Source organism: Pseudomonas sp. AF03-9 (assembly GCF_020515815.1).
Taxonomy (GTDB): domain Bacteria; phylum Pseudomonadota; class Gammaproteobacteria; order Pseudomonadales; family Pseudomonadaceae; genus Aquipseudomonas.
In genome coordinates this window covers 1-57671 of the sequence record NZ_JAHPJF010000024.1, presented here as the reverse complement: position 1 = coordinate 57671, position 57671 = coordinate 1, and the positions used below count along the sequence as shown (strand labels likewise).

Genomic DNA, 57671 nt, shown 5'->3' with positions numbered 1-57671 from the left:
TGCCAGCAACACCGCGATCGCCCCTGGCCCTACCGCGAGCCCCGCCACCGCCGGCAAGTCACCGCCATCCACCAACAGCACCAGATCGTCTACGCCTTGGGCGACACCTCCCGCGAAATCGCCCTGGCGAAACGCCGGGGTGATGTGTTCTTCGATGATGCGATGGCTCAGCAAGTCGGTGACGACGCCTTCAAGGCCGTAGCCCACTTCGATGCGCACCTTGCGATCATCCTTGGCCACCAGCAGCAGGATGCCGTCATTGATGTCCTTGCGCCCCAGCTTCCAGGCGCGGAACAGTTGGTTGGCGTAGTCCTCGATGCTCGCATCGCCGGTGGTGGGCACCAGCAACACCGCCACCTGCGCGCCTTTGCGTTGCTCCAGGGCAGCGAGTTGCGCCTTCAGACGGGCGGTGGTGCCAGCATCCAGGGTGTTGGTGAGGTCGATGACCCGCTGATCGAGGGCAACCCCAATCGGTGAAGTGTCAGCCTGGGCGGTGACAAACACACTGGCCAACACCAGCACCCACAGACCCAAGACCGCTTGCCGCACGCACCGCATCATGTTTGTTACCTGAAGTTTCTTCCTGAAGGCCGCGACTTTACCTTATCGCGGCTATAACACGTGACCCCACGCCGTTGACTATCTAAACTCCACCCACCCATAGCAAAACGCCATAACCGGGAAGCCCATGAACCTTCGCCTCCGCAACAACGTCAGTGTGATGGGCAACGGCCGCTCGACCCTGGTGTTCTCCCACGGTTTTGGCTGCAACCAGGCCATGTGGCACTACTTGGCGCCGCCATTCACCGAACACTTTCGCGTGGTGATGTATGACCTGGTCGGCGCCGGCCTGTCGGACCTCAGCGCGTTCGACAAGCACAAATACAGCACGCTGGACGGCTATGCCCGCGACTTGAACGAGCTGATTGACGCCTTCACCGTCGGCCCGGTGATTCTGGTGAGCCACTCGGTCAGCGCGATGATTGCCACCCTCGCCGACCGCCGGGCCCCCGGACGCATCGCCGCCCACGTGATGATTGGCCCGTCGCCGCGCTACATCGATGCTGATGGCTATGTCGGTGGTTTCAAGCGCAGCGACATCGATGACCTGCTCGACACCCTCGACAGCAACTACCTCGGCTGGTCCAGCGCCATGGCACCAGTGATCATGGGCGCGCCTGAACAGCCCGCGTTGAGCGAGGCCCTGCGCGACAGTTTCTGCCGCACCGAACCGGAGATCGCCAAGCAATTTGCGCGGGTGACGTTTATGTCCGACAACCGCAAGGACATCGCCGGCCTGGCTACCCCGGTGTTGATCCTGCAATCGAGCGACGACCTGATCGCCCCCGTGGCCGTCGGCGAATACCTGCACGGCGTGTTGCCCAACAGCACCTATTGCCTGGTGGACAACGTCGGCCATTGCCCACACATGAGCGCGCCGCAGGCGTGTGCGGCAGCGATGGAGAGTTTCCTCGCACCCTGGACCGTCGCCCATGCCGACTAAGCTGTTCGACAACGCCGCCTGTGCCCTGGCCGCAACGGCGGAGGACGGCACGCTCCTGCACACCAACGCACGGTTCAGCGAATGGCTCGGGTTCAGCGCCGTGGAGTTGTGCGGGCGGCGTTTCCAAGACCTGCTGACCATGGGCGGGCGGATCTTCCACCAGACCCACCTGGCGCCAATGCTGCGCCTGCGTGGCAGTGTCACCGAAGTGAAGCTGGACATGCTGCACCGCGACGGGCACAAGGTCACCGTGCTGCTCAATGGCACCCGGCGTGAACAAGCCGACGGCGCGGTGTACGACCTGGCGTTGTTCGGCACCACCGACCGCGACAAGTACGAGCGCGAACTGCTCAACGCACGCAAGCTGGCCGAAGCACTGTTGCAGGAAAAAACCACGACGGAACTTGCCCTCAAGCAAGCCCAGGCCGAACTCGGCGAGGCATACGCCATCGCCCAGCGGCGCGCGCTGTTTGCCGAGCAGATGGTGGCGATCGTCAGCCATGACCTGAAAAACCCGCTCACGGCGATCCGCATGGCTTCTGATTTCCTCAGCCGTGGCGAACGCAGCGCCAAGGAGCGCCAGTTGCTGGGGCACATCAGCCAGTCCTCCGAACGCGCCCAGCGCATGATCGCCGACCTGCTGGACTTCACCCAGGCCCGGGTCGGCCACGGCATCAGCATCAAGGCCGCACCGCTGGACCTGCACGCAGTGACCCGCCAGGCCGTGGATGAACTGCGCGTGGCATTCCCCAAGGCGATCCTCGCGCATCACACCATTGGCAGCGGCGATGCCAGCCTCGACGCCGACCGCGTGCAACAGATCATCGGCAATCTGGTGGCCAACAGCGTGGCCTATGGCGACCTGCAACAACCGATCAGCATCACCTCGCGGCTGGGGGCCGGGCATTGCGAGGTGGCGGTGCACAACCATGGCGGCGTGATCCCCGCAACCCTGCTGGCCGGGCTGTTCGAGCCCATGACCCGCGGCACCGACCAGGGCAGCGACGTGCGCAGCGTCGGCCTGGGCCTGTACATCGTGCGGGAATTGGCCAGGGTCCATGGTGGAGATGTGGCGGTGAGCTCTACTGAGGGCGGCGGCACCACGTTCAGTGTGCGCTTTGTGGGAGATGGGGGTGGACCCGTCAATGTTGCCGGTGACTGACTTCAGCCAATACTGAACACCGTCCCCTGCATCACCGGCTCCACACTCCCCGTCAACACCACACCGCCCTCGCCCGCCCAGTGCACGGTCACCGTGCCGCCGTCGCACTGCACCTGCACCGTGGCATCCAGCAAGCCACGACGGATGCCATTGACCACCGCCCCGCAACAGCACGAACCGGAGCCCAATGGCACACCGCCGCCGCGCTCCCAGATGCGCAGGCGGATGTGCCCACGGTCGAGCACTTGCACAAAATGCACATTGGTCTTGGCCGGAAACAGCGGGTGAATTTCCAACGCAGCACCTACGGCGGCCACATCGACGGCGGCAAGATCCGCCACAAAAAACGTGCAATGCGGGTTGCCCATGCTGCAGGCCGCCGGCTCGCCCTCAAGGGGCAACCTCAGCGTATCCAGGGCCTCGGCCAAGGGCACGGCGGCCCAGTCCAGGGACGGCTCGCCCATGTTCACCGAGACTTGCCGCTCCACCTGCCGCACACACGTCAGCAAACCGCGGTCGGTGCGCAACACGATAGAATCGCTGCCCGCCTCCAGCATCAAGCGATCTGCCACGCCACGGGTCGCGCTGCCGCAGGCCTGCAGCGGCGTGCCGTTGGGGTTCCAGAACTTGATCCGCGCCGCTGCATCATCGCAGTCGAGCACCACGGCGAGCTGGTTGAAACCGATACCGGTATGGCGGTTGCCCAGGCGGCGTGCGACTTGCGCGGTGATCGGGTCGTCGCGCCCACGGCGGTCAACGATGATGAAGTCATCGCCGTGGGCGTGCATTTTTACGAACTGCAAGGGCATGGGTGGTCCTTATTCGAGCCGGGAGATGAGTTGCAGGGTGGGTCAGAGCGTGGTGCCCATGGCCTTCATCAGCACCAGATCCCGCGCATAAATATCCGGCGCGTAGACCAAGCCACCCTGGCGGTCGACTTCCACCGTCCAGTACCCCAACAGCACCGGCACCGGCGTGGCCAGGCGGAATTCGTGGGTCACCCCAGTGGCCAGCAGTTCATCGGTGCGCGCACGTTCGGCCGGGCTTACCAGCAGGTCACGCAGCATCAGCGGCTGTTCGACGCGCACACACCCCGAGCTGAACGCCCGTGGGCCCTTGCTGAACAGCGGCTGGCTCGGCGTGTCGTGCAGGTACACCGAATACGGGTTGGGAAAGCGCATCACGATCTTGCCCAGCGGGTTGCGCGGGCCGGCTTCCTGGCGCAGCAGGATGTTGCCGGGGCGCGCCCAGTCGATCTGTTCGGGTGCCAGCGGACGACCTTCGGGGTCGAGCACTTGCAGGTTTTGCTGGCGCAGATACTCGGGGTTGAGGCGGATGGCCGGGAGTTTGTCCTCGCGCATGATGGTCGGCGGGATGGTCCACGTGGGGTTGAGGGTCAGCCGGGTGATGCGCGACTTGAGCAACGGCGTCTGGCGCTCGGCGCGGCCGACTTGCAGGCGGGTTTGCCACACCGGGATGCCACTTTGGTACACGCTCAGTTGCGCGGCGGCGACGTTGACCAGCACGCCCTCGGGTTCCAGGTCCTGGGCCAGCCAGCGGAAGCGTTCGAGGTTGATGCGCAGCTGTTCGCGGCGAATTGCCGGGCTGATGTTCAGCTCGGCCACGGTGCCGGCCCCGATCACACCGTCAGCCTGCAGGGAGTGGCTGAGCTGGAAGGCCTTGACTGCCTTGACCAGTTCGTCGCGGTACAGCTTGCCGGCGGGCGCGGTGGCCAGGTAGCCGCCACTGACCAGGCGCCGCGCCAGTTCCGGCACGCGGGGGTCGTCCATGCCGGGACGCAATAAAGGACCGCTGGCGACCGCGTCCCAGTGCGGCAATGGTTGCTGACGCACAGTGGAATAGGCGTTGCGCAGGCTGCGGTACAAATCGGCGCTGGGCCGCGCCTGATCGAAGGCTTGGGCCATGTCGCGCAGGCCGGTGGCGGCAAAGGCCAGCACTTCGGTGTTCGGGTCGCGGGTTGGCGGCTGGGCATGCCATAGCGGTTCGTAGCGCGATTGTTGCAGGCGGCCGTAGTGCAAATCCTGCAAGGCTTGCAGGTAGTGGCGGCTGCCATCGATGTCGCTGCACAGCACATTGGCCGTGGCATCCGGCGTGGGTTGGCTATAGTGGGTGGGGTCCAGGCCGTCGTCGGCGAGCAGCAACAGTTGGGTGTGCAGCGCTTGGCGTTGTTCGGCGGACCACAACGGTACGTCGCCTTGCTGCTGGTAGAACGCTTGCAGGCGCACCAGCGCGGCGGCGTCAATCTGCGGCGCGAGGCTGGGGCAAACACCGGGCAGTGCCGCCAGGGCTTGTTGAATCGGGCTGGGTGAAACAATTGGCACAGGTTCGGCCGCCAGCTCATCGGCTGTCGCGACCAGTGGTGCAACGAGCAAGCAAATGCTCAAGTAACATGCGTGTTTTTTGAACAATTGGCTTAACTCCAATCCACAGTGGGGGGATGTACTGTAGATGCTAACTTTTTTGTGCCGCCTGGGTTTGATCACCATGAGCCTGGCCGCGTTGGGCAATTATGCACTCGCCGCCAATGGCAACCCTCCTTCCTTGTATAGCAGCCTGGCGCGCTCGGCTCCAGAACTCAATCCCACTGTACTGAAAAGCGCCCTGAGCGCGATGCAATGTGCGGTCAACAATGGCGAGGAACGCTCCGAGCGCCTGGCCGTGATCGACTACTCCCAGCCCTCGACCGCACGTCGGCTATGGATCTTCGACCTGCGCAAAAAGACCCTGGTGCTGCGCGACCTGGTGGCCCATGGCGCCAAGTCCGGGGAAAACTTCGCCACGCAGTTCTCCAATCGCGAGGGCAGCCATCAATCCAGCCTGGGCCTGTTCCGCACCCAGGAAAGTTATCTGGGCACCCACGGCTACTCGTTGCGCATGGATGGCCTGGAACCGGGCTTCAATGATCAGGCCCGCGACCGTGCGCTGGTGATCCATGCGGCCGATTACGTCAGCCCCCTGTGGAGCAAGCGCGAAGGCCGTATCGGCCGCAGCCAGGGCTGTCCCGCCGTGCGCCCGCAGGTGGCACGCCAGGTGGTAGACAAACTCAAGGATGGGCAGTTCATGTTTTCCTGGTATCCGGACCAGCACTGGCTGAAGTCGTCGACCTACCTCAACTGCAAACCCCAACAGGTGGCGAGTAGTCGTACAATCCGTGGCGGATAGCCTGTCCCCATCGATAAAAGAGAGCATCGCATGCTGCTACATACGTCCACCTGGATCGAAGTCGGGCAGTTCCTGGAACGCAGCCGCACGGTGGTGATCCCCATCGGCTCCAACGAACAGCACGGCCCCACCGGCCTGCTGGGCACCGATTGGATGTGCCCGGAAATCATCGCCCATGAGGCGCAGAAAAATGCCGACATCCTGATCGGCCCGACTTTCAATATCGGCATGGCCCAGCATCACCTGGGCTTTCCCGGCACCATCTCGCTGCGCCCTTCCACCTTTATTGCTGCGATTGGCGATTGGGTGCGCTCGCTGGCCGGGCATGGTTTCGACAAGATCCTGTTCCTGAACGGCCACGGCGGCAACATCGCCACGATTGAGGCGGCGTTTTCCGAGCTGTATGCCGAAGCGAGCTTCGCCCGCCGTCCGGCCGGGTTTGCGCTGAAGCTGGTCAACTGGTGGGACCTGGAAGGCGTCAACGACCTGGCCCAGAAGCAGTTTCCGGTCGGCCATGGCAGCCATGCCACGCCATCGGAGATTGCAGTGACGCAGTGGGCGTACCCGCAGTCGATCAAGGTCGCCGAGTACTCGCCGCAGATCGCCAACACTGGGCCGATCCGCGAAGCGCTGGACTTCCGCGCACGTTTCCCCGACGGACGCATGGGCTCGGACCCGGCGCTGGCGACAGTGGAGAAAGGTGGGGAGTTGGTGGCGTTGGCGGCGCTAGGTTTGGTCAAGACGGTCAACGCGTTCAGCAACGAAGCCAAGCCCTAGGTCACACACAGATCAAAAATGTGGGAGCCCGCTCCCACACAAACCCAGCTCAACAGTGGATTGGTGCTGTGCAGACTACTTGCACTCCTGCGCCACCAACTCCAACCGCGACGGCGTCAGCGTCGATGCCAACGGCTTGCGCTCATACAAGAACACCTTGGTTCCGTCCTGGGTCTTGTAGGCCTCCAGCACATCATCCGCCGCAATCTTGCTGGTCAACACCACCTTGGCGTGACGCGAGTTCTGCGTGACGGTCGAGGTGATGCCGTGTTTTTCAAGCTTTGGCAGCACACACTGGGCATAGCCTTCAGGGGTCTTGGCGGTGAGCAGGGTCAATGTCGGCGCATTCGGGGCAGACACACAACCGGCCAGCCACAGTGAAGCAAAGGCCAGGGCCGGGGCGAAAAAATAACGCATATAAATTCCTGAAAAAATAACAAAAAAGTTCACATCAACCGGCTTGGACCAACGCCTTGAGCGATGCATCAAACCGTTGCAAGGCCGCTTGCTGGACATCCCGCTGCTGTTCGATCTGCGCGGCAATTTCCGGCGCCGCCTTGTCATGCACCCACACCGACGGTACTTGCCGACGCACAGCACCTTCGGCCTTGGCGATGTATTGCAGGTTCGCGTTGTAGAACCGTGCGATAAAACGTGCCTCGACCTGATCGTTCCGCGGAGTCAGCAGTTGATTGTGGGTATCGAGCATCACCACCACTTCGGGGTGTGCCTGCACCAGGGCATCCAGGTTGTCGTAGACGGTGACCGACAAAAAGGTGCCTTGCAGCGAGTTTATCAACCAGTCGATAGCCAGTTCCGGGTCGGAACTGTTGACGAACGCCTGGCGGATACGCTCGTCGAGGGCATCCCTGGCGCCGTTCAAGGCCATGTCATGGTAGCGTTCAAGGTAACTGAGGTTGTCGCGGGTATTGTCGCTTAACAACACCCCTACCGACTGCGCATGTTGCAGGGAGTCTACGCTAGCGTCGATAGGTAGCAAATGGCTACTATTCAAATCATCGGCGATGGCCGCGTTGTTCATGGCCACCGAGCCCAGCATCACCAGCATCAAACCCAGCTGAATTATCGTCCTCATCGCGCGTTTCCTTGAACAGCGTTTCGATGGGACAATTCTGCGCTTTTCCTGAAAAAACAGAACTTGCGATCCGTGATGGTGACTATTATCTGAACCAATAGTGCCTAGATAAAAATAGATAAGGACCCGCCATGAAGCCCCACCAGAAAACCTTCGACCGTATCCGCGATGCCGTACTGCCGGAGTTTCGCGAGCGGATCGCCGACTACCTGGTCGACTATGAGACGGTACTACAGGACGAAACGGCCGACGCCGAGCAACGTTGCGCCAGCGCCCAGCAATTGCGCGGTTACCTGCGTGGTTTGAACACCACACGGGTACTGGGCATGGCCGACTGGGAAGACCTGGACCGTCGCGTGGCCCAGGAATGGCTTTAAACCGCTAGAGCGCAGGCCGCTGCAGGTTGACCCAGGCTTGTACCGACGGCCGCTGCCATTGGCGTTGCGCATAGGCGACCAACTCGGCGGGCACGCTGTCGCCATTGAGAATCAGGCGATTGAGCATCACGGCCAGGTCCACATCGGCAATCGACCACGTGCCAAACAGAAAGTCCGGGTTACCCGCCAACAGCGCCTGTGCCGCACTGATCAACTTCTGCGCGGCAGCCTGGGCCGCAGGCGAAAAGGGCGGCATCTTTTGCCCGTAGAACACCACCAGCGTCGAACGTTCCTGGCGGATGGGCAGCAAATCGCTGCGCAACCACGCCTGGACCTGCCGCGCCCTCGCCCGCTGCTTGGGGTCGACGGGGTACACCACCGTCGCGGGGTACGCCTCGTCCAGATACTCGGTGATTGCCGAGGATTCCGACAGGGCAAAGTCACCGTCCACCAGGGTTGGCACGCGTTGGGTCAGGGACAATTGGGTGAAATCCGCAGCCTGCTGTTGCGCCGAGTCCAAGTCCAGGGTCTGCGTATCAAACGCCAAGCCCTTCTCGCGCAGCGCGACAAATACCGACATCGCGTAGGGGCTGGTGAACTGGGCATCAACGTACAGGCGCAACGAGGGTGAGTTCATGACAGGGCTCCTTGGGTGAAAGCCCACGTTACGAGATGGCTGGCAAGAAAGACAATGGCAGCTTTTTATAGGGGCATTCCTGGCGGGAATGCTGGGACCTATCCGGCGAACCCGCCCTTGTCCAAAAAGGCCTGCTCGTGCTCAGTGCTGACGCGGGCCAACACCCTGTTGCGATGAGGAAACCGCCCGAAGCGCTGAATAATCTCGGCATGTTCCTTGGCCCAGTGGTAGGTGTTGGCGTCCAGCGCCTGGTTGAGCACCAGGGAACGCTGCTGGTCCACCGGGTCTTCCGAATGCTCAAACGGTAGGTAGCAGAACGCACGCAAGGCAGGCTCGATCAACTGGTCCAACCCGGCCTCGACCATGCGCCCGGCATACAAGCGCGCCAACGGGTCGGTGGCGAACATATGGGCAGTGCCGCGAAAGGCATTGCGCGGGTATTGGTCGAGCAGGATCAGCAGGGCCAGGGCGCCCTCTGCCGAGTCCAGCCAGCTTTCCAGCTCACGGCGGGCGGCTTGCAGGTGGGCGCTGTGGAAGGTGTCGCGGAAGCTGGCGTCGAAGGCCTCGTCCTTGGCGAACCAGCGTTTGGGGCCGGCGTGTTGCCAGAAGTCGATGACGGTTTTCGGGGTGGTCATGGTGAAGGCCTGCGAAAGCGGTTTGGCAGACCTTAGCAGAATCCAAGGCACGACGAAGCTCGCTCCCACAGGTTAGAAACCGACAGCGGGCAGATTAATGTTATAGAATAACACCCGCTTTCCCCTCTACCCTGCGACCCTTGCCCATGACCGACGCTGTCCCCCTGCGCCAACGCCTGCTTTCCATCGACGCCCTGCGGGGCCTGGTGATCCTGTTCATGCTGCTGGACCACGTGCGCGAAACCTTCCTGCTGCACCGTCAAGTCAGCGACCCGATGAGCATCGACAGCACCGAACCCAGCCTGTTTATCAGTCGCACCCTCGCCCACCTGTGTGCGCCGGTGTTTGTCTTGCTCACCGGCTTGTCGGCGTGGCTGTACGGCCAGAAATACCAGGGCCGCCGCGATGTGTCGGCGTTTCTGTTCAAGCGCGGGCTATTTCTGGTGGTGCTGGAATTCACCCTGGTCAACTTCGCCTGGACCTTCCAGATGCCGCCAGCAGTGATCTACCTGCAAGTCATCTGGGCAATTGGCGTGAGCATGCTCGCCCTCGCCGCCTTGGTGTGGTTGCCGCGGCCGCTGTTGATCGCCGTGGCGATTGGGATTATCGCCGGGCACAACCTGCTGGATGGCCTGCACTTCGGGCCGGGCTCGATGCTGCAGAACGGTTGGGCGATCCTGCATGAGCGCAGTTGGATCGAGGTCGGCGACAACCTGCGCCTGCGCATCACCTACCCGGTGCTGCCGTGGATCGGCGTGATTGCCTTGGGCTACGGCCTCGGCCCGTGGTTCGCCAACGGCTCACCGCCGCTGCTGCGTCAGCGCTATTTGGCGCTGGCGGGCGTGACTGGGTTGGTCGGCTTTGTGCTGTTGCGTGCGTTCAATGGTTACGGGGAGAAGCCTTGGCAGAGCTATGACAGTGGTGTGCAGACGTTGATGAGCTTTTTCAACGTGACCAAATATCCGCCTTCGCTGCTGTTCCTGGCGCTGACCTTGGGCATCGGTCTGCTGCTGTTGCTGGCGTTTGAACGGGCCGGGCACGCACGTTGGATCGGCCTACTGGCCACGTTTGGCGCGGCGCCGATGTTCTTTTATCTGCTGCATTTGTATGTGCTGAAAGTGTTCTATGTGGCTTGTATTGCGCTGTTTGGCCTGAATCATGGCAGCTATTTCGGCGTCGACGGTATGGGCGCAATTTGGCTGGTAGCGCTGTTGCTGCCGTTGGTGCTGTATCCGCCCGTGCGTTGGTTTGCGGGGCTCAAAGCAAGGCGTCGTGACTTGGCCTGGCTCAAATACCTCTGACTCTACGCAGGCCAAATGTGGGAGTGGGCTTGCTCGCGAATGCGCTGAATCAGCCAGTGAATCCGTTGACTGACACACTGCATTCGCGAGCAAGCCCGCTCCCACATTTTTTTGAACCGTGTACTGCTCAGCAATCAGGCCAGTTCAGCACGCAGCTGGCGGGCGGCCGTGACCATGTGAATCAACGCCGCTTCGGTCTCCGGCCAGCCACGGGTTTTCAAGCCGCAATCCGGGTTCACCCACAAACGCTCGGCCGGAATCCGCTTGGCCGCCTTGCGCAACAAATTGGCCATCTCCGACGCATCCGGCACCCGTGGCGAGTGGATGTCGTACACGCCCGGACCGATTTCGTTCGGGTAAGCGAAGGCTTCAAACGCCTCCAGCAACTCCATGTCCGAGCGCGACGTTTCGATGGTAATCACATCGGCATCCATCGCCGCAATGCTCTCGATCACATCGTTGAACTCGCTGTAGCACATGTGGGTGTGGATCTGGGTTTCGTCGCGCACACCCGAGGCGCACAGGCGGAATACTTCGGTGGCCCAGTCCAGGTAGTGCTGCCACTGCGCCTGGCGCAACGGCAAACCTTCACGGAACGCCGCTTCGTCGATCTGCACGATCTTGATGCCGGCCGCCTCCAGGTCCACCACTTCGTCACGAATCGCCAGGGCCAATTGCCGTGCCTGCACTTCGCGGCTCACATCTTCGCGGGGGAATGACCACATCAGCATGGTCACCGGGCCGGTCAGCATGCCCTTCATCACTTTGTGGGTGAGGCCTTGGGCGTAGCGGATCCACTCCACGGTCATGGCTTTCGGGCGGCTCAGGTCACCAAAAATCACCGCCGGTTTCACGCAACGTGAACCGTAGCTCTGCACCCAACCGAACCGGGTGAACACATAGCCGTCGAGTTGCTCGGCGAAGTACTCAACCATGTCATTACGCTCGGCTTCACCGTGCACCAGCACGTCCAGGCCGAGGTTTTCCTGCACTTCCACGGCGTGCTTGATCTCGCTGTGCATGGCTTCGACGTATTCGGCTTCGCTCAACTTGCCGGCCTTGTACGACTGGCGCGCCAGGCGGATCGACGCGGTCTGCGGGAACGAACCGATGGTGGTGGTCGGAAACAGTGGCAGGTTCAGGCCCGCGCGCTGCTGCTCGATACGCTGGGCAAACGGCGACTGGCGCTGGCTGTCCCTGGCAGTGATCGCCGCAACCCGCGCTTGCACCGCAGGCTTGTGGATACGCGGCGACGCGGCGCGGGCGGCTTGCACGGCACGGCTTTGTGCCAAGGCCGCGACAACATTCGCTGCCTCGGGTTGATTGACCGCCTGGGCCAGCACCGCCACTTCGGCGCATTTCTGTACGGCGAATGCCAGCCAGCTTTTCAGCTCCCCATCCAGCTGGTCTTCACGCCCCAGGTCCACCGGGCTGTGCAGCAGCGAGCAGGATGGCGCCACCCACAGGCGGTCACCCAACTTGTCATGGGCGTGCTGCAGCGTCGCCAGGGCTTTTTCCAGGTCGCAGCGCCACACGTTACGACCGTTGACCACGCCCAGGGACAGCACTTTATAAGCCGGCAGGCGGTCGAGAATGGTCGGGTACTGCTCCGGCGCCCGCACCAGGTCGATATGCAAACCATCCACCGGCAGGTTCGCCGCCAAACCGAGGTTCTCTTCCAGCCCACCAAAATAGGTGGCCACCAGCTTTTTCAGCGGGTCGCGCTGGATCAGGTTGTAGGCACGCTCAAACGCGTTTTTCCAGTCCTGCGGCAGGTCCAGCACCAGGATCGGTTCGTCGATCTGTACCCACTCAACCCCCAATTCGGCGAGGCGCTGGAAGATCTGGCCGTACAGCGGCAGCAGGCGATCGAGCAGGTCGAGCTTGTCGAAGTCGCCGCCCTTGGCCTTGCCCAGCCACAGGTAAGTCAGCGGGCCGATGATGACTGGCTTGACGTTGTGGCCCAGCTCGCGGGCTTCCTGCACCTCTTCGAACAGTTGATCCCAGCCCAGGTGGAACTGCTGGTCAGCGCTGAATTCAGGCACCAGGTAGTGGTAGTTGGTGTCGAACCACTTGGTCATCTCCTGGGCGTGGGCGCCGCCGCAGCAGCTGTCGCTGACGCCACGGGCCATGCCGAACAGGGTGTGCAAGGTGGCTTTGCCATCGGCTGGGCGGAAGCGCTCGGGGATCACGCCAAACATCAGCGAGTGGGTCAGCACCTGGTCATACCAGGCGAAATCCCCGGCGGGCAGCAATTCGACACCGGCCTGTTTTTGCAGGTCCCAGTGGGTTTTGCGCAGGTCACGGCCCACGGCGCGCAAGCCAGCTTCATCGAGCTCACCCTTCCAGAACGCTTCCTGCGCTTTTTTCAGTTCACGATCGCGTCCAATGCGCGGAAATCCCAGGGAATGAGCGACTGCCATGACTAACAACTCCAATGTCGATATTTATGGCAGCCATTGTCGACAGTCAGCGATAGTGAGACAAACTCATATTATTCTAGATGATCACAAGATCTACTCATGTTGAGATCAGGTGTACATAGAACGCGTGGAACATGAAATACGCACACACCGCCAGTGCCACGCCCATGCAGCGATTGAACACGGTGAACGCCGACGAGCCATTGATCCGCCGTCCGAGCACTGCACCCAGCAGTGAATAAACCCACGGCGCGCCGAACGCACCAACCGCCAGCACCGCCGACACAAGCGCGATGGACACCCCGGTGACGTGCGCCGCCGGCAGCATCACACTGGTGATCGGCAACACCGCCATGATGCCCTTGGGGTTGAGCAACTGGATCACCAGGCCATTCCAGAACGTGAGGGTTTTGACGGGTACGGTTGCAGTCGTTTCATCCACGACCGTGCGCGCAGTGAATACCTGATAGGCGAGATACAACGTGTACGCCCCGCCAATCAACGAGATGTACGGCAACGCGGCCTGGGAAATGATCGCCTCGCCGGTGTAGCCAAACAGCACAAACAACAGCAGCATCGCGCACCCCACACCGATGAAAAACCCGGTGGAACGGCGAAACTGCCCGGTGAGCCCGGCGTTGAGGCCCATGAAATTCACGGGGCCGGGGCTGTACATGACGCTGAAGGCGTAGAGGAAGATGTCCATGGAAAACCTGTAGTAGAAGAAGTCTGGCGAGTCTACTGAGGCGTGTTCGGGGAATTCTTGAACGTTTGTGGTGCGCCCTCAACGGGAGCAAGCTCCCTCGCCACAGGTATAGTGTTTGCCTGCAACTTTCAGGAACGAAAGCAACATGGATGCCGTCACCCACTGCCATTGCCGCAAATGCCAGAAAAGCCATGGCGCGGCGCCCGCTGAGACAGGCGCACAGCTGCGTTGAATCGAAGGCGACATGGGCTGAATGAAGATCAAAGGTGGGTCAGGCGACATCTCTACCAGCAGTGCCGCCGCTTTCGCAGCCTCGCCAAAGCTCGACAGCTCCCACAGGGAATAGGGTTTGCAGGCCGTGTCAGGTGTACACAGTTAAAAAATGTGGGAGCTGGCTTGCTTGCGAAGGCGGCGGATCAGGCGACATCTCTGCCTGCCGTGCCGCCGCTTTCGCAGCCTCGCCTAAGCTCGACAGCTCCCACAGGGAATAGGGTTTGCAGGCTGTGTCAGGTGTACACAGTTAAAAAATGTGGGAGCTGGCTTGCCTGCGAAGGCGGCGGATCAGGCAACATCTCTACCAGCAGTGCCGCCGCCTTCGCAGCCTCGCCAAAGCTCGACAGCTCCCACAGGGAATAGGGTTTGCAGGCCGTGTCAGGTGTACACAGTTAAAAAATGTGGGAGCTGGCTTGCCTGCGAAGGCGGCGGATCAGGCAACATCTCTGCCTGCCGTGCCGCCGCTTTCGCAGCCTCGCCAAAGCTCGACAGCTCCACACAGGAGATTGGGTTTGCAGGCTGGAACAGGCATACACCGTTCAAAATGGCGGGTGATGCAGGAAGACCCAGGTGCCCGGATTCGGGGCGGCTTCGCCACCCGGCGCGGGGCAAGCCCGCTCACTACAAAAACGCTGTCGCTGCACGGACAGTCATACACCTGCGCTACGCTCGTAAACCAAGGGCAGCAAATTCCGCCCACTAACCTTCCGATTCGCCCCAAGTGCGGGCACAATGCGTGTCCTTTTTTGGCAGGCACCGCCGCAGGCTCTCAAAAATGATCAAAACGCCGTACTACCTCATCGATAAACAGAAGCTTCTGGTCAACATGCAGAAGATTGCTTACGTGCGCGAGCAGTCCGGCGCCAAGGCCCTGTTGGCGCTCAAGTGCTTCGCCACCTGGTCGGTGTTCGACCTGATGCAGCAATACATGGACGGCACTACGTCGTCGTCGCTGTACGAGCTCAAGCTCGGCCGCCAGAAGTTCGAAGGCGAAGCGCACGCCTACAGCGTGGCCTGGGCTGACGATGAAATTGAAGAGATGCTGGATAACTGCGACAAGATCATCTTCAACTCCATTAGCCAGTTGCAGCGCTTTGCCGAACGTTCCGCAGGCAAGACCCGCGGCCTGCGCGTGAACCCCCAGGTCAGCAGCTCCGACTACCTGCTGGCCGACCCGGCGCGTCCGTTCAGCCGCCTGGGCGAATGGGACCCGGTGAAGATCGAAGGCGTGATCGAGCAGATCTCCGGCTTCATGTTCCACAACAACTGCGAGAACGGCGACTTCAGCCTGTTCGACAAAATGCTCGGCACCATCGAAGAACGCTTCGGCGCGCTGCTGCACAAAGTCGAGTGGGTCAGCCTCGGCGGCGGCATCCATTTCACCGGCGACGACTATGACGTGGACGCGTTCTGCGCCCGCTTGAAAGCGTTCTCCGCCAAGTACGGCGTGCAGGTCTATCTGGAACCCGGCGAAGCGGCGATCACCAACAGCGCCTCCCTGGAAGTCACCGTGCTCGACACCCTCTACAACGGCAAGAACCTCGCCGTGGTAGACAGCTCCATCGAAGCCCACCTGCTGGACCTGCTGATCTATCGCCTCAACGCCAAGCTGGCGCCGAGCGATGGCGAACACACCGTGATGGTGTGCGGCAAATCCTGCCTGGCCGGGGACATCTTCGGTGAGTACCAATTTGATCGTCCGCTGGCCATCGGCGATCGGCTGTCGTTCATCGACACCGCGGGCTACACCATGGTCAAGAAAAATTGGTTCAACGGCCTGAAAATGCCGTCCATCGTAGTGAAACAACTCGACGGTACAGTCGAGGTGGTTCGTGAATTTGGTTACGACGACTACCTGTCCAGCCTTTCGTAAGCTGGCGGATATAGGAGAAAGAAAGCAATTGAAAAAGAACGTTCTTATCATTGGTGCAGGAGGTGTCGCCAAGGTGGTGGCCCACAAGTGCGCGCAGCACAACGACGAACTCGGTCGTATTGCTATCGCGTCGCGCAACATCTCCAAATGCCAGGCCATCATCGACAGCGTCAAGGCCAAGGGTAGCCTCAAAGTACCCGCCGAAATCAAAGCCTTCGCGCTGAACGCCCTGGACGTGGAAGCGACCAAGGCCCTGATCCGCGAGACCGAATCGCAGATCGTCATCAACGTCGGTTCCTCGTTCCTCAACATGTCGGTCCTGCGGGCCTGCATCGACACGGGCGTGGCTTACCTCGACACCGCCATCCACGAAGAGCCGGGCAAGGTCTGCGAGACCCCGCCGTGGTACGGCAACTACGAATGGAACCACCTGGAAGAGTGCAAACAGAAGAACATCACCGCCATCCTTGGCGTGGGCTTCGACCCGGGTGTCGTCAACGCGTATGCCGCGCTGGCGCAGCAACAGCATTTCGACCGCATTGATTCGATCGACATTCTCGACGTCAATGCCGGCTCCCATGGCAAATACTTCGCCACCAATTTCGACCCGGAAATCAACTTCCGCGAATTCACCGGACAGGTGTGGAGCTGGCAGAACAGCCAGTGGACCAGCAACACCATGTTCGAAGTCAAACGCACCGATGACCTGCCGGTTGTCGGTTCGCAGAACCTGTACCTGACCGGCCACGATGAAGTGCACTCGCTGTCGAAAAACCTCGACGTGCCCAACGTGCGTTTCTGGATGAGCTTCGGCGAACACTACATCAACGTGTTTACCGTGCTGAACAAGCTCGGCCTGCTCTCCGAAAAACCGGTCACCACCGCCGAAGGCCTGGAAGTCGTGCCGTTGAAACTGGTCAAGGCCGTACTGCCCGACCCGTCTTCGCTGGCGCCCGGCTACACCGGCAAGACCTGCATCGGCGACCTGGTCAAGGGCACCAAGGATGGCAAGGCACGCGAAGTGTTCATCTACAACGTAGCCGATCACGAAGAAGCGTTTGCCGAGACCGACAGCCAGGGCATCTCCTACACCGCAGGCGTTCCGCCGGTGGCCGCAGCGCTGCTGGTAGCCCGTGGCGAGTGGGACGTGCAACGCATGGCCAACGTTGAAGAACTGCCGGCCGAGCCGTTCCTGAAAGCGCTGGATGTGATGGGCCTGCCGACCCGGATCAAGGACGAGCACGGGGATCGTGCATGGGATGCGATTGCCTGACCGGCGATAGCGGACCGAACAAAAAATGCGCCTTCAGGGGCGCATTTTTTGTTTGGGGAAAACACAGCCCTCATGATTAATCAGATCAAATGTGGGAGCTGGCAGTGCCTGGGCGATCTTCAGCCGAACACTCACTATCCAGCAACACCGATCCACTGTGGGAGCGGGCTTGCCCGCGAATGCGGTGGGTCAGTTAAAGGTAGACTGGCTGACACACTGTCATCGCAGGCAAGCCAGCTCCCACATTTAAATATCAGGGCCTGTTATTCCAGGTTACGAGCTGAATTGCTCAGCGCTCTTGAGCACTGCAACAACGCCCGCTCACGACACAACGCGTTTGCAAGAGAGATCCGTGCGGGCAGGACATAGACGCCACAAAGCGCCTGGGCTATCTTCTGGCGCCCTCTCACAGACCCGGAACAGGAAGTTACCGCTTGAGCACGTCATCCCTACTGCGCGGCCGCACCTTCGCCCTCCTCGCGGGCATCGCCTTTATTGCCGTGGACCAACTGGTCAAACTGCTGGCCCTGGTGTCGCTGCAAACCCAGAGTTTCAAATTCGGCTCCAACCCGTTCAATCTGGCGCTGGAACTGAGCCTGAATCCAGGCGCGTTCCTGAGCCTGGGCGCGGCGCTGCCGCCTCAGGTCAAACAACTGATCTTTATCGTCGGCGTGGCAATCGTGGTGGCCTGGGCGATGGGCTGGTCCTTGTCCAACTGGAGCCAACCGTTGCGCAAGGTCTTGCCGCTCTACGCCATTGCCCTGGGCGGTATCGCCAACCTGATCGACCGCGTCTTCCGTGACGGCCACGTGGTCGACTACATGGTGCTGAATGTGGGACCGACGCATACCGGCGTGTTCAACCTCGCCGACATCGCGATCACCGTCGGGGCGTTGTTATTGATGCTGGATCTGTTTATGAAGCCGCGCAAAGCCTAAGCTTCAAGGGGATTTACGGCAGTGACCGCAAACCCCCGAACTGTCAGAACACCGACCAGCCAATCCGCTCGCTCAACAACTCCAACGCCTTGATCCCCGCCAGCGAATTCCCCGCCGCGTTCAACTCCGGCGACCACACGCACACCGTAAACTGCCCAGGCACCACCGCAACGATCCCGCCGCCTACGCCGCTCTTGCCGGGCAAGCCTACGCGATAGGCAAAGTTGCCCGCCTCGTCATACAGCCCGCTGGTGGCCATGATCGAGTTGACCTGCTTGGTCTGGCGCGCGGTGAGGATCTGTTCGCCGCTGTGGGCGCTCACGCCTTCGTTGGCCAGGAAGCTGAACGCCTTGGCCAGATCCAGGCAACTCATTTGCAGCGCGCAATAGTTGAAGTAGCTGTGCAGCACTGCGTCCACATCGTTGTGGAAGTTGCCGAACGATTTCATCAGATAGGCCATGGCCGCATTGCGTGCGCCGTGCTGGGCTTCCGATTCGGCGACAGTGCTGTTGACCAGGATCTGCGGGTTGCCCGACAGCCGCCGGACAAAATCGCGCATCGACAGGATCGGCACCGCGAAGCGCGACTGGTTGATGTCGCAGATCACCAACGCACCAGCGTTGATAAAGGGATTGCGCGGCCGACCACGTTCGAATTCCAGCTGCACCAGCGAGTTGAACGGCTGCCCCGATGGCTCGTGGCCCAGGCGCTCCCAGATGGTTTCGCCACCATGGTCGATGGCCTGCACCAGGCTGAATACCTTGGAAATACTCTGCACCGAAAACAGTGTTTCGGCGTCACCTGCACAGTAGGCCGTACCGTCGTTACCGTACACGGCGATCCCCAATTGATTGGCCGGCACGTCGGCCAGCGCGGGGATATAGTCGGCGACTTTACCGAGGCCGATCAGTGGGCGCACTTCGTCGAGAATCGACGAAAGCATCACCTGCATGTCTTGTCCTGTCATCTGTCTTGGAATCATTGATAAGCGGGTCGCGGAGGATACTGCAATGCGCGCGCAAGCCCCACACAATCTCTACCACCTGCCCAAAGCTTGGGAGAAATGACCTGACCCTCCAAAAATGCAAAATACTGATACATGTCATAAAATATGATTCAACATTTTAATAATTAGGTTAGAACCAAACGGCATTTTACAGCCCCACCCCCCTGCCCCTACTTTGGACGCGAACAACCGACCCCCTGCCCGGTGGAGGTGCCCTCCCGCACGATAGAAGGACAGACCATGAGCATTGAATTCATCGGCTACATTGGCGGCCACCACGCTTCCGAGATCCACCCGCGCAGCGGCCCGACCCTGCAACCGGATTACGTCGAGACCGTGGCCCGCGCCCACGAAGAGGCCGGCTTCGACCGCGCCCTGGTGGCGTTCCACTCCAACAGCCCGGACAGCACGCTGATTGCCTCCCACGCCGCCAGCGTCACAGAGAAACTGCAATTTCTCATCGCCCACCGCCCCGGCTTCGCCCAACCGACGTTGGCGGCACGCCAGTTCACCACCCTCGACGTGTTCAACGGCGGGCGCACCGCCGTGCACATCATCACCGGCGGTGACGACCGCGAACTGCGCGCCGATGGCAGCCATATCGGCAAGGACGAACGTTACGCACGCACCGACGAATACCTGAGCGTGGTGCGCCAGGAATGGACCAGCGAGCAGCCGTTTGATTTCGCAGGCACCTACTACCAGGTCGAAGGCGCGCACTCCACGGTGAAGTCGCCGCAACAGCCGCATATCCCACTGTACTTCGGCGGCTCGTCCGCTGCCGCCATTGCCGTCGCCGGCAAACATGCCGACGTGTATGCGCTGTGGGGTGAAACCTACGAACAAGTGCGCGAGATCGTCACCCAGGTGCGCGCCGAAGCGGCCAAGCACGGGCGTACGATTCGCTTCAGCCTGTCGTTGCGACCGATCCTCGCCGAGACCGAAGAGCTTGCCTGGGAGAGGGCTGACAGCATCCTGCAACAGGCCACCGCACTGGCCGAGAAAAATGGTTTTGTGCGCCGTGAACCGCCGAACGAAGGCTCGCGCCGCTTGCTGGCAGCAGCGGCGCAGGGATCGCGGCTGGATAAGCGCTTGTGGACCGGGATTGCCGGGCTGCTTGGCGCCCAAGGCAACTCCACTGCGCTGGTGGGCACCGCCGAGCAAGTCGCCGAAGCCTTGGTGGACTACTACGACCTGGGCATCACTACGTTCCTGATTCGCGGGTTTGATCCACTGAACGATGCCATCGATTACGGCAAGCGCCTGATCCCCCTCACCCGCCAGTTGATTGCCGAGCGCGAGCAGGCCCAGCAAGTAGCATAAGCAAGAACACTGCAAAACAATGTGGGAGCTGGCTTGCCTGCGATGCAAACACCTCGGTTGTGCAGATGCACCGAGTTGATGCTATCGCAGGCAAGCCAACTCCCACATTTTTAGATCTGCTGCGTGCCGAGAATCAGTTTTTGTAGTCGGTGTCGGAACGTTCCAACTGCCGCACCAGTGCATTCCAATGCCGCGCTACGCCCGGGCCTTCACCGCTGGCGTGCGCCTTGGCCTGCTGCTCGACTTTTTCCACCACCTCCTTGGGCGGAAAGATCAACTCCGCATTCCCCGCCGCCTGTGCCGCGACCTGGATATTGCACGCACGCTCCAACTGCTGCAGCTGCTGGAACGCATGCTCAACGCTGATGCCGGCGGTCAACAAGCCGTGGTTGCGCAGGATCATCACGCTCTTGTCGCCCAGGTCCGCCACCAGTCGCTCGCGCTCGTCCAGGTCCAGGGCAATGCCTTCATACCCGTGATACGCCACGCGGCCGGAGAAACCGATGGAGTGCTGGGAGATCGGCAGCAATCCGTCCTTCTGCGCCGACACGGCAATGCCGTCGCGGGTATGGGTGTGCAACACCGCTTGCAAGTCGTGGCGTGCGCCATGGATCGCGCTGTGGATCACGTAGCCGGCGTAGTTGATGCCCAGGCCGGTCGGGTCGTCGACAATAGTGCCGTCGAGGTCGACCTTGACCAGGTTGGAGGCGTTGATTTCATCGAACAACAGGCCAAAGGCGTTGATCAGGAAATGCTCGTCCGGGCCGGGGACACGGGCGGAGAAGTGGGTGTAAATGTGATCGGTCCACTTGTACAAGGCCGCCAGGCGGTAGGCGGCGGCCAGTTTGACGCGCACTTCCCATTCTTGTGGAGTGACACGCTGGCGGACATTGCTGGAAACGTTGGAAATCGAGGTGACGCTGCTCATGGCAAAACTTCCTGGATGGCCTTAAGGACTTCCAGGCAAGCCTAGGGGATGGATAAAAATAATAAAAAGCACATTTTAATCTAAGCTAATTATTATTTTTTTTCATAAAAAATCAGGCAACAACACAGAACGAATGTGGGAGCAGGCCTGTGTGGGAGCGAGCAAGCCCGCTCCCACAATAAGCCGCTTTCACTGGGGTTATGCGGCGTCGCGGATCTTGTGCAGGGAAGCGGCGACCAACTTGCCAAACGCATCCACCGGCCCCTGCAAGTTGCCCAGGAAGTGCGGATAGATCAGCCACAAATCCATCACCGGCTTGAAATCCTTGAGCGGCATCACCGCCAGTTGCTCGCGATGGACGCTACGTTCCAGCAGCGGCCGCGGCACCAAACCCAGGCCCAGACCATCCGCCACCAGGCCCAATTGCAGCTCGGTGCCAAAGGTTTCCAGGTTCACCCGCAACGCCAGCCCCTGGTCGGACAAGGTGCGCTGCAACCCGGCGCGAAAACCGCAGCCATCCGGGTTCAAGATCCAACCGTTCTGATACACATCCGCCAGCTTGCAGGGTTTCTTTGGCAGTTGCGCCTTGGCGCACACCACCACCAGCTCCATCTTGCCGATGGACTCGCCGACCACGTTGTCGGGGAAGATCTTGCCTGCCGGGAACAACGCCGCCGCCGCATCCAGCTCGCCGCGTTCGATCTTGCCGACCAGTTGGCTGCCCCAGCCGGTGGCAACCTGGGCGCGCAGGTCGGCGTATTCGGTGCGCAGGTGCTTGAGCGCATCCAGCAGCACCACGTCGCCGATGGTCTGCGGCACACCCAGGCGCAACAGGCCGGTGGGCGGTGCGTCGGTGGCGACCAGTTCCCGCAGCGCATCCATTTCGCGCAGGATCAGCCGGCACTGCTCATACACGCGAGTGCCGATCAGCGTTGGTTTGAGCGGCTTGGTATTACGGTCGAACAGTTCCACCCCCAGCGCTTGCTCGAAGTTCTGTACGCGACGGGTGATGGCGGGCTGGGTCAGTTGCAAGGATTCGGCGGCATGGCTGATGGACTGGCAACGGATCACTTCGACAAAGGCGTCTATATCGTCAATTTTCATTTGGGCCGCACATAGAGATCAGTCATTAAGATGTGTGCGAAGCATAGTTGCAGGAACGCTATCTGGATAGTCCACGCTGTGATCGATAACGTCTAAGCCTAGTCAACCCAGTTCTAAATTACCTTCAGCTATAAGCTAATCATTAAAAAATAGCATATTAACTATAAACATTATGCTTAGATAACTTCTATCAACACCGACTGATGGAATTGCCATGACCCAGGCCAAGCACCCCGAAAGACTCAGAGCCTTTATAGGCGCCCTGGCGGAACTGATCGACGGCAATCCACGCGAAGGCGACCTGCTGCACCGTGGCGGCAAGCTACTGGCGCAACTGGTCAGCCATGATGACTGGCTGCCGGATGAATTCGCCCAACCCAACCCCGAGCGCTACCAGCAATTTCTGCTGCACGCCGATTCGCGCCAGCGCTTCAGCATCGTCAGTTTCGTGTGGGGGCCGGGCCAAAGCACGCCGATTCACGACCACCGAGTGTGGGGCCTGATCGGCATGTTGCGCGGCGCGGAGTTTTCCCAAGGCTTCGCACGTGCGCCCGACGGCAGCCTGGTCGCCGAAGGCAAGCCGATTGAATTGGTGCCCGGCCAGGTTGAAGCGGTGTCGCCCAAGGTCGGTGACATCCACCAGGTGAGCAACGCCTACAGCGACCAGGTGTCCATCAGCATCCATGTGTACGGCGCCAATATCGGCGCGGTGCGCCGTGCGGTGTACCAGCCCGACGGTAGCGAGAAACCGTTTATCTCCGGTTATTCCAACGCCTTCCTCCCGAACATCTGGGATTTGTCCAAAGAAAAGAGCCCTGCCCTATGAGCACCGTATCGACCCTGAACTTCGCCCAGATCCGCCAGGCCCTGCTGGACCATCACGAAATCGCCCTGGTCGATGTGCGTGAAGAGGCGCCCTTCGCCGAATCCCACCCGTTGTTTGCCGCGAATATCCCGTTGTCCAAGCTGGAACTGGAGGTGTACTCGCGCATTCCGCGGCGTGACACCCAGGTCACCGTGTACGACAACGGCGAAGGCCTGGCTGCCCGCGCCGCCGAGCGCCTGGTTGCCCTGGGCTACACCCGGGTCAGCCTGCTCGACGGCGGCCTGGACGGTTGGCGCAAGGCCGGCGGCGAGCTGTTCATCGACGTCAACGTGCCGAGCAAGGCCTTTGGCGAACTGGTGGAAAGCCAGCGTCACACGCCGTCCCTGGCCGCCGAAGAAGTGCAGGCGCTGCTCGACAGCAACGCCGACGTGGTAGTGCTCGACGCCCGCCGCTTCGACGAATACCAGACCATGAGCATCCCCACCGGCATCAGCGTGCCCGGTGCCGAACTGGTGTTGCGCGCCCGTGAACTGGCGCCCGACCCGGCCACGCGCATCATCGTCAACTGCGCCGGACGCACTCGCAGCATCATCGGCACGCAGTCACTGATCAACGCCGGCGTGGCCAACCCGGTATCGGCGCTGCGCAACGGCACCATCGGCTGGACCCTGGCCGGGCAGAAACTCGCCCACGGCCAATCGCGCCGCTTTGCGCCAACGTCGGAAGAACATCGCCAAGTGGCCGCGGCCGATGCGCGCCGCGTCGCCGACAGGGCGCGGGTCGGCCGCGCCACGCTGGCTGACCTGCACAGTTGGCAGCAACAGGCGCACCGCACCACCTACCTGTTCGATGTGCGCACCCCGGAAGAATTCGAAGCCGGTCACCTGCCGGGCGCACGCTCCACGCCGGGCGGCCAGTTGGTGCAGGAAACCGACCACGTCGCCAGCGTGCGCGGGGCGCGGATCGTGCTGGCGGATGACGACGGTGTGCGCGCCAACATGTCCGCCTCCTGGCTCGCGCAACTGGGCTGGGACGTGCATGTGCTGGACGACCTGCAAGCAGCGCACTTCAGCGAGCAAGGACCGTGGGTCGCACCGGTCCCGGCGCCGCCGCAAGCCGAGTTGATCAGCCCGCACACCCTTGCCGAATGGCAGGCACATGGCGACACCGTGGTGCTGGATTTCACCGCCAGCGCCAATTACGTCAAACGCCATATCCCCGGCGCCTGGTGGGTCCTGCGCGCGCAACTACCCGCTGCCCTGGCAGAGGCGCCCGTGGCCGAGCGTTACGTGCTGACCTGCGGCAGCAGCCAGTTGGCGCGCCTGGCGGTGGCAGAAGTCGAAGCCATCACCGGCAAGCAAGTGTTCCTGCTCGAAGGCGGCACCGCTGCCTGGATCAATGCGCAACTGCCGCTGGAAGAAGGTGAAAGCCACCTTGCCTCGCCGCGCATCGACCGCTATCGCCGCCCGTACGAAGGCACCGACAACCCCAAGGAAGCCATGCAGGCCTACCTGGATTGGGAATTCGGCCTGGTGGCCCAACTGGCCCGCGACGGCACCCATGGTTTTTTCGTCATCTGATCAACCCCACCTGCACCCACGCCGGGTGCAGGCCCCACATCCGCCCCTTCTCCAGGCGCAAGCTGAGCCCAATCGGCCCGTTCGCGCCGTTCGGCTGTGGCGGTGCGTATGACTACACGCGCCTGGCGTGCAACTTCCGAGGCCGCTGAGATGACTGAGTTGAGCTGCGATGTAGTGATCGTCGGCGGCGGTTTGGCGGGCACCTGGGCCGCCATCGCTGCGGCCCGCGAAGGGGTCAAGGTCATCCTGGTGGACAAGGGCTACTGCGGCACCAGCGGCGTCACCGCCACGGCCGGTCCCGGCCATTGGTGGGTGCCACCGGGCGCGCGGGAAGCCGCCATCGACAAACGCCTGGCCACCGCCTACGGCCTGGCCGATGCACGCTGGATGGCCCGCGCCATCGACACCACCTGGACCAGCCTGCCGGGCCTGCGCGACTACTACGCCTTCGCGCAAAACGACCAGGGCGAAACCCAATACCGTGGCCTGCGCGGCCCGGAGTACCTGCGCGGCCTGCGTCGCCGGGTACTCGACAGCGGCGTGACGATCCTCGACCACCACCCGGCCCTGGAACTGCTGCGCGACGACAACGGCCGCGTGGTCGGTGCCCGTGGCTGGCGGCGCCAGGCCGGTGGCGACTGGTTGATCCGCACTGGCGCGGTGGTACTGGCCACCGGCGGCTGCGCGTTCCTCTCGCGTCTGCTGGGCAACCACACCAACACCGGCGACGGCTACCTGATGGCCGCCGAAGCCGGTGCCGAACTGTCGGGCATGGAGTTTTCCAACTACTACTGCATCGCGGCGGCGGGCAGCAGCATGACCCGTTCGATGGTGTACAGCTTCGGCGACTACTTCGACGCAGCGGATCGGCCCTTGGCAATCAGCAGCGGCCCCGGCTTTACCGAGGATTTGGCCCGGGCGCTGCTCAACGGCCCGGTGTATTGCCGCTTGAATCGGGTGCCTGCGGATATTCGTGCACAACTGCCGAGTATCCAGCCCAACCTGATGCTGCCGTTTGATCGGCACGGGGTTGATCCGTATCGACAGCGGTTTGCCGTGACCTTGCACCCCGAGGGCACCATCCGTGGGGTGGGCGGTTTGCGTTTGCTGAATGACGACTGCCAGACCAGCGTGCCCGGCGTATTCGCCGCCGGCGACGCGGCCAGCCGTGAACCGATTGCCGGTGCGACGTCCGGGGGCGGTGCGCAGAACTCGGCGTGGGCGTTGTCCACGGGGCAGTGGGCTGGGCGGGGAGCGGCGCGGTTGGCCAGGCAGCGCGCGGCTTATCACGGTGCAGTGCGCGGCTTTGATGGCGTTGCCGGCGGCAGCGCGCAGTTGATTCAACGCATCCAGGCCGAGGTTCACCCGCTGGACAAAAACCTCTTCCGCAGCGGCGCGCAACTCGACCGTTCACTGCGCGAACTCGACAACATCTGGGATCAGGTGCGCGCCACCGCCCCCTCAACCAACCCCCTGCGTGACCGCGAAACCGCCGCCATGGCCGCCACGGCGCGCTGGTGCTACACCGCAGCGGCGCAGCGCAAGGAAAGCCGTGGCATGCACCAGCGTAGCGACACACCGCAGCAAAGCGCCCTATACGACGCGCACTTGCGCATATCCGGCGTCGATCAGGTGCACACACGTTTCGACCCCATCCCCCCTACCCCCACACAACCCATGTAGTGAGCGGGCTTGCCCGCGCTGGGTGGCGAAGCCGCCCCAAACCCAGGCACCTCGGCCTTGCTGATACACCGCGGCGTCTGGATTCGGGGCGGCTTCGCCACCCGGCGCGGGGCAAGCCCGCTCACTACAGAATGAGGTAATTATTGGTGATTGAACTGATCTACTCCGACCTCTGCAACGGCTGCGGCCAATGCGTCACCGTGTGCCCCACCAACGTGCTGGCGCTGAGCCCCCAGGGCAAACCCCGGATCGCCGACCAACAGGCGTGCCAGACCTGCTTCATGTGCGAGCTGTATTGCCGCAGCGACGCACTCTACGTCGACCCGGACGCCGAACAACTGCGTCACCCCGATGCGCAGGCAGTGCGCGCGGCGGGGTTGTTGGGCCAGTATCGGCGGGATTCGGGGTGGGATGAGTGGGCGCAGGACCCGGCTCATCGCAATGAGCATTGGCGGATGGATGGGATATTTGCGTTGGCGCGGGAGGTTGGTAGTGGTTTGAAGCAATAACGCTGATTTCAAACCTGCTGATCGATATAAGGCGATTGAAAAACCTGAAATGCAATAAGAGAATAATCAAACTATTAATAATGAATTATTTTGATAATTACCATATAACCAAAAAGAACTTCACAGCAGGTTTTTATGGGCATAACGTTAAACCACTCACCGACCCCTTCTCCAGGCGGAGGTAGCCGAACCCTTTCTTGATCTGCCTGGAGCCTGCATCCCATGGTCTTTACCACCCCTTTCAAACGCCTGCTCCTAGGCACCGCCCTCGCCCTTGGACTGCTCGGCACTGCCGGCGCCGCCGACCTGCAACCGCTGCGGGTGGCCAATCAGAAATCGACGATCAAGGCGCTGCTGGAAGCCAGCGGCGAAACCAGGAATGTGCCTTACGAAATCCAGTGGTCGGAGTTCCCGTCCGCCTCGCCCCTGGGCGAAGCCTTGAACGCGGGGGCCGTGGATATTGGTGCCCTTGGTGACGCGCCCTACGTGTTTGCCCTCGGTGCCGGTGCCTCGCTCAAGGTGGTCAGCATCATCCACGCCGAAGGGCGCAACACCACCGCGCTGCTGGTGCCCAAGGACTCGCCGATCAAGACCGTCGCCGACCTCAAGGGCAAGAAGATCGTCACCGGGCGCGGCTCCATCGGCCACTACCTGGCGATCAAGGCCCTGGCCGAGGCCGGCCTGACCACCAAGGACGTGCAGTTCATTTTCCTGCTGCCCAGCGAATCACGCCTGGTACTGGACAACGGCACGGCTGACGCCTGGTCGACCTGGGACCCCTACACCACCGTGGTCACCTCGCAAAGCCAGGCCCGTGTGCTGGTCAGCGGCAACCAGCTGCTGAGCAACCACCTGTACCTGGCAGCCACCAGCCAGGCCATCGCCGACAAGCGTGTGCAGTTGGACGACTTTGTCGCCCGCCTCGACCGTGCCTACGCCTGGGCCAACACCCACCCCAATGAATACGCCGCCGCCCAAGCCAAGATCACCGGCCTGCCGCTGCAAGTGCATGTGGAAGTGGCCAAGGACACCCGCCTGACCCCAGTGGCGATTGACGACAGCGTTATCAGCGGCCTGCAAGCGACCGCCGACACCTATCAAAAAGAAGGCCTGCTGACCAAACACATCGACGTGTCGCAGGGTTTCGACAAGAGCTTTAACGCCAAGCGTGCCCCCAATTCCCAAGCATCGCGCTGATAAAAAGCATCGCGCCAACAGGAGCAGAACATGAGCAAGCCACGTCAACTCAAACTCGGAGCCATGGTCCACGGCGTCGGTCACGGCTGGGGCGAATGGCGCCATCCGCAGGCCCAACCGGACGCCAGCACCAACTTCGGCTTCTACAAGCAGCAGACTGAACTGGCCGAAGCCGCGAAGTTCGACTTCGTGTTCATCGCCGACAGCCTGCACATCCACGCCAAGTCCAGCCCGCACTACCTCAACCGCTTCGAGCCGCTGACCATCCTCTCGGCACTCGCGGCGATCACCACCCACATCGGCCTGGTCGCCACAGTGACCGTCAGCTACACCGAGCCCTACCAGGTAGCGCGCCAGTTCGCGTCCCTGGACCATATCAGCGGCGGCCGTGCCGGCTGGAACGTAGTGACCTCGTGGCTGAGCGGCACCGCCGACAACTTCGGCAAGGCCGAGCATCCGCCCCACGCCGTGCGCTACCGCATCGCCAAGGAACACGTGAACGCGGTCAAGGGCCTGTGGGACTCGTGGGAAGACGACGCCTTCGCCTACAACAAGCACAGCGGCGAATTTTTCACCCCGGGCAAGCTGCACGCGCTGAACCACAAGGGCGAGTTCTTCTCGGTCAAGGGCCCGCTGAACATTGCGCGTTCGCGTCAGGGCCAGCCGGTGATTTTCCAGGCAGGCACGTCTGAAGACGGGCGCAACTTTGCCGCTGAAAATGCCGATGCGATCTTTGTCCACGTAGAGAGCATCGAGGAGGGCCTGGCGTATTCCCAGGACCTCAAGCGCCGCGCCAAGGGTTTTGGTCGCGACCCCGACAGCCTGTCGATCCTGCCCGGCATCCGCCCGATTGTCGGCCGCGATGCCGCCGAAGTGGAAAGCCGCTACCAGCAAGCCGTGGACCTGGTCACCGTCGAGGACGCCATCGTCGCCCTCGGCCGCCCGTTCAACGACCACGACTTCAGCAAATATCCACTGGACGAACCCTTCCCGGAACTGGGCGACCTCGGCTCCAACAGCCAAAAAGGCGGTTCCGACCGGATCAAGCAGTTAGCCAGGGATGAAGGCCTGAGCCTGCGCGAAGTGGCCCTGCGTTTCTCGCGGCCCAAGCGTGATTTTGTCGGCACCCCGGAGCAAGTCGCCGATGCGATCCAGACCTGGTTCGAGCGCGGCGCCAGCGATGGCTTCATCGTCAACTCGGTGCTGCCGGACGGCCTGCAATACTTCACCGAACTGGTGGTGCCGGTACTGCAGCAACGCGGCCTGTTCCGTAGCGAATACAGCGGCCAGACCCTGCGCGACAACCTCGGCCTGGACGTACCGGCCAACCGTTACAGCGTCGCCAACGTGAAAGAAAAACAGGAGGCGCTGGCATGAGCGAATCCCTCAACCGTCAGCTGGCGGACCTGCACGCCGAACGGGTCGCGACCTGGGCGCCGCAAGCGCTGCAGATCAATATCGACCAGCGCCAACGCCTGGTGGCTGAAGCACGCCCCGACGACTACGTGCAGGTCGGCGATGAGCTGGACCCGTTCACCCTGCTCAATGTCGAAGGCGGCGAACTCAACCGCGAGTCGCTGCTGGCCGACGGCCCCGCGGTGCTGATCTTCTTCCGCTTTGCCGGCTGCCCGGCGTGCAACATCGCCCTGCCCTATTACGAGCGCCAGCTCTACCCACGCCTGCGCGAGCTCGGCGTGCCGCTGGTGGCAGTCAGCCCGCAAGTGCCCGAGCGCCTGGTGGAGATCAAGACCCGCCACGCCCTGCAATTGCTGGTGGCCAGTGACCGAGACAACAACCTCGCGCGGCGCCTGGGGATTCTCTACAGCTTTGACGAGGCGTCGCGTAACGCGGCGCTGGCCAAGGGCAACAGCATCGGCGAAACCACTGGCACCGGCACCTGGGAATTGCCGCAGCCGACGGTCGTAGTGATTGCCAGGGATGGCACGGTGGCGTTTGTGCAGGTGAGTCCGGATTGGTTGGTACGCACGCAAGCCGAGCCGGTGTTGCAGGCAGTCGAGCGTTTGCTGGGCCATCAAGCCGTACGACTGGCCATCTGAGCCCACACTCTCCTGTGGGAGCGGGCTTGCTCGCGAAGGCGGTGGTTCAGCGAGTGAATCCGTGGCCTGACACACCGCTTTCGCGAGCAAGCCCGCTCCCACATTTCTGACCGAGTACATTCCTATGACCCAACCGTCACTACGCTCCGTGGAAGTCGCCAATTTCGAAGCCCTGCTCGAACGCCTCAGCGCCGAGCTGGCCAGCACCGCGCACCTCTACGACGAAAGCGGCGCCTTCCCCCATGCCAATTTCAAACGCCTGCACGAACACGGCCTGGTCGCCCTCACCGTGCCCAAATCCCTCGGTGGCGGCGGGGCCAGCCTGCCCCAGGCACGCAAGGCGATCAGTGCGATCGCCAAGGGCGAACCCTCCACCGCACTGATCCTGGTGATGCAATACCTGCAACACACGCGCCTGCAAGACAGCAAGACCTGGCCCGCGCACCTGCGCACCCAAGTCGCCGAAGACGCCGTGCGCAACGGCGGGTTGATCAATGCCCTGCGCGTCGAACCCGACCTCGGCACCCCGGCCCGTGGCGGCTTGCCGGCGACCACCGCCGTACGCACCGCCGAGGGCTGGCGCATCAGCGGGCGCAAGATCTACTCCACCGGCAGCCACGGCCTGAGCTGGTTCGGCGTGTGGGGCCGCAGCAATGACGCCGACCCGCTGGTGGGTACCTGGTTGGTGCCCAAGGACAGCCCCGGCGTGACCATCATCGACACCTGGGACCACCTCGGCATGCGCGCCACGTGCAGCCACGAAGTGGTGCTCGACAACGTGCTGGTGCCGCTGGACCACGCCGTCAGTGTCAGCCCGTGGAGCGCGCCGTCGCCGGAACTGGATGCCGAAGGGTTCCTGTGGATGTCGGTGTTGCTGTCCTCGGTCTATGACGCCGTGGCCCAGGCGGCGCGTGACTGGCTGGTGAACTGGCTGGAAGAACGCCAACCGTCCAACCTCGGCGCGGCGCTGTCGACCCTGCCGCGCTTCCAGGAAACCGTCGGCCATATCGACACCCTGCTGTTCGCCAACCGTAGCCTGCTCGACGCCGCGGCCGAAGGCCACACCCCGGCCGCGAATGCCGCGCAGTTGAAGTACCTGGTGACCAACAACGCGATTCGCGCCGTCGAGTTGGCCATCGAGGCCTCCGGCAACCCAGGCCTGTCGCGTCACAACCCGCTGCAACGCCACTACCGCGATGTGCTCTGCAGCCGCGTGCACACACCGCAGGACGACGCCGTATTGCAAGGCGCCGGCAAGGCCGCTTTCGCCCAACGCCAAAAGGAGCGCACATGACTCAGGTGATTATCGCCAGCCAGCTGGATGAAGATTTCAACCAGGTGATCCGCGAGCGCCTCGCTGCGATCCACCCCGAGGCCCAAGTCATCGGTGTGCCCGTGGGCGTCCCCAGTGACCTGCCATCCCAGGCGAATATCCTGCTGGCGCGGCCGATCAACGTACGCGGCTACACCGCCCCGGACACCCCGCCACCGGGCTGGCCCTACGGCACGCAGTGGGTGCACCTGGTGTCGTCGGGCATCGATTTCTACCCGCACTGGCTGTTCAACGGCCCGCCGGTGACCACCTCGCGCGGCAGTGCCGCCGACAACCTGGCCGAGTTCGCCCTGGCCGCGATCTTTGCCGCGTCCAAGCACCTGCCGGACATCTGGGTGAAGGACTCACACTGGAACTTCACCCCGCTGCGCCCGCTCAAGGGCACCACCCTGGGCATTCTCGGCTTTGGCGCGATTGGCGAGCGCCTGGCGCAGAAAGCCCAGGCCCTGGGGATCAACGTTGTGGCGTTGCGCCAGAGCCAGGCGCCCTTCAGCGCAGGCGTGGACGCCGCCAAGGACATCCACGACCTGTTCGCCCGTGCCGACCACCTGGTGGTGGCCGCACCATTGACCGAGGCCACGCGCAACCTCATCAACCGCGATGTGCTCGCCAGCGCCAAGCCGGGGCTGCATCTGATCAACATTGCACGGGGTGGCTTGCTGGATCAGGAGGCGTTGCTGCAGGCGCTGGATAATGGCCAGGTTGGCTTGGCCTCGCTGGACGTGACCGAGCCCGAGCCGTTGCCAGATGGGCACCCGCTGTACACGCACCCGCGGGTGAGGTTGTCGCCGCATACCTCGGCGATTTCCACCAACAGTCGCCATGAGATTGCGGAGACGTTCTTGGCGAATCTGGAGCGCTATGTCGCCGGTTCTGAACTGGCCAACCTCGCCAAACCCTGACACCACCCAATAAATGGGGGAGCGGGCTTGTGTGGGAGCGGGCTTGCTCGCGAATGCAGTGTGTCAGTCAATGAATAGGTTGACTGATTCACCGCATTCGCGAGCAAGCCCGCTCCCACATTGGGTATTGGGCGAGCCGGAAATATAATCAGAAAATAGCATCTAACTAACAAATACCATGCATATTATTAATAATTAACATATAACAAAACGGACTTTTACGAACGCCTTTCATATCCATATTGTTACAGCCAGCACCGACCCCTGACCAGGTGGAGGCCTTGCCAACCCCACTTTCTCAGGACATCACCATGAGCCATGCCCGTGTGCCCAGCCGCCTCACCCTCGCCGCTTCCCTCGCCTTGCTCGGCGTCTACGCCCACGCCGATGACACCGCCCTGCCGGTGGTGAATGTCACCGCCGAACACCGCAGCGAAGACCTGCAGAAAACCCCGCTGGCGATTTCCGCATTCGACGAGCAGACCCTGGACGACAAGCAGATCCGCAGCGTGCGCGACCTCTCCGGCCAGGTGCCGAACCTGACCCTCAGTCGCCAGTCGATCTCCTACAGCGCGCAGACCTATGGCATCCGTGGCATCGGCGAAACCGACCCGATCCAGGAAGCCGCCGTGGCGGTGTATGCCGACGACCTGTACATCCCCCGCGCCATTTCCTCGATGCTCGACTTCAACGATGTCGAGCGCGTCGAAGTGCTGCGCGGCCCCCAGGGCACATTGTACGGACGCAACAGCAGCGCCGGGGCGATCCGCGTGATCACCCGCGACCCGAACCAGCAGACCCGTGGTTTCGTCGAACTTGGCGCCGGTAACTACAACGCGCAGAACGGCCGCGTCCTGATCAGCGGCCCGCTGGTGGACAACGCGCTGTTCGCCAGCTTCTCGGCGATCCGCCTGAGCCGCGACGGCACCGTGTCAAACCCGACGCGGGGCAAGGACGTGAACAACGTCGACATCCAGTCCTATCGCGGCAAGCTGCGCTACAAGCCCGAGGATTCACCGTGGGATGTGCAACTGACCCTGGCCGGCACCTTTGACCGCGGTGACACCACCAGCTATTCGCCCTTCGATGCCAACGGGCATTTCGACAAGTTCAAGAGCTACAGCAGCCTCGACCCGAAAAACCGCCTCGACCAGGGCAGTTCGGTGTTACGCGCCCTCTATGCGATCGACGATCACCTGAACGTCAAGTCGGTCACCGCCTGGTCCTCGTTCAACCAGCCGGTGGACTACGACAACTCCGGCCAGGCCGCGCTGATCCAGAACAACCTGATCCTCTACAAGCAGAACTACGCGACCCAGGAGTTCCAACTCAACGGCGACTACGACGCCTTCAGCTTCAGCACCGGCCTGTACCTGTACCGCGAGCGCTTCGACGCCGACCGCGACAACCTCACCTATTCCATCCCACGCAACCGCGTGATCGGCCAGGGCCAGTACAGCACCACCAACACTGAAAGCTATGCGCTCTACGGCCAGGGCACCTACAAGATCACCCCGCAACTGTCGCTGATCGCCGGCCTGCGCTTTACTCGCGAGCACAAGAACTTCGAGTTCACCAACTACGCGATCAACACCGACCGGCAGATCACCGGCACTAACTTTGCCGCCGAGTCGAGCAAGTCCTGGCAGTCCACCAGCCCGAAACTCGGCTTCGAATACGCCTGGACCCCGCACCTGAACCAGTACGCCTACGTCGCCAAGGGCTTCAAGGCCGGCGGCTACGACAACCGTGCACCGACCCGCGCCGCCGCCGAGCAGGCGTTCTCGCCGGAAGACGTGACCACCTGGGAAACCGGCTTGAAGGGTGACTTCTTCGACCAGCGCCTGCGCGCCAACGTTGCGTTGTTCTACAACGACTACAAGGACCTGCAGACCAACGCCTACGACCCGGCGCTGGGCGTGAGCCTGCGCACCAACGTCGGCCAGGCCCACACCTACGGCGTCGAGCTGGAGACCCTCACCGCCCTGAGCCGCGACTTGCAACTGACCGCCAACCTCGGCTACCTGGAAAGCCAGTACGACGACTTCCAGAACGCCAGCGGCGCAGGCGTGGATGCCAACGGCAAGCACCTGGTGTTCTCGCCGCGCTGGAACGCCAGCGTCGGTCTCAACTACACAATCCCGGCCGGATTGCCGGGCACGTGGCTGGCGGGCACGGATGCGCAGTTCCAGACCAAGTCCTGGGCCAACGCACTGAACGACGACATCCAGGAAGTGCCGCAGCAAACCTTCTGGAACGCCAACACCCGCTACATCAGCGGCGACGGCCACTGGACCACCACCCTCGCGGTGAAAAACCTGCTGGACCGCGCCTATCCGCAATCGGTGGGCTACGTGCCGTCCAGCGGTGCGCGCTACTACTCGGTCAACGACCCGCGCACCGTGTTGCTGTCAGTGCGCTACGACCTCTGAGGCGCCTATTTGATGCGGTAGTGGAAGGTGTTGCGCACCGCCGGTACGGCGACCGCCTTGCCCTCAACGATGCGCGGCTGGTATCGGAAGGTGTTCGCCGCCGCCAGTGAAGGCCGCATGAACAATGGATGGCAGCCGTCGAGCACCCGGGGATTTTCCACGCGGCCCTGGGGGTTGACGGTGTACTCCACGGAGCAATCGCCTTCGATGTTCTTGTCCAGGGCGCGCTCCGGGTAGTCCGGAGCTTGCTTGCTCAAGGGCTGGTATTGGCGGCTGTCAAACGCCGGGGCTGCCGCCGGGGCCGCAGGACGGGCGCGTTCGGCGGCCAGGCGTTGTTGGTCCAGGCGCTGCTGCTCCAACTCGCGGTTGCGCTGCTCGGTCGCCAGTCGCTCTTGCTGCTGCGCGATTTTCTGGTCCTCGACCCGCTTGCGGGCCAAGGCGGCTTTCTCCAGCTTTTGCGCCTGGATCCGTGGATCTACCACGGGTTTGGGCGGTACCGGCACGGCAACCGGCTCCGGTGGCGCGGGGGGTACGACGGCCACTGGCTCAGGCACCGGCGCGGGCGCCGGTGGCAGCATCACCAACTGGGTGTGCATCACCCGTGGTGCCTCCACCAGCGGTTTTTCCGTGGACCAGCCCAGCATCAGCGCGGCCAACACACCGACGTGCAGCGCCACCGCGATGCTCGCCGCCAAGCTGTTGCGCCAAAACCCCGCCGTGTCCCGGGGCAGCCTTGCCAGCGTTGGACTGTGCATGATCATCGCCGTCATTGCGGGGCCTCGGTCACCAGCCCCAGGTTGCTCACACCGCCTTTCTGCAACACCGCCATGGCCGCGACCACGCGGCCGTAGCCGGCGTTATCGTCGGCGCGGATGTACACCTGGGTGTCACTGCGCGCCGCCACCACCTGCATGACCTTGGCGCCCATTTCATCCAGGCTCACGGCGCTGTCGGTCTGGTGCGTGGTGTCCAGTTCGCCACCGAGGTTCCAGTAGTAGCCACCGTCGGCTTTCACCGACAACGTCAGGATCTGCTGGCGCGTGTCGGTGGCCAGCGCCTCGGCGGCGACCTTGGGCAGTTCGATCTTCACGCCCTGGGTCAGCATCGGCGCGGTGACCATGAAGATCACCAGCAGCACCAGCATCACGTCGATATACGGCACCACGTTCATCTCGGCCTTGGGCCCGTGCTTGCGTTGCGGCCTGGTCAGCATCGTCTTGCTCCTCTTTCAGGCGGCCACGGCCAGGTTGATCGGCGTGCCGCGCAAGGTGCGGTGCAGGCGCACTTGCAGTTCGTTGCCGAAGGCGTAGTAGCGGGTGAGCAAGGTCTGGCCACGGGCCGCAAAGCGGTTGTAGGCGATCACCGCCGGAATCGCCGCAAACAGACCGATGGCCGTGGCGATCAACGCTTCAGCGATGCCCGGCGCCACCGTGGACAGCGTGGCCTGTTGCACCTGGGACAAACCGATGAACGAATTCATGATGCCCCACACGGTGCCAAACAAGCCGATGTAAGGGCTGACCGAGCCCACGGTCGCGAGAAATTGCAGGCCCTTTTCCAGTTCGATTTCCTGCTCGGTGATCGCCACCTGCAACGCCCGCTCCACCCCTTCGAGCACCGCCGGATCATGGCTGTGCAGGTGCTGGTATTCCTCGATCCCGGCGATAAAGATCGGCGCAATGCCGCCCTCACCCGCCTGCACCGCGTCGCAGTACAGCGGCTGCAAGTCGGGCGCGGCGCGAAAGCGCTGCACAAAAGCGTGCAACTGGCGCTCCAGGCGGCGCAGCACAGTGCCGCGCTGGATGATCAAGTACCAACTGAGCAAGGAAGCCAGCAGCAACGTGATCATCACCGCCTTGACCAACAGGCTGGCGTCGCTGATCAAACCCCAGATCGTCATATGTTCCATCGTCGCGTGCATGGTGAACTCCTATTCGAATAAAAAGTGATGACCGGGTGATGACGCGTTACGGCAATTTCAGCGTGCGGGTCACCTCGGCCCACGGCACAAACTTGAAGTTCTGGGCCTGCTCGGGCATGCGCTTGCGCCCGTCCTGCACCACCAGCATGCCCTGGCTCCAGGGCCCGCCGAGGTTGATCGCAGTGACTTCCAGGCCATCGGTCTGCGAAGCACCGTCGATGCCGGCATCGGCATTCAGGCCGACGCGAAACGCACCGTGGGTGGCGAACGGCGGTTCGGCATCCACCACCAGGTAGCTGTCGTTGCCCTGGCTGGAGATCACCAGGTAGTCGCGTTTATCGCTCTGGTACAACGCCAGGCCCTCGACGTCCGCATGCAGTTGCGGCCCCACCTTGATCACGCTGGTGAGCTTGGCCGGCTGGTCGGCGCGGGCATCCACCGCCCACACGCCGACGTCTTCTTCACCGATAAACAGGCGCTGGCGCTGGTCATCGGCCACGCAGCCTTCGGGCTGGCTGTCGACCTTGAACTGGCGCACCAACTCGCCGTGCACGCGGCCGTCCGCGGCGCTCAGGCGGTATTGCAGGAAGGTGCCGTCCTTGTCGTTGGCGATGGCATAGATCTCGCCACTGGCGGGCTGAAACAGGCAGATGCCGTAGATCGCCTTGAGCGGCGTCGGCACTTCACCGGCTTCGCGCAGCTCGCCGCTGCTGCGGTCGATGCTGAACAGGCTCAGACTGTTGTGATCACGGTTGCTGGCGACGGCAAGGTCGACGGTCTGCGTGCCCAACTTGAAATTGGGGCGCACGTCGACGTTGTTCAGGCGCCCGACCGCCAGTTCCTGCAACAGCTTGCCGTCCAGGTCATAGACCAGCAGGCCCTGTTTTTTGTTGGTGCCGAGCACGCGGCTTTTGCCCGGCTGCTCGGGGTGAATCCAGATCGCCGGATCATCCGCTGCATCGCCCTGACGGCCGACAGGATCGGTCTGGCGCATGGCCGCGACCTCTGGAATCACCGCTTCGACCGGCACCGACTTGGCCTGCCAATTGAGCTTGCCCTGATAGAGCTTGCCAGTGTCGTCATCACGCACCAGCAGTTGCTGGCCGCTCACCGCCAGTTGCTCCGGTTCCTTGAGGCCTGGCAGGTTCAGGCTCGATTGCTCCACCCAGCGCTCACCGCTTTGCTGGAACAGATGCAGTTGAGCCGTCTTGGGATCAAGCGCGACCACACCTCCCGGTACCAGCGCCATGGCCCCGGCTTCGCGCTTGGGATTGTCGAACACCGCCACCGGCGTGCGTTTCACATCCGCTTCCGGGTGCGCCGGGTAAGCCCACCAGCCGAGGTTTTCTTCGTTCACCACCAGGCGATTGGCGCCGTCGTCCACCTGGCAGAATTGCGCCGACGGCGGCAGCGGCAAACCGCGCACACGCTGCGGCTCGCTCAACAGCGTCGCAGCGTGACCGACCAGCCATTGCTCGCCCTTGCCTTCCTCTCCGACGAGGAACACAAACAGGTTGGCGGCGGAGTCGCGGTAGAGGCACAGGCCATTCACCGCGTAGTCGCGGGGGGGCAGGTAGAGCGGTTTGCCGAAGGTTTTCGCGGACGCATCGAGGTTGATCAGCAGGGCTTGCTGGCGATCATTGTCGAGGCTGGCGACCAGGGTCTGGGAGCCGGCGGTGCGGGTATCGAGGCTGCTGAAATTGCCCTTGAAACGGGCCAGTTCGGCACCTTTGGCGTCGACCAGTTGCAAGCCGTCACGGGGGCTGGCGGTGAGGCGCTGGGTGTCGCTCAGGAACGTGATTGCTTCGGCATTCAGGCCTGGCGCCCAGGGCGTCAGCGCCAGGTCGGCGGCCATTGCAGGCACGGCGGTCGCCAATGTCATCAGCAGGTACAGCTTGGAAATTCTCATGTACGGGTAAATCCTTTGAAAACAATGGAGTTCTACTGTGGGAGCTGGCTTGCCTGCTCCCACATTTAGATCAGTGTTGGTGCTTAGAAATGGGTGAAGGTCAGGCCGACTTTGTAGGTCGGGCCGTACTCCTCGTATTGGCCGTTGTAGCTGCGATGGCCGGTGTAGACGAAGTACGACTCATCCGTCAGGTTCTGCGCCTCGAAGCTCACTTGCAGGTTCTTGGTCAGCGAGTAGCGCGCGCTGAAATCGACGAAGGTCTGCGCATCCACGTGCAGGTCGTGGGCCTTGTCGTTGATCGAGGCCAGCTCGTACAGATAGGCCGACTTGTAGTTGGCCGACAGGCGCAGGCTGAGCTTGTCGTCTTCCCAACCGAGCATCAGGTTGCCGACGCTGTCCGACTGGTTCGGCAGGCTGATATTGCGTTTGCGGTTGCTGCCGCTGGCACTGTCGAAGCCCTCGATGTCGGCGCTGGAGCGGCTGAACGTGGTGTTGGCGCCGACCAGCAAGCCGTTCCACGGCGCCGGCAGCCAGTCGAACTTCTGCGAATAGGCCAGTTCCAGGCCGTAGAGCTTGGCACTGTCGCCATTGGCGTAGGTGTGGGCCTCGGAAAAATTGGTCCAGGCGCCGGTACCGGCCAGGTCGGTGTTGTAGACGAAGTTCTTGATGTCCTTGTAGAACACGAACGCCGAGACAGTGCCGGCGCGCCCCATGAAGTGCTCGATGCCCAGGTCCAGGTTGCTCGATTCCAGGGGCTTGAGATTCGGGTTGCCGAAGGTGGCTTCGTCATCGTCGATCACAAAGCCCGGCGCCAGCTGGCCGAAGGTCGGGCGCACCACGGATTTGGTCCAGGCTGCGCGCACCTGGGTGTTCTTGTCGATCTGGTAGCGCGCATGCAGGCCCGGCAGCCAGTGGTGGTAGCGGCGTTGGGTGTGGTTGTCGCTGAACACGCCGTCGGTGGCGCCGGTGCCTTTGGCGTCGAACTCGGTGCCTTCGTAGCGCAGGCCGGCGATGAAGCGCCAATCGTCGATGTCGACGGTGTTCATCAGGTAACCGGCGTTGATGTCTTCGCGGATGGTGAAGTCGTTGACCCGCGATTCGGTCTCGTCATAAAAGTCCGCCGCATTCAGGCCGCCGAGCAGTTGCTTGATACCACTGGCGCTGATGCCGGGGCCGTAGTTGCCCAGGCGGTAGTCGACATTGCCCTTCTGGAACTGGGTGAGGTTGAGCTGTTCGTCGCTGAAACCGAGGTCATCGAAGTTCTTGTAGGCCCAGGCTTCCAGGTCGTTGGTCTTGTGGCGGCGGCTGACTTTGCCGCCGAACTTGAACTGCGAGGCGTAGCCGCTCAGGTCGTAGTCGCGGGCCAGGTCCAGGCGCAGGTTTTTCTCGGTGTCCTTGGTGTTCTGTTTTTCCCAGTCGACTTTGTCGAGGGTGTAGTTGCTGGCGTCGTAGAAACCGGCGCCGATGATCGGCCGTGGCTTGTCCTTGTCGTAGAAGCCGCTATTGGCGAAGTCGCCGCCGTCGAAGGTCGCACCGGCGATATGCCCCGGGCTGTCTTCGCTGGACTGGCTGTAACCGGCCTGGCCGCTGAGGGTCCACAGGCCAAGCATGCGCTCGCCGCCAAACACGTAGGACTGGATTTCCTGAGTCTCTTCGCGGTTCTTCAACTTGCGCTTGGCTTCGGCATCGCCCAGTTCGCCGGCAGCCAGCGGGTCGGCAAATTCGATGCTGGTGGAGTTGCGGGTCTCGGTGTCCTTGTAGCGGCTGTAGAGGGTGCGCAGGTAATAACTGCTGAGGTCGTCGGGCTTGTAGTCGAAGTTCAGCCCACCACCGGCACGCTCGCGGCTGATGTCGTAGTCACGCTGTTCGAATTCGTTGAGTTTGGCGCCGTCGGTGAAGTCCCAGGCGCCGCCGGTCTCGACGTTGTCCGAGCCGAAGTCACGCTTCTGCCAGCTCAGCGCGGCGGCCACGCCGAAGTTGTCGATGCCATCGCCAAGGCTGAAACGGTTGCTGGCCGCGCCGGAGAATTTCGGGCTGGTCTGGCTGGTGTTCTTGTCGTAGCTGGCTTCGCTGCTACCGGTGTAGAACAGGCCCTTGTGGTCGAAGGCCGAGAGGCTTTGCACGTCGACGGTGCCGCCGAGGGAGTTGGCGTCCATGTCCGGGGTCAAGGTCTTGATCACCGACAGCGATTGCACCAGCTCCGAAGGCAGCACATCCAGGGCCACGGCGCGGCGTGCGCTTTCCGGGGCTGGCACCAGGGTGCCGTTGATGGTCACGCTGTTGAGGTCCGGGCCCAGGCCGCGCACGCTGACGAAGCGCCCTTCGCCCTGGTCGCGCTCGACGCTGACACCGGGCAGGCGCTGCACGGCTTCGGCGACGTTTTCATCCGGCAACTGGGCGACGCCGTCGGCGTGCACCACGCTCTTGATGCTGTCGGAAGTGCGCTGCTCCTTCAACGCCGAATCAATCGCCGCCGCCTGGCCGACCACTTCGACGTGCTCGGTGGTGGCCGCTTCGGCCGCATTGAGCCGCTCACTGGCAATCGCCAGGGCCAAGGCGGTAAGCGTGAAGCTGACGAGCCCGGTGCGCTTGTACATGCAATCCTCCCCAAGAATCCTGTGGCGCCAGGCAAGAGGCCTGGCAACTGGGAGGGCAAGCTAGGGGTGGGGGATGACGGTTCTGTGACAGGAGTTGGCTGTGAACCCCGTAAACCGGGGTTTTGAGCGGGTTTACGCGAACAAATGAGCTGAAATGACCTCGGTTTAAACTGTGGGAGCTGGCTTGCCTGCGATAGCGGTCTGCCTGTTGAAGCTTGATTGCCTGATCCACCGCTATCGCAGGCAAGCCAGCTCCCACATTTGAACGGTGTTTGCCAAAAGATCGGGGGTTTGCCATGAGCTGATTCGACCCACCCCCACCGTCATGCAACCGTCACATCCATCTGCTGTGCTGGCGCCCATCGCTTCGTTGCCCAAAGACTCGCGGCCATGTTCTGCGTACTCAAACCCCACCGCTGGAAACTCGCCCTGCTGCTGATCGCCGCCAACCTCGGGCTGCTCCTGCACCTGGCCTGCGGCGAGTTGAAAAGCGTCAGCGAATGGGTCTGGCTGGACATCTTCGGCGAGGGCGGCTCGGCCCTGCTCGCCCTGGTCTGGCTTGGCCTGGTGCTGAAAAGCCGCCCCGCCGGGCGCGTGACCAACTACCTGGCGCTGGGCCTGTCGTGCATCTTTTTCTCATGGTGGATCGACAGCCTCGACGAGTTCATCCGCCTGCCCGACAGCATCACCTGGGACCACTGGCTCGAGTCTGGGCCGATGCCGGTGGGCATGATCCTGCTGACCATCGGCATCTACCACTGGCACCGCGAGCAACTGGCGATCAGCGCGCAGATGGAGAAGCGCGAGCGGCTGTTCCGCGAGCACCGGCTGTTCGACAAACTCACGCCACTGGCCGGTGCCGACTACCTCAAGCGCCAGTTGGCCGAGAGCCTGCAAGACAGCCGCGAGCAACAACAGCCGCTGTCGTTGCTGGCCCTGGACCTGGACAACTTCGCCGCAATCAACCAGGCCTACGGCCATGCCGAAGGCGACGCGGTATTGCAGGCCCTCAGCCATGCGCTGTTGCTGAACCTGCGCCGCCAGGATTTGCTGTGCCGCCTGGCCGGTGATCGTTTTGTGGTGCTGCTGCCAAACACCGGCGAACGCCAGGCCCAAGTGCTCGCACTGGAACTGCAACAGAGCGTACGCGCCCTCGCCCACAAGACCCGCCAGCAAGGCGAACGCCTGCAACTGGCGGCGACCACGGCCGTGGTGATGGCCCTCGACGAAGCGCCCCAGGACTTGCTCAAGCGCCTGAACCTGGCCCTCGCCCGCGCCAAACACCCCCTCGCGAAAAGCGCCTGAGATGGCCGTGAAAACCGACTGGTATGAAGCCGACAGCCGCTTCATCCCCGGGCACTACCAACCCGCCACACTGATCGACCTGGCTTTGTCGCGGGACATCGACAGCCATCGCCTGCTACGCGGCACCGGGCTGTTTCACGAAGACATCCTGGCCGGTACGGCGCGCCTGAGTCCGCAGCAGTTTTTTGCGCTGATCGGCAACAGCCGCAAATTATTGGACGCCGACGACAGCAGCTTCCTGTTTGGCCAGCGCCTGCTGCCAGGCTATTACGGCGCGGCCAGCCACGCCTTGGGGCATGCGCAGAACCTGCATCAGGCCCTCGAGATCCTGATCCAGCAGCAAGTGCTGCTCAGCCCATTGGTGAGCCTGCAACTGGAAATGGATGAGCACCACGCCTACCTGTACTGGCTGGACAGCTGCGGCGCCGGCGAACACTGGCGTTTCCTGCTGGAAGCGAGCATGACCTCGCTGGTTGCCATGAGTCAGTGGCTCAGCGGCGAACGCCTGCCGTGGGCGTGCAGTGTCAGCCATGCCGAGCCGCGTTACGTCGAGCAGTATTGGGTGCACCTGGGCGAAGAAACCCGCTTCGAACGCCCGCTGGACATGCTGAGCATCCCCCGTGAATACCTGACCCGTGCCTGGCCGGGCGCCTCGGCCACGGCTGGGCAAGTGGCACGCCAGCAAGCCCGCGAGCAGATCGAGCAGTTGGGTTTTGCCGGCAGTTTTCTCGATTGCCTCCACGATTACCTGCGCGACCAGGTGCGCCAGGCGCCGAGCCTGGAGCAGGCGGCCCAGGCCTTCGCCATGAGCCCGGCGACCCTCAAGCGCAAGTTGCACAAGCACGACACCGGGTTTCAGCAGCAGGTCGACCGCGTGCGCAAGCAGGTGGCGTTGCACCTGTATCAGGTCAAGGGCTACAGCAATGAGGAAGTGGCGGCGTATTTGAACTTCAACGACGCGGCGAACTTTCGCCGCGCGTTCAAGCGCTGGACCGGCAGCACACCGAGCCTGATCCGCCAGTTGTTCAACAGCCGCTAGCCAGGCGCTCGCGCAGGAACTCCACCAGCGCCTGCACCGGGCGCGAACTTTGCCGGTGCTGCGGGTACACCGCCGACAGGGTCAGGTCTTCGGGGGCGAATTCGTCGAGGACCGTCACCAGGCGGCCGTCCTTCAACGCCTCGCCGACGATAAAAGTCGGCAGGTAGGTGACGCCCAGCCCGGCAATCGCGGTGTCGCGCAACAGGTCGCCGTTGTTCACGCGCATGCGCCCGCACACGTTCACCGCTTGCAGCTTGCCCTTGAAGCGCCACTGCACCTGGCGACCATGGCCGTAGGGCAGGCAGTCATGCGCGGCGAGGTCATCGGGTTTTTGCGGGGTGCCGCGCCGGGCCAGGTAGTCGGGGCTGGCGCAGTACACCCGGGGGATGCCGGCGATGCGGCGGGCAATCAGGGTTGAGTCTTCCAGGGTGCCGATGCGCAGCACCAGATCGTAGCCTTCGCCGATCAGGTCCACGGGGCGGTCACTGAGGTCGACCTCGACCGCGACCTCGGGATAGCGCTGCAAGAACAACGGCAACAGGCAACCCAGATGGGCCATGGCAAACGACAACGGCGCGCTCAGGCGAATGGTGCCGCGCGGCTCGCTGTTCTGGCCGGCGATGCCCTGCTCCACTTGCTCGACTTCACTGAGCAGGCGCAAGGCGGATTCGTAGTAACTCTGGCCGAGTGGCGTAACGTCCAGGCGGCGGGTGGAGCGGTTGAGCAGACGCACGCCGAGGCGGTCTTCGAGCTGGATCAGGCGGCGGCTGACAAACTGCTTGGACAGGCCCAACTGTTCGGCGGCGGCGGTGAAGCTGCCGGATTCCATGACCTGGCAAAACAGGCGCATGTCTTCAAAGGGGTTCATTGTCGCTTCTCGGTGGACATTTAAGCGGTTGTATAACCGGTTAGTCGCAATACCACAAAACAAAATGTGGGAGCTGGCTTCTGTGGGAGCGGGCTTGCTCGCGAAAGCGCTGGGTCAGTTGGAACATCTTTGACTGACACGCCGCATTCGCGAGCAAGCCCGCTCCCACAAAAAACCGGCTCCCACAGGGTTCAACGGTGTGATGCAGAACCGCTTACTTGGCAGTAAACGCCGAGTAGCTGTTCATCAGGTTGCGGTAGTTGGGGATGCGCGGCGACAGCAGGTTGGCCAGGCCTTCCATGTCGTTGCGCCAGTCACGTTGCAGCTCGCACGCCACCGCAAACCAGTTCACCAGTTGTGCACCGGCGGCGGTCATGCGTGCCCAGGCAGCCTGCTGCACGGTTTCGTTGAAGGTCCCCGATGCATCGGTGACCACGAACACTTCAAAGCCTTCCTCCAGCGCGCACAAGGTCGGAAAAGCCACGCACACATCGGTCACCACACCGGCAATGATGATCTGCTTGCGACCGGTCGCCTTCACGGCCTTGACGAAATCTTCGTTGTCCCAGGCGTTGATCTGGCCAGGGCGGGCGATGTACGGCGCGTCCGGGAACAGTTCTTTCAGCTCAGGCACCAGCGGACCGTTGGGGCCGCTTTCAAAGCTGGTGGTGAGGATGGTCGGCAGGTTGAAGAACTTCGCCACATCGGCCAGGGCCAGGACGTTGTTCTTGAATTCGTTCGGCGAGAAATCCTGCACCAGCGAGATCAGGCCAGTCTGGTGGTCAACCAACAGTACAACGGCGTCATCTTTGTTCAAACGAGGGCTAGCCATGGTTCAACTCCTTACGGGGGATGGGAAATCAGAAAGCAAAGCAGGAACAGCCAAACGCGCCCCAGAAACCCTGGAAGTCGCTGACCGGCACGCTGGAAAGCCGGGCCTTTTCATGGCTGTGGGAATGCACGCCGCACGGGCCGCTGCACTGGTGAACCTGGGCCTGCAACGGCGAACTCGGACGCCAGTGCCCCGGCACCTTGACTACCGGCGACCAGTCCGGCAGCACCGGCACGCGTGGCGGTGCGACATCTTCAAAGTCGCCGGCGCCGTAGACCACTTTGCCGCCGACCACGGTGAGGACCGACTCGATCCACTTGATGGCTTCTTCATCGACGCTGAAAAAGTCCGCCGACAGTGCGGCGACGTCCGCCAACTGGCCGACCTTGATCTGGCCCTTCTTGCCCTGCTCGGACGAGAACCAGGCGCTGCCATGGGTGAACAGCTCCAGCGCGGTCAGGCGCGGCAGGCCTTCGGCGTGCAGCTCCAGGCCGCCCACGGTGCGGCCGCTGACCATCCAGTACAGCGAGGTCCACGGGTTGTAGCTCGACACGCGCGTGGCATCGGTGCCCGCGCCGACCGGCACGCCTTCGGCGAGCATGCGCTTGATCGGCGGCGTGGCTTCGGCGGCCTTGGCGCCGTAGCGCTCGACGAAGTACTCGCCCTGGAACGCCATGCGGTCCTGGATCGCAATACCACCGCCAAGGGCGCGCACGCGCTCGATGTTTTTCGGCGTGATGGTTTCGGCGTGGTCGAAGAACCACGGCAAGCCGTTGAACGGGATGTCGCGGTTGACCTTCTCGAACACGTCGAGCATGCGCGAGATGGATTCGTCATAGGTAGCGTGCAGGCGGAACGGCCAGCGCTGCTCCACCAGATGGCGGACCACCGGCTCCAGCTCCTGCTCCATGGTCAGCGGCAGGTCCGGGCGTGGTTCGAGGAAGTCCTCGAAGTCGGCGGCGGAGAACACCAGCATCTCGCCGGCGCCGTTGTGGCGCAGGTAGTCGTCGCCCTGGTGCAGGGTCACGCTGCCGGTCCAGTTCTTGAAGTCGGCGAGCTCTTCCTTGGGCTTCTGGGTGAACAGGTTGTAGGCGATGCGCACCGTCAACTGTTCGTCCTTGGCCAACTGCTCGATTACCGCGTAGTCGTCCGGGTAGTTCTGGAAACCACCGCCGGCGTCGATTGCGCTGGTCAGGCCCAGGCGATTGAGTTCACGCATGAACTGGCGGGTCGAGTTGACCTGGTACTCCAGCGGCAGTTTCGGGCCCTTGGCCAGAGTCGAATACAGGATCATCGCGTTGGGGCGCGCCACCAGCATGCCGGTGGGGTTGCCGTTGCTGTCACGCACGATCTCGCCGCCCGGCGGGTTCGGCGTGTCCTTGGTGTAGCCGGCCACGCGCAGGGCGGCGCGGTTGAGCAAGGCGCGGTCGTAGAGGTGCAGTACAAACACCGGGGTGTCCGGCGCGGCCTGGTTGAGTTCGTCCAGGGTCGGCATGCGTTTTTCGGCGAACTGGAATTCGTTCCAGCCACCGACCACGCGCACCCACTGTGGCGTCGGGGTGCGGTCGGCCTGGTCCTTGAGCATGCGCAATGCATCGGCCAGGGATGGCACGCCTTCCCAACGCAACTCCAGGTTGTAGTTCAAGCCACCACGGATCAGGTGCAGGTGCGAGTCGTTGAGGCCCGGGATCACGGTGCGGCCCTTGAGGTCGATGACCTGGGTGCCGCTGCCGCGCAGCGCCATGGCTTGAGCATCGGTACCGACGGCGACAAAGCGCCCTTGGTGGATGGCGACGGCGGTGGCGCGCGGGTTTTCCCGGTCCACCGTGTGGAACTGGCCATTGAACAGAATCAGATCGGCGTTCATAGGGTTTCCTTTACAGAGGCTTCAAGCCAGGGAGCGAACAGGCGGGTGGCCGCCGGCATCAGCAGGTAGACCACCAGCAGCACGATGGTCAGGGTGATCAGGAACGTGGCGACCACATAGTTGGAGAGCAACGGGTGCAGGCGCAGCACCGGGCCCCAGATGATCGGTACCAGCAGGGTCAGCGGCAGGATCACGCACAGCGTGACCACGGCTTGCTTCCAGCGCGGCGGCTTGGCGGCGTTTTCGGTTTCGGGGTTGAACCAGAACTCGTTGACGGCACCGATTTCGGTGTTGTCGCCGTCGGCCAGCATGGGGGCGGCTTCGGCGATCAGGGTCTTGCGTTCGGGGGAATCGAGCCACTGTTCCAGAGCATCGGTGGAGCGGTAGCGCAGGACGCAGGTGAACAGCGCGAACTTGTTTTGTTTGCTGCGTACGACGTCCACACCGAGGTGGCCGGGGCGCTCGCCGGCAATGCGCACGATGCGGCGTAGCCAGGCTTCGTAGTCGGTTTCGCGGCCTGGCTTGACCAGGTGTTTGACGACCAGTGTGACGACTTCGTCGGGGCTGGTTTTGGGTGTAGGGTCCATGACGTTTGATTCCCCCCTGGAGAGTTGAGCGATGGGGGGAGTTTGGTGGGGATTGGGGATGGGGAATTGGATGTATGTGCTGTTTGGGGTGGGTGGGTTGGGTACACACCCGTTACCGAACAAACGGATATGCACGCCAAACCTTAAAGCACCGGCGCCATGTGTTCGCCCATGCGCCCACGCGTTTGATTGTTCGCGGGGCTCAATAACAACACCTCAGGTTCTAGACTTCAGGCCTTCTTTTCATAGCCAACCCCCTGAAGAGAAAATTTCACTTGGGTACGCCTATCAAACTTTTTTGTAATCTCCTGGGTGCCGGTTATTGAATTCGCGAATCGGCCATACAAGCCTCTGCTATTGACTGAACCGTTTCTAACACGGCCTCTGTCGTCTGTACTAAAGGGAGCAAAAAAACTGCCACTTGTCGGCGCAATCTGTGAACTTCGGTCGATCCCCGCGCCATAGTGTTCAACAAATCCAACATTGGAGCCGGCCAATGCAACTTTCTGATCGACATCAATATCTTTCACATGCTGTCTGGGCCCAGGCTTATCGGGGTCCGTAACATCCTGAACATAGGCCTTTAGCCGCTTGGCGTTATCGGGATCTCGCTCTACTGTCAGGTTATATTTATGACCAAACTTGAAATCTACCAATGTGCTATTACTGCCCCCTGGTCCTCCATCCGCCTCGGAACGACCTTTGGGAGCGCTGAAATGCGGACCAAATCCGGAAAACACCACCAGTGCCTTACCGTCACCGCGTGGCTGCATCCCAATGTAGCCAGTCCCCAGCTTATTACCTTTTTCATTATTGACGCCGAACTGCATCGCGTAATAGATCCCGCCATCCTTGCTGCTCTTGCGTTGAGCGCCTTTATCGATAGTTATTGGAAACGTGATATTGCTCAGTCCAGGGCTAGGCGCATAAATACTGTAACTCACACCGAATAGTCCATTCGGCGCGGTCGCCTGTTTTTTTATTTGAAGTTTTGGCTCACTGACCCTGTCAAGCTTTGACGTCACGGTAGTTTCCGCAGCGCCGGCATGTGCTGCCGGCTGCGGGCTTTTGCGGTGTCCTTCACTGTGACTACTGCGCTGCTCATGCAGCACACTCGCCGAGGATAAACCTGGTGTGAGAACAGACGTTTCAGGTGCTATCTGTGGAAACAGTGGTAAGTTGCCAATGCGCATAGGAGTAACTGCCTTCGCTGGAAAAGTCCCTCCATAGTAGAAAGCCTTTACTCAAAGAGGCTGTCAGTAAAACGACTCGGACGTCCTGGATTTTGCTTAATTCTGGCGCGGGTTGGTCGGCGATCTAACCTGAAGCGCCCGCGCCATATGCTCAGCAATCCGCCCACGCAACCAGCGCTCCGCCGGATCATTGTCATGCACCCCACTCCACACCATCGACAGCTCCGCGGCATCAATCGCAAACGGCGGATCTTCCGCCCGTAAGGGGGTGCCTTCGGTCAACGCACACGCCGCATAATCCGGCACTGTCGCAATAATCTGCGTACCCGCCAACAACGCCCGCAGCCCACTGAACTGCGGCACCGCCAGCACCACCCGGCGGGCCCGGCCGATCCGGGCCAAATCCAGATCAATGTTGCCGCTCAGGTCTCCGGAGAACGACACCATTGCATGGGGCCGCGCACAGTACTCATCCAGGGTCAGCGGCTCGACACCGTCGTCCCCGCGCAGCACCTTGCACGGAATATCCCGCAGTTTCTTGCGCTTGGCATTCGCCGGTAATTCCGTGGTGTAGCTGACCCCCACGGAAATCTCGCCACTGGCCAGCAACGCCGACATCAGCAGGTAGTTCGCGCGGCGCACCACCACGACAATCCCGGGCGCCTCTTCACGCAGTTGGCTGAGCAACGGTGGGAACAGGCCAAACTCGGCGTCGTCGGACAGGCCGATACGAAACACCGCACAGCTGGTTGAAGGGTCGAAGTCCTTGGCGCGGCTGACGGCGCCCGAGATGATGTCCATGGCCGGTTGCAACTCCTTGAGTATCGCCACGGCACGTGGCGTGGGCTCCATGCCCCGCCCGTTGCGCAGCAGCAACGGATCGTCGAACAGGTCGCGCAGGCGGCCCAGGGCGGCACTCACCGCCGGTTGGCCCATGAACAGTTTTTCGGCGACCCGGGTCAGGTTCTTCTCGAACATCAGCGCCTCGAAAATCACCAGCAGGTTCATGTCGACGCGACGCAGGTCGTTGCGATTCATAGCGGTATCCACACGATTGGCGAACCGCCAGATAAGCACGCAGAACGCCGCCTGGATTGCACGCCTGTGCTGTCTTTTCAACGCCCGGACCTGGCGAAATTAACAACGATTAACTCGTCAGCCGGGCGGTCAGGCGCCAAGAATGTGTCGGTCTACACTGCATCCATCCACCGGGAACGCTCCCATCGACTACGGATATTCGTCATGGCCCGACTCGAGCAACTTGCTCCCCGTTTATCTGCAACCGGCGGCCTGTGCTCGCGCCGCGAACAGATTGCCAAGCAACTGATCCTCGCCAACCTTGGGGAAAGCCTGACCATTGCCGAACTGGCCCAGGCCTGCGCCCTGTCGCGCAGCCACTTCTCCCGTGCCTTCAAGTGCAGCACCGGGTTGTCACCCCAGGAATGGATCCGCCAGCAGCGCATCCAGCGGGCCAAGGAGCTGATCACCGGTTCCGACTTGAGCCTGACGCAGATTAGCCTGGAGTGCGGGTTCTGCGACCAGGCGCATTTCTGCCATATGTTTACCCGCAGCGTCGGTGTCAACCCGATGACCTGGCGAAACCACCAATCGCGTCACAAACCACAGGTGATTGCGGCCTAGTGGTCTGCACACGCCTGGAATATGCTGGCCAGACCCTTTTCCAGGAACGTGGCCGCCCATGAGTGACCTCAGCGACCAGGCCGTGCAGTTCGGCCCTTACCGCATCCACCCGCGCCAGCGCCTGGTGCTGGAAGGCGGCCGGCCGTTGCGCCTGGGGCGGCGCGCGGTGGATATCCTGCTGGTCCTGCTGGAACAGGCCGGCAATGTGGTGAGCAAGCAGGAATTGATGGCCCGCGTGTGGCCCAAAAGCGTGGTGGAGGACGGCAACCTGCGGGTGCATATGGCGGCGCTGCGTAAGGCCTTGGGCGATGGCCAGGCCGGGCAGCGCTATATCGTGACGGTGGCCCAACGCGGCTACAGTTTTGTCGCACCACTGAGCATCGAACCGATGAGCCTGCCCACCGAGGGTGCATCACCGCGCCCGTGCCATAACCTGCCACTGCGGCGCACGCGGATGATCGGCCGCCAGGCCCTGATCGACGCACTGGTGCAGCAGATGCCCGTGCTACGCTTCATCACCCTGACCGGCGCCGGCGGCATGGGCAAGACCACCGTGGCGCTGCGGGTTGCGGAGTTGCTGATCGGGCATTACCGCGACGGCATTTGCCTGCTCGACCTGGCGCCGCTGAGCACGCCGTCGATGATTCTGCCCAACCTCGCCGCCCTGCTCGACCTCACGCTCACCGAGGCGCAACCGCTGCTGTCCCTCGCTCGAAACCTGCAATCGCGCCAACTGTTGCTGGTGATCGACAACTGCGAACACCTGCTGGACGACATCGCGCTGATCAGCGAAACCCTGCTGCGCCACGCGCCCGAGCTGCACATCATCGCCACCAGCCGTGAAGCGTTGCGCGCCGAGGGTGAATCGGTGCAGCGCCTGGAACCGCTGGCCTGCCCGCCCGCCACCGGCAACCGCGCCCAGGCCCTGGGCTACCCGGCCTTGCAGCTGCTGATCGAGCGGGCCATGTCCCACCAGGACAGCTTTGCATTGAGCGAAGCCGAACTGCCGCTGGCGATTGATATTTGCCAGCGCCTGGATGGCATTCCCTTGGCCATCGAGTTGGTCGCTGCACAGATCGAACGCTTCGGCCTGCAAGGCTTGCGGGTACAGATGGAAGACAACTTCCGCCTGCTGACCCGTGGCCGCCGCAACGCCCTGCCCCGTCAACAAACCCTGCGCGCCACCCTGGATTGGAGCTTCGACCTGCTCACAGGTTGCGAGCAGATTTGCCTGCGCCGCCTCGCGGTATTCCGCGGTAGCTTCAGCCTGGCCAGCGCGGCGGCAGTGATCGCCGGGGAGCGTATCGCACCGCTCGAAGTGCTGGGTTCCATCACCCAATTGGTCGCCAAGTCGCTGTTGAATGTGGAGGCTGGCGATGACGAGGTGGTCTATCGCCTGCACGACATCACCCGCACCTATGCCCTGGAAAAACTCAGCGGCGCCAACGAGCTCGACACCACCCGCGAGCGCCATGCCGAGCGCTGCCTGGCGCTGATGGAGCAGGCGCAGGACGATTGGGAACTGATCGCGACCCAGGCCTGGCTCGACCGCTACGCCCCCTTGCGCGAAGACATCCGCGCCGCCCTCGACTGGGGCCTCGGCGACCAGGGCGCCCATTTGCTGGGGATTCGTCTCACCGTCAGCGCGATGCCGTTGTGGCAAGAGCTGTCGCTGCTGCGCGAACACGGCCTGTACGTGGGCAAGGCCCTGGCGCGCCTGGGCCAATCGACCACACCGAGCCAGCGTTTGCGCATGGCGTTGCAACTGGCGCTGGGCAGTTTTTCCTATCACACCCAGGGCGGCACGCCGCAAACCATCGAGGCATTCGCCTGCGCCAGGCGCCTGGCTGAAGCTGGCAAGGACCTGGCCGGCCAGTTGCGCGCCGTGTCGGGCCAGATGGCGGTCAGCCTGTGCTGCGGCAACTATCGCGAAGCCTTGGTGCAGAGCCTGCACTTCGACCAACTGGGGCCCCAGGCCGACCCCTTGCTGGACCTCAGCGCACAACGCCTGCGGGTGCTGGCGCAACACTTCGCCGGCAACCAGGCGCTGGCCTTGCACAACGCCGAGCAGGTGATCCAGCGCATGGCCCAGAGCGGCCATCTCAACCGTTTTACCCATGGCTTTGGCGTGCAGTACGACCAGAGCGTGGCGTCGTTGACGATCCTTGCACGCATCCAGTGGCTGCGCGGTTTCCCGGAGCGCGCGGCACGTACCGCCGATCAGGCGCTGGCATTGGCGTTGCAGATCAACCATGGCACCTCGATCTGCTACACGCTGGCCCTGGCCGGGGTGGTGATCGCCCGCTACAACGGTGACACCGACGCCACACGCGAGCAGATGGACTTGCTGCTGCAACAGGCGCAGAAACACTCGGCGCAGCTGTTCCACACCTGGGCACGCTGCTACGCCGGGACGCTACCGATGGCAGACGTGCAGGGCCTGGGGCTGGTGGAGGACATCCTGCTGACCTTCAACGCCATCGCGGTGAGCGATGCAGTATTCGAACGCGCCAGCAACGGCATGGCCGGCTGGTGCACCGCGGAGATCCTGCGAGTACGTGCCGAAAGCCTCGACGATAAGCGCGCCGCCGAAAGCCTGCTGCTCGAAGCCCTCGGCCTGGCGCACCAGCAAGGCGCCCTGGCCTGGGAGCTGCGCAGTGCCACGGCGTTGGCGCGGTTGTGGCAAAGCCAGGGGCGCGTGCAGGCGGCGCGTGACCTGCTGGAATCGGTTTACGGGCGGTTCAGCGAAGGCTTTGGAACCGCGGATCTAGTCCGAGTACGCTGCCTGCTCGACGAGTTGCAGGACAAACGACCGGCCTGAAAACGGCCCCAGGTAATGCCCGTAGCCCGCTTGCAAACGCGCCACCTGCTGCGGGTCGCGCAGTTGCGCCAGGGCGTAGCTGCGCAGGCTGTTGAGCAGGCGATAACGTGCAGGCCCAGGGCCCGGTTCCTGCGCCAGCAACGAAGTGCCGACCAGCCGTGCCAGCAGATAGGCCAGGTCGGCATGTTCCAGTTCGGTGCCCGCGACCAGCTCGATCAACACGGGCAAGCTCACGGCCATCTTGAACAAGCCCATTTGCAGGAACAGCCAGCGCTCCGGCAGGCTCAGGCGTGCGTAACTCCAATCCAAAGCCGCCGTGAAGGACTGGTGGCGCTCCACCGCCGTGCGGCGCCCGCGCGTCAACACCTGCAAGCCACTGCGCAATTGGCTTTGCACGCCCTGTATGCCGAGGGCTTCGACCTGGGCGGCCGCCAACTCCAGGGCCAATGGCAGGCCATCGAGGCGCCGGCAGATCTCGCGCAGCGGCGCCAGGTCCTGGGGCCGCAACTCAAAACCCTGCTGGCCGGCCCGCACCCGCGCGACAAACAGCTGCACCGCCGGCGCCGTCATCGCCTGTTCGACACTGCCCCACGCACATGGCGCCGGCAGGGGTAGCCGGGGCACGCGCTGCACCCACTCACCGGGCAATAGCAGAGCTTCGCGGCTGCTGAGCAAGACGCTGACCCGGGGCGCGTGCTGCGCCAGGGCGCGCACCAGATGGCGACAGGCACTCAGCAGCAAATCGGCACCATCGAGCACCAGCAACAGTTGGCGCGTTGCCAAGGGTTTGCACAGTGCCTGGGTGCTGGCACAGGGTTCCAGGCCAAGCGCCTGGGCCAGATGGTGCAGCATCTGGGTGGGCGCTTGCACGGTCGCCAGGTCCACCCACCACACACCATCGCGGTAACGCGGCAGCATCCGTTCGGCCAGGGCCAGCGCCAGGCTGCTCTTGCCCACGCCGGCGCAACCGGTCAGGGTCATCAGGCGTTGCCCGCACAGGCGCCGCGCCAACACGCCCAGCAGCTCATCGCGGCCAATCAGCGGGCTGAGGCGCACTGCCAGGTTGTGCCGGGACTGGCTGACTTGAGCAGCGCCCTGCACCGGCGCGACAAAGCTGTAGCCGCGCTGGGGGTCGTTGATGATGCACGGCTGGCCATCAAACGCACGGCGCAGCGCGGCAATGTGCACGCGCAGGTTGTTCTCCTCCACTACGCTGCTGGGCCAGACGCGGGCGATCAGGGTGTCCTTGCTGACAAACTGCCCCGGCACCTCCAGCAGCACCGCGAGGATGTCCAGCGCCCGCCCGCCCAGCGGCACCGGAAAGCCAGCCTTGCTGACCAGCCGTTGCTGCGGGTGAAAGGTGTAGCGGCCAAAGCTCACCGTGGGCGCGTTGTTCATCTCGATAAAGCGCTGAAACACCCGGCCTTGGGCGTTTGCGCATCCTTTTTTATGGGCGTGGAGCTATCTTGCCAGCTCGCCGTGACAGGACAATGCTGGCACGGGGAGCCACACGGACATTGGAGTGCGCGAGACGGCCATACCGTCCTTAACTGAATTGCTGGCGGTACTGAGTCGGGTTGAGGCCGAGTTTCTCGCTGAACAGAGAACGCATGTAGCGCACACTGCCGAAGCCGGCATGGAAGGCCACGGTCTTGAGCGGCAGGTCAGTGGTTTCGAGCAAGTGGCGGGCCCGGTCGATGCGCGCGCCCTGCAAAAATGCCATCGGCGTCATTTGCACGTCCTTGGCAAATACCCGGGCAAAGTGGCGCGCACTCATCCCCGCCAGATCGGCCATCGAATCGATGGTGAACGGCTGATCCAGATGCGCCAACACGTGGTTCTGTACCCGCGTGATCGGCGTTTCCTGGGGCGCTACCGCCGCAGTCATCGGGCTGAACTGGGCTTGGCCGCCCTGGCGTTTCATCACCACCAGCAGCACCTTGGCCACATCCACCGCGACCTGCTTGCCGTGGTCCTGGGCGACCACCGACAGCGCCAGGTCGATACCGGCGGTGACGCCGCCCGAGGTGATCAAGCGACCGTCCTGCAAGTAAATGCGGTCGGTCTCGACGATGGCCTTGGGAAAGCCCTGGATCAGCCGCTCGGTGTAGTGCCAATGAGTGGTCACGCGGTGGCCGTCGAGCAGCCCGGCATGCCCCAGCACAAACGCGCCGGTGCAGATCGAACCAAAGCGGCGCGCCTTGGGGGCGCTAGCCTTGAGCCACGGTAGCAACGCGGGATGGCATTCGTTATAGGCACCAGGGCCGCCGGGCACCAGCAGCAGGTCATAGGCGTCGTGGGCGTGTTCCAGCAACAGATCGGGCTGCACCAGCACGCCATTGGACGCACGTAGCGCGCCGGGCTCGGTGCCGACGGTGAGGATGCGGTAATGCTCGGCCACTGGCAGGTAGCGGTTGGCAATCGAAAACACTTCGAGCGGCCCGGCCATGTCGAGCAACAGGAAGTCCGGGAACAGCGCCATGGCCACGGTTTTCATAGGGGCGGCAAATCCATCGAATAAGGTACGGGCCGGGCATTATGGCACGTCTTATATTGTCAATCTCAAGGGGACAGTTATTCAAATTTCAGCTTCTTAATGAATATCCGGATAACCATTAACCTTCTTCTCAACGCCAGCGCACTGCATCTCGCAGCCAACGCTCACTTGAGGACAAGACCATGCTGACCCTTCGCAAAGCTTCCGAACGCGGCGCCGCCAATCACGGTTGGTTGAAGTCGTTCCACACCTTCTCGTTCGCCAACTACTGGAACCCCAACGAGCAGGGTTTCTCCGACCTGCTAGTGATCAACGATGACCGCGTCGCCGCCGGCAAAGGCTTCGGCCAGCACCCGCACCGCGACATGGAGATTTTCTCCTACGTGCTCGAAGGCGCCCTGGAACACAAGGACACCCTCGGCACCGGCTCGGTGATCCGTCCTGGCGACGTACAACTGATGAGCGCCGGCAGCGGCGTGGCCCACAGCGAGTTCAACCACAGCCAGACCCGTGGCGTGCACTTCCTGCAAATCTGGATTGTGCCGAACGTGGTCGGTGCCGAGCCGCGCTATCAGCAGGAGCACTTCAACGAAGCGCAGAAACGCGGACGCTTGCAGTTGATCATCTCGCCGGACGGCGCCGACGGTTCGCTGAACGTGCGCCAGGATGCGCGGGTGTATGCCGGGCTGTTCAACGGCGACGAAAGCGCGACCCTCGACCTCGCCGCGGACCGCTACGCCTACATCCACGTGGCCCGTGGCAGCGTTGAAATCAACGGCCAGCGCTTTGCCGAAGGTGACGGTGCGCGAGTGCGCAATGAGCAGCAGATCCACCTCAGCCACGGCGACGACGCCGAGGTGCTGGTGTTCGACCTGCGCCCTCAGGAACTGCCACGCATGCCGTGACCGGCACGGCGATGGCCCCTCGAAACGGGCCATCGCTGGCGTCGATAGTCACCATCAGCGCAATGAAGTTCTCTTAAAAAATGCAACGCGTAACATCAAACCCATACCCGGCAACACCCAACCTTAAACATCTGGAGCACACCATCATGAAACGCCAAATCCTGCTTAGCCTCGCTTTCTCGGTACTCGCTGCAAACGCTTTTGCTCATCCTGTTGTCGCTGAAGGCGGTGCAGACCGCTTGATTGAAAGCCGCGTTGCCGAAGGTGGTGCGGATCGCCTGCAAGGAAATCGTGTCGCCGAAGGTGGTGCGGATCGCCTGCAGGAACGTGGTCTGGCCGAAGGCGGTGCGGATCGTCTGCAGGAACGTGGTCTGGCCGAAGGCGGTGCGGATCGTCTGCAGGAACGTGGCCTGGCTGAAGGCGGTGCAGATCGTCTGCAGGAACGTGGCCTGGCTGAAGGCGGTGCGGATCGTCTGCAGGAACGTGGCCTGGCTGAAGGCGGTGCGGATCGTCTGCTGGGCAACCACGTATAACCCGCACTGTTCGCGGGGTACTCCAAACCGGCCTGATCAGCCGGTTTTTTTTCGCCCCAAATAAACCTGAACACTTGCCCCCCCTCAAAACACGACCTGTAGTGAGCGGGCTTGCCCG

51 protein-coding genes (1 of these 51 running past the window's edge) are annotated in these 57671 nt (G+C 62.6%); 25 read left to right on the top strand and 26 right to left on the bottom strand.

Going from position 1 to position 57671, the window contains the following annotated elements; genetic code table 11:
* A protein-coding gene (locus LIY36_RS24685) for a TPM domain-containing protein (RefSeq protein ID WP_226457509.1) crosses the window boundary here: on the bottom strand, positions 1–561 show its beginning. Its footprint begins 639 nt before the window's first position; the window shows 561 of its 1200 coding nt (coding positions 1–561); its start codon is at positions 559–561; its stop codon lies beyond the left edge, outside the window.
* Positions 562–688: 127 nt separating this feature from the next.
* Between LIY36_RS24685 and LIY36_RS24680 the strand changes: the two genes are divergently transcribed.
* A complete protein-coding gene (locus LIY36_RS24680; protein ID WP_226457508.1) occupies positions 689–1504 on the top strand; it encodes an alpha/beta fold hydrolase in 816 nt (271 codons plus the stop codon).
* The gene (locus tag LIY36_RS24675; protein WP_226457507.1) at positions 1494–2666 is read left to right on the top strand and encodes a PAS domain-containing sensor histidine kinase; all 1173 of its coding nucleotides are present in this window, start codon (positions 1494–1496) and stop codon (positions 2664–2666) included. Before LIY36_RS24680 ends, LIY36_RS24675 begins: the two co-directional genes overlap by 11 nt.
* Positions 2667–2668: 2 nt before the next feature.
* On the opposite strand, the gene dapF is transcribed toward LIY36_RS24675, so the two are convergent.
* Positions 2669–3475 carry a diaminopimelate epimerase gene (gene dapF, locus LIY36_RS24670; protein WP_226457506.1) on the bottom strand — a complete coding sequence of 269 codons (807 nt, stop codon included), beginning with the start codon at positions 3473–3475 and terminating at the stop codon, positions 2669–2671.
* A 42-nt stretch (positions 3476–3517) separates the two neighbouring features.
* The gene (locus LIY36_RS24665) at positions 3518–5095 is read right to left on the bottom strand and encodes a L,D-transpeptidase family protein (protein ID WP_226457505.1); all 1578 of its coding nucleotides are present in this window, start codon (positions 5093–5095) and stop codon (positions 3518–3520) included.
* 40 nt (positions 5096–5135) lie between these two features.
* Between LIY36_RS24665 and LIY36_RS24660 the strand changes: the two genes are divergently transcribed.
* Together LIY36_RS24660 and LIY36_RS24655 are read left to right on the top strand one after the other, a co-directional pair.
* A complete protein-coding gene (locus LIY36_RS24660; RefSeq protein WP_192300789.1) occupies positions 5136–5849 on the top strand; it encodes a murein L,D-transpeptidase catalytic domain family protein in 714 nt (237 codons plus the stop codon).
* Between the two features lie 30 nt (positions 5850–5879).
* On the top strand, positions 5880–6626 hold the full coding sequence (locus LIY36_RS24655; protein WP_226457504.1) for a creatininase family protein: 747 nt from the start codon (positions 5880–5882) through the stop codon (positions 6624–6626).
* Between the two features lie 75 nt (positions 6627–6701).
* On the opposite strand, the gene LIY36_RS24650 is transcribed toward LIY36_RS24655, so the two are convergent.
* Positions 6702–7043 (bottom strand): hypothetical protein, encoded by a 342-nt coding sequence (locus LIY36_RS24650; protein WP_192300791.1) that lies wholly within the window; start codon positions 7041–7043, stop codon positions 6702–6704.
* A gap of 34 nt (positions 7044–7077) precedes the next feature.
* A complete protein-coding gene (locus LIY36_RS24645) occupies positions 7078–7722 on the bottom strand; it encodes an ATPase (protein WP_226457503.1) in 645 nt (214 codons plus the stop codon).
* 131 nt (positions 7723–7853) lie between these two features.
* Between LIY36_RS24645 and LIY36_RS24640 the strand changes: the two genes are divergently transcribed.
* A complete protein-coding gene (locus LIY36_RS24640; protein ID WP_192300793.1) occupies positions 7854–8099 on the top strand; it encodes a hypothetical protein in 246 nt (81 codons plus the stop codon).
* 4 nt (positions 8100–8103) lie between these two features.
* Here the strand turns inward: LIY36_RS24640 and yfcF are convergent, their stop codons facing one another.
* Together yfcF and LIY36_RS24630 are read right to left on the bottom strand one after the other, a co-directional pair.
* Positions 8104–8736 (bottom strand): glutathione transferase, encoded by a 633-nt coding sequence (yfcF, locus tag LIY36_RS24635; protein WP_226457502.1) that lies wholly within the window; start codon positions 8734–8736, stop codon positions 8104–8106.
* Positions 8737–8834: 98 nt separating this feature from the next.
* On the bottom strand, positions 8835–9371 hold the full coding sequence (locus LIY36_RS24630; protein WP_226457501.1) for a DUF924 family protein: 537 nt from the start codon (positions 9369–9371) through the stop codon (positions 8835–8837).
* A 146-nt stretch (positions 9372–9517) separates the two neighbouring features.
* Between LIY36_RS24630 and LIY36_RS24625 the strand changes: the two genes are divergently transcribed.
* Positions 9518–10672: a DUF1624 domain-containing protein gene (locus tag LIY36_RS24625; protein ID WP_226457500.1), complete on the top strand. Its 1155-nt coding sequence runs from the start codon at positions 9518–9520 to the stop codon at positions 10670–10672.
* 134 nt (positions 10673–10806) lie between these two features.
* Here the strand turns inward: LIY36_RS24625 and metE are convergent, their stop codons facing one another.
* Together metE and LIY36_RS24615 are read right to left on the bottom strand one after the other, a co-directional pair.
* Positions 10807–13095 (bottom strand): 5-methyltetrahydropteroyltriglutamate--homocysteine S-methyltransferase, encoded by a 2289-nt coding sequence (metE, locus tag LIY36_RS24620; RefSeq protein WP_226457499.1) that lies wholly within the window; start codon positions 13093–13095, stop codon positions 10807–10809.
* Between the two features lie 97 nt (positions 13096–13192).
* Positions 13193–13801: a LysE family translocator gene (locus LIY36_RS24615; RefSeq protein ID WP_226457498.1), complete on the bottom strand. Its 609-nt coding sequence runs from the start codon at positions 13799–13801 to the stop codon at positions 13193–13195.
* Positions 13802–14849: 1048 nt separating this feature from the next.
* Here LIY36_RS24615 and LIY36_RS24610 point away from each other — a divergent pair.
* From LIY36_RS24610 to lspA, 3 genes are all read left to right on the top strand, one after another.
* On the top strand, positions 14850–15947 hold the full coding sequence (locus tag LIY36_RS24610; RefSeq protein ID WP_192296390.1) for a carboxynorspermidine decarboxylase: 1098 nt from the start codon (positions 14850–14852) through the stop codon (positions 15945–15947).
* A gap of 28 nt (positions 15948–15975) precedes the next feature.
* Positions 15976–17220 carry a saccharopine dehydrogenase family protein gene (locus tag LIY36_RS24605; RefSeq protein WP_226457497.1) on the top strand — a complete coding sequence of 415 codons (1245 nt, stop codon included), beginning with the start codon at positions 15976–15978 and terminating at the stop codon, positions 17218–17220.
* Positions 17221–17654: 434 nt separating this feature from the next.
* On the top strand, positions 17655–18158 hold the full coding sequence (gene lspA, locus LIY36_RS24600; protein ID WP_226457496.1) for a signal peptidase II: 504 nt from the start codon (positions 17655–17657) through the stop codon (positions 18156–18158).
* Positions 18159–18201: 43 nt separating this feature from the next.
* Here lspA and glsB read toward each other — a convergent pair whose 3' ends face one another.
* Positions 18202–19110, bottom strand: coding sequence for a glutaminase B (glsB, locus tag LIY36_RS24595; protein WP_192296393.1), 909 nt, complete (start codon positions 19108–19110; stop codon positions 18202–18204).
* Between the two features lie 294 nt (positions 19111–19404).
* Here glsB and LIY36_RS24590 point away from each other — a divergent pair, with 294 nt between their 5' ends.
* Positions 19405–20487, top strand: coding sequence for an LLM class flavin-dependent oxidoreductase (locus tag LIY36_RS24590; RefSeq protein WP_226457495.1), 1083 nt, complete (start codon positions 19405–19407; stop codon positions 20485–20487).
* A gap of 133 nt (positions 20488–20620) precedes the next feature.
* On the opposite strand, the gene LIY36_RS24585 is transcribed toward LIY36_RS24590, so the two are convergent.
* Together LIY36_RS24585 and LIY36_RS24580 are read right to left on the bottom strand one after the other, a co-directional pair.
* Complete coding sequence (locus LIY36_RS24585; RefSeq protein ID WP_226457494.1) at positions 20621–21415, bottom strand: class II aldolase/adducin family protein; 795 nt, start codon at positions 21413–21415, stop codon at positions 20621–20623.
* 198 nt (positions 21416–21613) lie between these two features.
* Positions 21614–22519 carry a LysR family transcriptional regulator gene (locus tag LIY36_RS24580; RefSeq protein WP_192296396.1) on the bottom strand — a complete coding sequence of 302 codons (906 nt, stop codon included), beginning with the start codon at positions 22517–22519 and terminating at the stop codon, positions 21614–21616.
* Between the two features lie 214 nt (positions 22520–22733).
* On the opposite strand from LIY36_RS24580, the gene LIY36_RS24575 reads away from it, so the two are divergent.
* The 10 genes from LIY36_RS24575 (at position 22734) to LIY36_RS24530 (ending at position 35038) form a co-directional block, all read left to right on the top strand.
* Positions 22734–23345 (top strand): cysteine dioxygenase, encoded by a 612-nt coding sequence (locus LIY36_RS24575; RefSeq protein WP_226457493.1) that lies wholly within the window; start codon positions 22734–22736, stop codon positions 23343–23345.
* Complete coding sequence (locus tag LIY36_RS24570) at positions 23342–24925, top strand: rhodanese-related sulfurtransferase (protein WP_226457492.1); 1584 nt, start codon at positions 23342–23344, stop codon at positions 24923–24925. Before LIY36_RS24575 ends, LIY36_RS24570 begins: the two co-directional genes overlap by 4 nt.
* Positions 24926–25033: 108 nt before the next feature.
* Positions 25034–26608 carry an FAD-dependent oxidoreductase gene (locus LIY36_RS24565; protein WP_226457491.1) on the top strand — a complete coding sequence of 525 codons (1575 nt, stop codon included), beginning with the start codon at positions 25034–25036 and terminating at the stop codon, positions 26606–26608.
* Positions 26609–26754: 146 nt separating this feature from the next.
* Positions 26755–27117, top strand: a complete 363-nt coding sequence (locus tag LIY36_RS24560) for a 4Fe-4S dicluster domain-containing protein (protein WP_226457490.1) — start codon at positions 26755–26757, stop codon at positions 27115–27117.
* Between the two features lie 222 nt (positions 27118–27339).
* Positions 27340–28314, top strand: a complete 975-nt coding sequence (locus LIY36_RS24555) for an ABC transporter substrate-binding protein (RefSeq protein WP_226457489.1) — start codon at positions 27340–27342, stop codon at positions 28312–28314.
* Positions 28315–28344: 30 nt separating this feature from the next.
* Entirely contained in the window at positions 28345–29691 is a 1347-nt protein-coding gene (locus LIY36_RS24550) for an LLM class flavin-dependent oxidoreductase (RefSeq protein ID WP_226457488.1), read from the top strand.
* A complete protein-coding gene (locus LIY36_RS24545) occupies positions 29688–30371 on the top strand; it encodes a peroxiredoxin-like family protein (protein WP_192296402.1) in 684 nt (227 codons plus the stop codon). Before LIY36_RS24550 ends, LIY36_RS24545 begins: the two co-directional genes overlap by 4 nt.
* A gap of 124 nt (positions 30372–30495) precedes the next feature.
* Positions 30496–31665, top strand: a complete 1170-nt coding sequence (locus LIY36_RS24540) for an acyl-CoA dehydrogenase family protein (RefSeq protein WP_226457487.1) — start codon at positions 30496–30498, stop codon at positions 31663–31665.
* On the top strand, positions 31662–32606 hold the full coding sequence (locus LIY36_RS24535) for a D-isomer specific 2-hydroxyacid dehydrogenase family protein (protein ID WP_226457486.1): 945 nt from the start codon (positions 31662–31664) through the stop codon (positions 32604–32606). Before LIY36_RS24540 ends, LIY36_RS24535 begins: the two co-directional genes overlap by 4 nt.
* 311 nt (positions 32607–32917) lie before the next feature.
* On the top strand, positions 32918–35038 hold the full coding sequence (locus tag LIY36_RS24530; RefSeq protein ID WP_226457485.1) for a TonB-dependent receptor: 2121 nt from the start codon (positions 32918–32920) through the stop codon (positions 35036–35038).
* 5 nt (positions 35039–35043) lie between these two features.
* On the opposite strand, the gene LIY36_RS24525 is transcribed toward LIY36_RS24530, so the two are convergent.
* From LIY36_RS24525 to LIY36_RS24505, 5 genes are all read right to left on the bottom strand, one after another.
* The gene (locus LIY36_RS24525) at positions 35044–35808 is read right to left on the bottom strand and encodes an energy transducer TonB (protein ID WP_226457484.1); all 765 of its coding nucleotides are present in this window, start codon (positions 35806–35808) and stop codon (positions 35044–35046) included.
* A complete protein-coding gene (gene tolR, locus LIY36_RS24520) occupies positions 35805–36251 on the bottom strand; it encodes a protein TolR (protein ID WP_226457483.1) in 447 nt (148 codons plus the stop codon). The genes LIY36_RS24525 and tolR overlap by 4 nt, the downstream gene beginning before the upstream one ends.
* A 15-nt stretch (positions 36252–36266) precedes the next feature.
* Entirely contained in the window at positions 36267–36959 is a 693-nt protein-coding gene (gene tolQ, locus LIY36_RS24515) for a protein TolQ (RefSeq protein WP_226457482.1), read from the bottom strand.
* 46 nt (positions 36960–37005) lie between these two features.
* On the bottom strand, positions 37006–38868 hold the full coding sequence (locus LIY36_RS24510) for a phytase (RefSeq protein ID WP_226457481.1): 1863 nt from the start codon (positions 38866–38868) through the stop codon (positions 37006–37008).
* Positions 38869–38951: 83 nt separating this feature from the next.
* Entirely contained in the window at positions 38952–41465 is a 2514-nt protein-coding gene (locus tag LIY36_RS24505; protein ID WP_226457480.1) for a TonB-dependent receptor, read from the bottom strand.
* A gap of 390 nt (positions 41466–41855) precedes the next feature.
* Between LIY36_RS24505 and LIY36_RS24500 the strand changes: the two genes are divergently transcribed.
* Both LIY36_RS24500 and LIY36_RS24495 read left to right on the top strand, forming a co-directional pair.
* On the top strand, positions 41856–42770 hold the full coding sequence (locus LIY36_RS24500) for a GGDEF domain-containing protein (protein ID WP_226457479.1): 915 nt from the start codon (positions 41856–41858) through the stop codon (positions 42768–42770).
* Between the two features lies 1 nt (position 42771).
* Positions 42772–43809: an AraC family transcriptional regulator gene (locus LIY36_RS24495; RefSeq protein ID WP_226457478.1), complete on the top strand. Its 1038-nt coding sequence runs from the start codon at positions 42772–42774 to the stop codon at positions 43807–43809.
* Here LIY36_RS24495 and LIY36_RS24490 read toward each other — a convergent pair.
* The 6 genes from LIY36_RS24490 to LIY36_RS24465 all read right to left on the bottom strand — a co-directional run bounded on the left by LIY36_RS24490 (position 43796) and on the right by LIY36_RS24465 (position 50194).
* Positions 43796–44677, bottom strand: coding sequence for a LysR family transcriptional regulator (locus LIY36_RS24490; RefSeq protein WP_226457477.1), 882 nt, complete (start codon positions 44675–44677; stop codon positions 43796–43798). The genes LIY36_RS24495 and LIY36_RS24490 overlap by 14 nt on opposite strands.
* A gap of 214 nt (positions 44678–44891) precedes the next feature.
* Positions 44892–45509, bottom strand: a complete 618-nt coding sequence (ycaC, locus tag LIY36_RS24485) for an isochorismate family cysteine hydrolase YcaC (protein WP_192296414.1) — start codon at positions 45507–45509, stop codon at positions 44892–44894.
* Between the two features lie 28 nt (positions 45510–45537).
* The gene (locus LIY36_RS24480; protein ID WP_226457476.1) at positions 45538–47376 is read right to left on the bottom strand and encodes an amidohydrolase; all 1839 of its coding nucleotides are present in this window, start codon (positions 47374–47376) and stop codon (positions 45538–45540) included.
* Entirely contained in the window at positions 47373–47963 is a 591-nt protein-coding gene (locus LIY36_RS24475) for an antibiotic biosynthesis monooxygenase (protein WP_226457475.1), read from the bottom strand. The genes LIY36_RS24480 and LIY36_RS24475 overlap by 4 nt, the downstream gene beginning before the upstream one ends.
* Positions 47964–48193: 230 nt before the next feature.
* On the bottom strand, positions 48194–49156 hold the full coding sequence (locus tag LIY36_RS24470) for a hypothetical protein (RefSeq protein WP_226457474.1): 963 nt from the start codon (positions 49154–49156) through the stop codon (positions 48194–48196).
* A gap of 96 nt (positions 49157–49252) precedes the next feature.
* Positions 49253–50194 carry a LysR family transcriptional regulator gene (locus LIY36_RS24465; RefSeq protein ID WP_226457473.1) on the bottom strand — a complete coding sequence of 314 codons (942 nt, stop codon included), beginning with the start codon at positions 50192–50194 and terminating at the stop codon, positions 49253–49255.
* Positions 50195–50398: 204 nt separating this feature from the next.
* Between LIY36_RS24465 and LIY36_RS24460 the strand changes: the two genes are divergently transcribed.
* Positions 50399–50797 carry a helix-turn-helix domain-containing protein gene (locus LIY36_RS24460; protein WP_226457472.1) on the top strand — a complete coding sequence of 133 codons (399 nt, stop codon included), beginning with the start codon at positions 50399–50401 and terminating at the stop codon, positions 50795–50797.
* A gap of 58 nt (positions 50798–50855) precedes the next feature.
* On the top strand, positions 50856–53618 hold the full coding sequence (locus LIY36_RS24455; protein WP_226457471.1) for an ATP-binding protein: 2763 nt from the start codon (positions 50856–50858) through the stop codon (positions 53616–53618).
* Here the strand turns inward: LIY36_RS24455 and LIY36_RS24450 are convergent.
* Together LIY36_RS24450 and LIY36_RS24445 are read right to left on the bottom strand one after the other, a co-directional pair.
* Positions 53565–55016 (bottom strand): winged helix-turn-helix domain-containing protein, encoded by a 1452-nt coding sequence (locus LIY36_RS24450; RefSeq protein WP_226457470.1) that lies wholly within the window; start codon positions 55014–55016, stop codon positions 53565–53567. The two genes, LIY36_RS24455 and LIY36_RS24450, sit on opposite strands and share 54 nt — an antisense overlap.
* A 148-nt stretch (positions 55017–55164) precedes the next feature.
* Positions 55165–56115 (bottom strand): GlxA family transcriptional regulator, encoded by a 951-nt coding sequence (locus LIY36_RS24445; RefSeq protein ID WP_192296421.1) that lies wholly within the window; start codon positions 56113–56115, stop codon positions 55165–55167.
* Positions 56116–56297: 182 nt separating this feature from the next.
* On the opposite strand from LIY36_RS24445, the gene LIY36_RS24440 reads away from it, so the two are divergent.
* Positions 56298–57020 (top strand): pirin family protein, encoded by a 723-nt coding sequence (locus LIY36_RS24440; protein WP_226457469.1) that lies wholly within the window; start codon positions 56298–56300, stop codon positions 57018–57020.
* Positions 57021–57115: 95 nt separating this feature from the next.
* Here the strand turns inward: LIY36_RS24440 and LIY36_RS24435 are convergent, their stop codons facing one another.
* Entirely contained in the window at positions 57116–57547 is a 432-nt protein-coding gene (locus LIY36_RS24435) for a hypothetical protein (protein WP_226457468.1), read from the bottom strand.
* Positions 57548–57671 lie beyond the last annotated feature (124 nt).

Excerpts from the sequence above, each read along its gene's own strand:
- LIY36_RS24495 (WP_226457478.1), top strand. The coding sequence starts at position 42,772 with ATGGCCGTGAAAACCGACTGGTATGAAGCCGACAGCCGCTTCATCCCC.
- LIY36_RS24545 (WP_192296402.1), top strand. The coding sequence starts at position 29,688 with ATGAGCGAATCCCTCAACCGTCAGCTGGCGGACCTGCACGCCGAACGG.
- LIY36_RS24530 (WP_226457485.1), top strand. The coding sequence starts at position 32,918 with ATGAGCCATGCCCGTGTGCCCAGCCGCCTCACCCTCGCCGCTTCCCTC.
- LIY36_RS24525 (WP_226457484.1), bottom strand. The coding sequence starts at position 35,808 with ATGACGGCGATGATCATGCACAGTCCAACGCTGGCAAGGCTGCCCCGG.
- LIY36_RS24460 (WP_226457472.1), top strand. The coding sequence starts at position 50,399 with ATGGCCCGACTCGAGCAACTTGCTCCCCGTTTATCTGCAACCGGCGGC.
- tolR (WP_226457483.1), bottom strand. The coding sequence starts at position 36,251 with ATGCTGACCAGGCCGCAACGCAAGCACGGGCCCAAGGCCGAGATGAAC.
- LIY36_RS24680 (WP_226457508.1), top strand. The coding sequence starts at position 689 with ATGAACCTTCGCCTCCGCAACAACGTCAGTGTGATGGGCAACGGCCGC.
- LIY36_RS24675 (WP_226457507.1), top strand. The coding sequence starts at position 1,494 with ATGCCGACTAAGCTGTTCGACAACGCCGCCTGTGCCCTGGCCGCAACG.
- yfcF (WP_226457502.1), bottom strand. The coding sequence starts at position 8,736 with ATGAACTCACCCTCGTTGCGCCTGTACGTTGATGCCCAGTTCACCAGC.
- LIY36_RS24465 (WP_226457473.1), bottom strand. The coding sequence starts at position 50,194 with ATGAATCGCAACGACCTGCGTCGCGTCGACATGAACCTGCTGGTGATT.
- LIY36_RS24450 (WP_226457470.1), bottom strand. The coding sequence starts at position 55,016 with ATGAACAACGCGCCCACGGTGAGCTTTGGCCGCTACACCTTTCACCCG.
- LIY36_RS24640 (WP_192300793.1), top strand. The coding sequence starts at position 7,854 with ATGAAGCCCCACCAGAAAACCTTCGACCGTATCCGCGATGCCGTACTG.
- LIY36_RS24445 (WP_192296421.1), bottom strand. The coding sequence starts at position 56,115 with ATGAAAACCGTGGCCATGGCGCTGTTCCCGGACTTCCTGTTGCTCGAC.
- ycaC (WP_192296414.1), bottom strand. The coding sequence starts at position 45,509 with ATGGCTAGCCCTCGTTTGAACAAAGATGACGCCGTTGTACTGTTGGTT.
- LIY36_RS24630 (WP_226457501.1), bottom strand. The coding sequence starts at position 9,371 with ATGACCACCCCGAAAACCGTCATCGACTTCTGGCAACACGCCGGCCCC.
- LIY36_RS24555 (WP_226457489.1), top strand. The coding sequence starts at position 27,340 with ATGGTCTTTACCACCCCTTTCAAACGCCTGCTCCTAGGCACCGCCCTC.
- LIY36_RS24455 (WP_226457471.1), top strand. The coding sequence starts at position 50,856 with ATGAGTGACCTCAGCGACCAGGCCGTGCAGTTCGGCCCTTACCGCATC.
- LIY36_RS24650 (WP_192300791.1), bottom strand. The coding sequence starts at position 7,043 with ATGCGTTATTTTTTCGCCCCGGCCCTGGCCTTTGCTTCACTGTGGCTG.
- LIY36_RS24490 (WP_226457477.1), bottom strand. The coding sequence starts at position 44,677 with ATGAACCCCTTTGAAGACATGCGCCTGTTTTGCCAGGTCATGGAATCC.
- LIY36_RS24580 (WP_192296396.1), bottom strand. The coding sequence starts at position 22,519 with ATGAAAATTGACGATATAGACGCCTTTGTCGAAGTGATCCGTTGCCAG.
- LIY36_RS24505 (WP_226457480.1), bottom strand. The coding sequence starts at position 41,465 with ATGTACAAGCGCACCGGGCTCGTCAGCTTCACGCTTACCGCCTTGGCC.
- LIY36_RS24440 (WP_226457469.1), top strand. The coding sequence starts at position 56,298 with ATGCTGACCCTTCGCAAAGCTTCCGAACGCGGCGCCGCCAATCACGGT.
- LIY36_RS24585 (WP_226457494.1), bottom strand. The coding sequence starts at position 21,415 with ATGAGCAGCGTCACCTCGATTTCCAACGTTTCCAGCAATGTCCGCCAG.
- LIY36_RS24500 (WP_226457479.1), top strand. The coding sequence starts at position 41,856 with ATGTTCTGCGTACTCAAACCCCACCGCTGGAAACTCGCCCTGCTGCTG.
- LIY36_RS24535 (WP_226457486.1), top strand. The coding sequence starts at position 31,662 with ATGACTCAGGTGATTATCGCCAGCCAGCTGGATGAAGATTTCAACCAG.
- LIY36_RS24655 (WP_226457504.1), top strand. The coding sequence starts at position 5,880 with ATGCTGCTACATACGTCCACCTGGATCGAAGTCGGGCAGTTCCTGGAA.
- LIY36_RS24590 (WP_226457495.1), top strand. The coding sequence starts at position 19,405 with ATGAGCATTGAATTCATCGGCTACATTGGCGGCCACCACGCTTCCGAG.
- LIY36_RS24570 (WP_226457492.1), top strand. The coding sequence starts at position 23,342 with ATGAGCACCGTATCGACCCTGAACTTCGCCCAGATCCGCCAGGCCCTG.
- glsB (WP_192296393.1), bottom strand. The coding sequence starts at position 19,110 with ATGCAGGTGATGCTTTCGTCGATTCTCGACGAAGTGCGCCCACTGATC.
- LIY36_RS24625 (WP_226457500.1), top strand. The coding sequence starts at position 9,518 with ATGACCGACGCTGTCCCCCTGCGCCAACGCCTGCTTTCCATCGACGCC.
- LIY36_RS24510 (WP_226457481.1), bottom strand. The coding sequence starts at position 38,868 with ATGAGAATTTCCAAGCTGTACCTGCTGATGACATTGGCGACCGCCGTG.
- LIY36_RS24645 (WP_226457503.1), bottom strand. The coding sequence starts at position 7,722 with ATGAGGACGATAATTCAGCTGGGTTTGATGCTGGTGATGCTGGGCTCG.
- LIY36_RS24475 (WP_226457475.1), bottom strand. The coding sequence starts at position 47,963 with ATGGACCCTACACCCAAAACCAGCCCCGACGAAGTCGTCACACTGGTC.
- LIY36_RS24540 (WP_226457487.1), top strand. The coding sequence starts at position 30,496 with ATGACCCAACCGTCACTACGCTCCGTGGAAGTCGCCAATTTCGAAGCC.
- LIY36_RS24575 (WP_226457493.1), top strand. The coding sequence starts at position 22,734 with ATGACCCAGGCCAAGCACCCCGAAAGACTCAGAGCCTTTATAGGCGCC.
- metE (WP_226457499.1), bottom strand. The coding sequence starts at position 13,095 with ATGGCAGTCGCTCATTCCCTGGGATTTCCGCGCATTGGACGCGATCGT.
- tolQ (WP_226457482.1), bottom strand. The coding sequence starts at position 36,959 with ATGCACGCGACGATGGAACATATGACGATCTGGGGTTTGATCAGCGAC.
- LIY36_RS24660 (WP_192300789.1), top strand. The coding sequence starts at position 5,136 with ATGCTAACTTTTTTGTGCCGCCTGGGTTTGATCACCATGAGCCTGGCC.
- LIY36_RS24480 (WP_226457476.1), bottom strand. The coding sequence starts at position 47,376 with ATGAACGCCGATCTGATTCTGTTCAATGGCCAGTTCCACACGGTGGAC.
- LIY36_RS24470 (WP_226457474.1), bottom strand. The coding sequence starts at position 49,156 with ATGCGCATTGGCAACTTACCACTGTTTCCACAGATAGCACCTGAAACG.
- LIY36_RS24615 (WP_226457498.1), bottom strand. The coding sequence starts at position 13,801 with ATGGACATCTTCCTCTACGCCTTCAGCGTCATGTACAGCCCCGGCCCC.
- LIY36_RS24610 (WP_192296390.1), top strand. The coding sequence starts at position 14,850 with ATGATCAAAACGCCGTACTACCTCATCGATAAACAGAAGCTTCTGGTC.
- dapF (WP_226457506.1), bottom strand. The coding sequence starts at position 3,475 with ATGCCCTTGCAGTTCGTAAAAATGCACGCCCACGGCGATGACTTCATC.
- LIY36_RS24550 (WP_226457488.1), top strand. The coding sequence starts at position 28,345 with ATGAGCAAGCCACGTCAACTCAAACTCGGAGCCATGGTCCACGGCGTC.
- LIY36_RS24565 (WP_226457491.1), top strand. The coding sequence starts at position 25,034 with ATGACTACACGCGCCTGGCGTGCAACTTCCGAGGCCGCTGAGATGACT.